The 57,671-nt window shown below is 70.1% G+C and carries 47 protein-coding genes (1 of these 47 running past the window's edge); 22 read left to right on the plus strand and 25 right to left on the minus strand.

The genetic code is table 11. The features are described 5' to 3' along the window. Positions 1–28: 28 nt before the first annotated feature. Positions 29–529, plus strand: a complete 501-nt coding sequence (locus FL311_RS03845; RefSeq protein WP_228556659.1) for a superoxide dismutase family protein — start codon at positions 29–31, stop codon at positions 527–529. Between the two features lie 73 nt (positions 530–602). On the opposite strand, the gene FL311_RS03850 is transcribed toward FL311_RS03845, so the two are convergent. From FL311_RS03850 to FL311_RS03860, 3 genes are all read right to left on the minus strand, one after another. Further along, a complete protein-coding gene (locus FL311_RS03850; protein ID WP_141323510.1) occupies positions 603–2,192 on the minus strand; it encodes a serine hydrolase in 1,590 nt (529 codons plus the stop codon). 85 nt (positions 2,193–2,277) lie between these two features. Then, entirely contained in the window at positions 2,278–4,557 is a 2,280-nt protein-coding gene (locus FL311_RS03855) for a glutamine amidotransferase (protein WP_141323512.1), read from the minus strand. Between the two features lie 28 nt (positions 4,558–4,585). Continuing rightward, positions 4,586–5,344: a DUF4159 domain-containing protein gene (locus FL311_RS03860; RefSeq protein WP_141323513.1), complete on the minus strand. Its 759-nt coding sequence runs from the start codon at positions 5,342–5,344 to the stop codon at positions 4,586–4,588. A gap of 57 nt (positions 5,345–5,401) precedes the next feature. On the opposite strand from FL311_RS03860, the gene FL311_RS03865 reads away from it, so the two are divergent. From FL311_RS03865 to FL311_RS03880, 4 genes are all read left to right on the plus strand, one after another. Next, positions 5,402–5,665, plus strand: coding sequence for a DUF2379 family protein (locus FL311_RS03865; protein ID WP_141323515.1), 264 nt, complete (start codon positions 5,402–5,404; stop codon positions 5,663–5,665). A 71-nt stretch (positions 5,666–5,736) separates the two neighbouring features. After that, the gene (locus tag FL311_RS03870) at positions 5,737–6,447 is read left to right on the plus strand and encodes a hypothetical protein (RefSeq protein WP_141323516.1); all 711 of its coding nucleotides are present in this window, start codon (positions 5,737–5,739) and stop codon (positions 6,445–6,447) included. 93 nt (positions 6,448–6,540) lie between these two features. Further along, on the plus strand, positions 6,541–7,980 hold the full coding sequence (locus tag FL311_RS03875) for a hypothetical protein (protein ID WP_141323518.1): 1,440 nt from the start codon (positions 6,541–6,543) through the stop codon (positions 7,978–7,980). Between the two features lie 21 nt (positions 7,981–8,001). After that, positions 8,002–9,570, plus strand: a complete 1,569-nt coding sequence (locus tag FL311_RS03880; protein WP_141323520.1) for a beta-ketoacyl synthase N-terminal-like domain-containing protein — start codon at positions 8,002–8,004, stop codon at positions 9,568–9,570. Positions 9,571–9,601: 31 nt separating this feature from the next. Here the strand turns inward: FL311_RS03880 and FL311_RS03885 are convergent, their stop codons facing one another. Continuing rightward, complete coding sequence (locus FL311_RS03885; protein ID WP_141323522.1) at positions 9,602–10,147, minus strand: hypothetical protein; 546 nt, start codon at positions 10,145–10,147, stop codon at positions 9,602–9,604. Positions 10,148–10,234: 87 nt separating this feature from the next. After that, positions 10,235–11,350, minus strand: a complete 1,116-nt coding sequence (locus tag FL311_RS03890) for an RNA polymerase factor sigma-32 (RefSeq protein WP_141323523.1) — start codon at positions 11,348–11,350, stop codon at positions 10,235–10,237. Positions 11,351–11,418: 68 nt separating this feature from the next. Here FL311_RS03890 and FL311_RS03895 point away from each other — a divergent pair, with 68 nt between their 5' ends. Continuing rightward, positions 11,419–13,848 carry a DEAD/DEAH box helicase gene (locus FL311_RS03895; RefSeq protein WP_141323525.1) on the plus strand — a complete coding sequence of 810 codons (2,430 nt, stop codon included), beginning with the start codon at positions 11,419–11,421 and terminating at the stop codon, positions 13,846–13,848. A gap of 240 nt (positions 13,849–14,088) precedes the next feature. Here the strand turns inward: FL311_RS03895 and FL311_RS03900 are convergent, their stop codons facing one another. Beyond that, positions 14,089–14,586 (minus strand): helix-turn-helix domain-containing protein, encoded by a 498-nt coding sequence (locus FL311_RS03900; RefSeq protein ID WP_141323527.1) that lies wholly within the window; start codon positions 14,584–14,586, stop codon positions 14,089–14,091. A 93-nt stretch (positions 14,587–14,679) separates the two neighbouring features. On the opposite strand from FL311_RS03900, the gene FL311_RS03905 reads away from it, so the two are divergent. From FL311_RS03905 to FL311_RS03920, 4 genes are all read left to right on the plus strand, one after another. Continuing rightward, complete coding sequence (locus FL311_RS03905; protein WP_141323528.1) at positions 14,680–15,909, plus strand: Glu/Leu/Phe/Val dehydrogenase; 1,230 nt, start codon at positions 14,680–14,682, stop codon at positions 15,907–15,909. Between the two features lie 126 nt (positions 15,910–16,035). Then, complete coding sequence (gene ilvA, locus FL311_RS03910) at positions 16,036–17,253, plus strand: threonine ammonia-lyase (RefSeq protein WP_141323530.1); 1,218 nt, start codon at positions 16,036–16,038, stop codon at positions 17,251–17,253. Between the two features lie 49 nt (positions 17,254–17,302). Beyond that, positions 17,303–18,742 (plus strand): hypothetical protein, encoded by a 1,440-nt coding sequence (locus FL311_RS03915; RefSeq protein WP_141323531.1) that lies wholly within the window; start codon positions 17,303–17,305, stop codon positions 18,740–18,742. 140 nt (positions 18,743–18,882) lie between these two features. Further along, a complete protein-coding gene (locus tag FL311_RS03920) occupies positions 18,883–25,167 on the plus strand; it encodes a hypothetical protein (RefSeq protein WP_228556657.1) in 6,285 nt (2,094 codons plus the stop codon). Between the two features lie 166 nt (positions 25,168–25,333). On the opposite strand, the gene FL311_RS03925 is transcribed toward FL311_RS03920, so the two are convergent. Then, complete coding sequence (locus FL311_RS03925; RefSeq protein ID WP_141323535.1) at positions 25,334–25,948, minus strand: YceI family protein; 615 nt, start codon at positions 25,946–25,948, stop codon at positions 25,334–25,336. Positions 25,949–25,981: 33 nt separating this feature from the next. Further along, complete coding sequence (locus FL311_RS03930; protein ID WP_141323537.1) at positions 25,982–26,857, minus strand: dioxygenase; 876 nt, start codon at positions 26,855–26,857, stop codon at positions 25,982–25,984. A 141-nt stretch (positions 26,858–26,998) separates the two neighbouring features. On the opposite strand from FL311_RS03930, the gene FL311_RS03935 reads away from it, so the two are divergent. Continuing rightward, the gene (locus FL311_RS03935) at positions 26,999–28,636 is read left to right on the plus strand and encodes a sigma-54-dependent Fis family transcriptional regulator (protein ID WP_141323539.1); all 1,638 of its coding nucleotides are present in this window, start codon (positions 26,999–27,001) and stop codon (positions 28,634–28,636) included. 10 nt (positions 28,637–28,646) lie between these two features. Here the strand turns inward: FL311_RS03935 and FL311_RS03940 are convergent, their stop codons facing one another. The 7 genes from FL311_RS03940 to FL311_RS46060 all read right to left on the minus strand — a co-directional run bounded on the left by FL311_RS03940 (position 28,647) and on the right by FL311_RS46060 (position 36,699). Continuing rightward, positions 28,647–29,384, minus strand: coding sequence for a DUF1751 domain-containing protein (locus FL311_RS03940; RefSeq protein ID WP_141323541.1), 738 nt, complete (start codon positions 29,382–29,384; stop codon positions 28,647–28,649). A gap of 143 nt (positions 29,385–29,527) precedes the next feature. After that, the gene (locus FL311_RS03945; RefSeq protein ID WP_046715756.1) at positions 29,528–29,731 is read right to left on the minus strand and encodes a hypothetical protein; all 204 of its coding nucleotides are present in this window, start codon (positions 29,729–29,731) and stop codon (positions 29,528–29,530) included. A gap of 217 nt (positions 29,732–29,948) precedes the next feature. Next, on the minus strand, positions 29,949–30,167 hold the full coding sequence (locus tag FL311_RS03950; protein ID WP_141323581.1) for a hypothetical protein: 219 nt from the start codon (positions 30,165–30,167) through the stop codon (positions 29,949–29,951). A 32-nt stretch (positions 30,168–30,199) separates the two neighbouring features. Next, a complete protein-coding gene (locus FL311_RS03955; RefSeq protein WP_141323542.1) occupies positions 30,200–31,396 on the minus strand; it encodes an acetyl-CoA C-acetyltransferase in 1,197 nt (398 codons plus the stop codon). Positions 31,397–31,462: 66 nt separating this feature from the next. Further along, positions 31,463–32,110 carry a hypothetical protein gene (locus tag FL311_RS03960; protein WP_141323543.1) on the minus strand — a complete coding sequence of 216 codons (648 nt, stop codon included), beginning with the start codon at positions 32,108–32,110 and terminating at the stop codon, positions 31,463–31,465. Positions 32,111–32,202: 92 nt separating this feature from the next. Next, the gene (locus FL311_RS03965; protein ID WP_141323545.1) at positions 32,203–32,859 is read right to left on the minus strand and encodes a 2-hydroxychromene-2-carboxylate isomerase; all 657 of its coding nucleotides are present in this window, start codon (positions 32,857–32,859) and stop codon (positions 32,203–32,205) included. A 240-nt stretch (positions 32,860–33,099) separates the two neighbouring features. Beyond that, the gene (locus FL311_RS46060; RefSeq protein WP_305036140.1) at positions 33,100–36,699 is read right to left on the minus strand and encodes a protein kinase; all 3,600 of its coding nucleotides are present in this window, start codon (positions 36,697–36,699) and stop codon (positions 33,100–33,102) included. Between the two features lie 317 nt (positions 36,700–37,016). On the opposite strand from FL311_RS46060, the gene FL311_RS03975 reads away from it, so the two are divergent. Both FL311_RS03975 and FL311_RS03980 read left to right on the plus strand, forming a co-directional pair. Then, positions 37,017–37,316 carry a hypothetical protein gene (locus FL311_RS03975; protein ID WP_194869045.1) on the plus strand — a complete coding sequence of 100 codons (300 nt, stop codon included), beginning with the start codon at positions 37,017–37,019 and terminating at the stop codon, positions 37,314–37,316. Between the two features lie 145 nt (positions 37,317–37,461). Then, positions 37,462–37,878, plus strand: a complete 417-nt coding sequence (locus FL311_RS03980; RefSeq protein ID WP_141323547.1) for a response regulator — start codon at positions 37,462–37,464, stop codon at positions 37,876–37,878. A gap of 2 nt (positions 37,879–37,880) precedes the next feature. Here FL311_RS03980 and uraH read toward each other — a convergent pair whose 3' ends face one another. Genes uraH through FL311_RS04005 form a run of 5 tightly spaced genes read right to left on the minus strand, consistent with a single transcriptional unit; the run spans position 37,881 to position 42,588 of the window. After that, positions 37,881–38,225, minus strand: a complete 345-nt coding sequence (gene uraH / locus FL311_RS03985; protein ID WP_046715761.1) for a hydroxyisourate hydrolase — start codon at positions 38,223–38,225, stop codon at positions 37,881–37,883. Continuing rightward, complete coding sequence (gene uraD, locus FL311_RS03990) at positions 38,222–38,731, minus strand: 2-oxo-4-hydroxy-4-carboxy-5-ureidoimidazoline decarboxylase (RefSeq protein ID WP_141323549.1); 510 nt, start codon at positions 38,729–38,731, stop codon at positions 38,222–38,224. The genes uraH and uraD overlap by 4 nt, the downstream gene beginning before the upstream one ends. After that, entirely contained in the window at positions 38,728–39,750 is a 1,023-nt protein-coding gene (gene alc, locus FL311_RS03995; RefSeq protein WP_141323551.1) for an allantoicase, read from the minus strand. Before alc ends, uraD begins: the two co-directional genes overlap by 4 nt. A gap of 28 nt (positions 39,751–39,778) precedes the next feature. Next, on the minus strand, positions 39,779–41,146 hold the full coding sequence (gene allB / locus FL311_RS04000) for an allantoinase AllB (RefSeq protein WP_141323553.1): 1,368 nt from the start codon (positions 41,144–41,146) through the stop codon (positions 39,779–39,781). Further along, positions 41,143–42,588, minus strand: a complete 1,446-nt coding sequence (locus FL311_RS04005; protein WP_141323555.1) for an FAD/NAD(P)-binding protein — start codon at positions 42,586–42,588, stop codon at positions 41,143–41,145. The genes allB and FL311_RS04005 overlap by 4 nt, the downstream gene beginning before the upstream one ends. Positions 42,589–42,799: 211 nt before the next feature. On the opposite strand from FL311_RS04005, the gene pruA reads away from it, so the two are divergent. Genes pruA through FL311_RS04020 form a run of 3 tightly spaced genes read left to right on the plus strand, consistent with a single transcriptional unit; the run spans position 42,800 to position 46,804 of the window. After that, positions 42,800–44,455, plus strand: coding sequence for an L-glutamate gamma-semialdehyde dehydrogenase (gene pruA, locus FL311_RS04010; protein WP_141323556.1), 1,656 nt, complete (start codon positions 42,800–42,802; stop codon positions 44,453–44,455). Between the two features lie 6 nt (positions 44,456–44,461). After that, entirely contained in the window at positions 44,462–45,310 is an 849-nt protein-coding gene (locus tag FL311_RS04015; RefSeq protein WP_141323558.1) for an aldose epimerase, read from the plus strand. A 48-nt stretch (positions 45,311–45,358) separates the two neighbouring features. Beyond that, entirely contained in the window at positions 45,359–46,804 is a 1,446-nt protein-coding gene (locus tag FL311_RS04020) for an AAA family ATPase (RefSeq protein WP_141323559.1), read from the plus strand. A gap of 888 nt (positions 46,805–47,692) precedes the next feature. Here FL311_RS04020 and FL311_RS04025 read toward each other — a convergent pair. Together FL311_RS04025 and FL311_RS04030 are read right to left on the minus strand one after the other, a co-directional pair. Further along, positions 47,693–47,968: an alpha/beta fold hydrolase gene (locus tag FL311_RS04025; protein ID WP_141323562.1), complete on the minus strand. Its 276-nt coding sequence runs from the start codon at positions 47,966–47,968 to the stop codon at positions 47,693–47,695. A gap of 121 nt (positions 47,969–48,089) precedes the next feature. After that, entirely contained in the window at positions 48,090–49,031 is a 942-nt protein-coding gene (locus tag FL311_RS04030; protein WP_141323564.1) for a LysR family transcriptional regulator, read from the minus strand. 82 nt (positions 49,032–49,113) lie between these two features. Between FL311_RS04030 and FL311_RS04035 the strand changes: the two genes are divergently transcribed. The 4 genes from FL311_RS04035 to FL311_RS04050 are packed head-to-tail and all read left to right on the plus strand — an operon-like array spanning position 49,114 to position 52,892. After that, the gene (locus tag FL311_RS04035) at positions 49,114–50,349 is read left to right on the plus strand and encodes an acyl-CoA dehydrogenase family protein (protein WP_141323566.1); all 1,236 of its coding nucleotides are present in this window, start codon (positions 49,114–49,116) and stop codon (positions 50,347–50,349) included. A 6-nt stretch (positions 50,350–50,355) separates the two neighbouring features. Beyond that, positions 50,356–51,441, plus strand: coding sequence for a phosphotransferase family protein (locus FL311_RS04040; RefSeq protein WP_141323568.1), 1,086 nt, complete (start codon positions 50,356–50,358; stop codon positions 51,439–51,441). Then, positions 51,441–52,133 (plus strand): histidine phosphatase family protein, encoded by a 693-nt coding sequence (locus FL311_RS04045; RefSeq protein WP_074950844.1) that lies wholly within the window; start codon positions 51,441–51,443, stop codon positions 52,131–52,133. Before FL311_RS04040 ends, FL311_RS04045 begins: the two co-directional genes overlap by 1 nt. A gap of 12 nt (positions 52,134–52,145) precedes the next feature. Further along, entirely contained in the window at positions 52,146–52,892 is a 747-nt protein-coding gene (locus FL311_RS04050; protein WP_141323570.1) for an SDR family oxidoreductase, read from the plus strand. Positions 52,893–52,905: 13 nt separating this feature from the next. Here the strand turns inward: FL311_RS04050 and FL311_RS04055 are convergent, their stop codons facing one another. Both FL311_RS04055 and FL311_RS04060 read right to left on the minus strand, forming a co-directional pair. Next, complete coding sequence (locus FL311_RS04055; RefSeq protein WP_228556658.1) at positions 52,906–53,736, minus strand: dienelactone hydrolase family protein; 831 nt, start codon at positions 53,734–53,736, stop codon at positions 52,906–52,908. A gap of 160 nt (positions 53,737–53,896) precedes the next feature. Next, on the minus strand, positions 53,897–54,712 hold the full coding sequence (locus FL311_RS04060; RefSeq protein WP_141323571.1) for a helix-turn-helix domain-containing protein: 816 nt from the start codon (positions 54,710–54,712) through the stop codon (positions 53,897–53,899). 178 nt (positions 54,713–54,890) lie between these two features. Here FL311_RS04060 and FL311_RS04065 point away from each other — a divergent pair, with 178 nt between their 5' ends. Together FL311_RS04065 and FL311_RS04070 are read left to right on the plus strand one after the other, a co-directional pair. Continuing rightward, positions 54,891–55,265, plus strand: coding sequence for a hypothetical protein (locus FL311_RS04065; RefSeq protein WP_141323572.1), 375 nt, complete (start codon positions 54,891–54,893; stop codon positions 55,263–55,265). Positions 55,266–55,271: 6 nt separating this feature from the next. Then, positions 55,272–56,852: a hypothetical protein gene (locus FL311_RS04070; RefSeq protein WP_141323574.1), complete on the plus strand. Its 1,581-nt coding sequence runs from the start codon at positions 55,272–55,274 to the stop codon at positions 56,850–56,852. Between the two features lie 6 nt (positions 56,853–56,858). Here FL311_RS04070 and FL311_RS04075 read toward each other — a convergent pair whose 3' ends face one another. After that, positions 56,859–57,671, minus strand: the 3' portion of a protein-coding gene (locus FL311_RS04075; RefSeq protein WP_141323575.1) for a methylated-DNA--[protein]-cysteine S-methyltransferase. Its footprint extends 72 nt past the window's final position; the window shows 813 of its 885 coding nt (coding positions 73–885); its start codon lies off the right edge, out of view; its stop codon occupies positions 56,859–56,861.

A 57,671-nucleotide genomic window follows, 5' to 3' on the forward strand; every position in this document is an offset into this window, starting at 1 on the left:
CTTCACCGTCGCCTTCGCCGTCTCGCCCTTGGGCGCCTCCTTCTTCGCCGCCGCCGCGGCGCCGGCGCAGAAGGAGGCGCCCAAGGGCGAGACGGCGAAGGCGACGGTGAAGGACGCGCAGGGCAAGGACGTGGGCGAAATCACCTTCGAGCAGGCCAAGCAGGGCGTCCTCATCAAGGGCACGCTGCACGACCTGCCCCCCGGCCAGCACGCCTTCCACATCCACGAGACGGGCAAGTGCGAGGCGCCGGAGTTCAAGACGGCCGGCGCGCACTTCAACCCGACGAAGAAGGCGCACGGGATGATGGCCCACAAGGGCAAGCACCTGGGCGACCTGCCCAACCTCTACGTGGGCCAGGACGGCAAGGTGCAGTTCGACACGTTCGCCCAGGGCGGGCTGACGGTGAAGTCGCTGTTCGACAAGGACGGCTCGGCCGTCGTCGTCCACGTCAAGGAGGACGACTACGCCACGGACCCGACCGGTGACGCCGGCGGTCGCCTGGCGTGCGGCGTGGTGGAGAAGCAGTAGCGGCCCGATTCACCCGGTGACGCGCCCGTCTGGCATTGCTGGCCGGACGGGCGAGTCCCAGAGCGGCCCCTCTTCAGGGCACGGGCTTCGCGACGGCGGCGGGCGCCTTCTTCACGGGCGTGAAGCGCAGGTCCTGGAAGTCGAAGCTGAAGTCGGTGAGCGGTGAGACGGGCTGCATGCGCATCTCCCCCACCGCGCCGTCGGGCTTGAGCGAGAAGGACACGAACGCGTCCGCGTTGAGCGAGCGGTCCTTCCAGCGCGCGACGAAGGTGTCGTATTGCCAGTGCTCCACCTCCCCCACGAGGCCCGGCGTCCGGCTGAAGCGCAGCACCAGCTTGTCCGCCTCCCGCGTCAGCGTCACGTCGCCGTACCACGCGTCGCGGAACGTGCCGGTGTACGCGTCGAGCGGGAGCGACGGCTTGCTCTGGGCGTTGCGGCTGCCGCGGAGCCCCGCCACCTGGGCCTCCGCCTTGGCGCGCTTCGCGTCGTCATCCGCCTTGAACGCGGCCACCCAGTCCGTGGCGGGCCCCCCCATGAAGGCGTCCAGCACCGTCCACATCGGCGCCTCGATGGCCCCGCGCTCCTCCTGGTTCGTCAGCACCGCGACGCCCAGGTTCAGCTCCGGCACCAGCATCACCCGCGAGTAGTAGCCCGGCAGCGCGCCGCCGTGGCCCACCAGCTTGTGGCCCTTGTAGTCGCGCAAGGACCAGCCCAGCGCGTACGCGGCGAAGTTCGCGCGCAGCCCGGCGAGCGGCTTGGAGGGCTCGGTGACGTTCATCACCGTCTGCGCCGCCCACATCTCCTTCGACTGCGCCTCGCTGAACAGCCGCTTCTTGCCGTCGGTCCCCGGAATCACGCCCAGCGCCAGCTGCGTCAGCATCCACTTGGACAGGTCATTGACGCTGGAGTTGATGGCCGCCGCGGGCGCGTTGTTCTCGAAGCCCATGGGCGAGATGGCCTTGAGCACGCCGTCCGCCTTCGCGTGCGGCGTGGCCACGTTGGCGCTCACGCGCAGCGCCTTGAAGAGCGTGCTGCTGTCGCGCATGCCCACCGGCACGAAGATGCGCTCACGCACGAAGTCACGCCAGTGCCGGCCGCTCACCTTCTCGATGACCTTGCCCGCCACGAGGTAGAGGATGTTGTCGTACGCGTACTTGCTGCGGAAGCTCGACGCCGGGGGCAGGTGGCGCAGCTTGGAGACAATCTCGTCCTCGGTGAAGGTGGACTGCGGGAAGTAGAGCAGATCCCCCGCGCCCAGCCCCAGCCCGCTGCGGTGCACGAGCAGGTCTCGAATCGTCAGCTCGCGCGTGACGTACGCATCGTGCATCTGGAACGACGGCAGGTGGTCCACCACGCGGTCGTCCCACTGCAGCTTGCCCTCCTCGACGAGCATCGCCAGCGCCGCCGCCGTGAAGGCCTTGCTGTTGGAGGCGATGCCGAACAGCGTGTCCGCCGTCACTGGCGTCTTGTCCCCGAGCTTGCGCACGCCATAGCCCTTGGACAGCACCACCTTGCCGTCCTTCACCACGGCCACGGCGATGCCGGGCACGTCGAAGGTCTTCATCGCCTTCTCGAGGGTGGCGTCGAAGTCGGCGGGCAGCGACTGCGCGAAGGCCGGGGACAGGGGAAGGACGATGAGGAGTAGCGCGAGGACGTGACGCAAGAAGGGCTCCAGGCAGGGGCTCGAAGTCCCCTCTCTACCGCACCTGGCGAACACGCCCCAGCCGCCCTTGTTCCGGGCCCGTGCGTCAGACGTAGCCGAAGCGGCGCCGCGCGAACCACTCCGCGCCGAGCAGCCCGATGAGGGCCACCAGGTAGTACCAGCGGTCCCACAGCGGCTGGTCCTTGGCGCGGCCCACCTCCACCACGGGCGGGTCCAACAGCGGAACATCCGGCAGGCTGTCCTGGGGCAGCTTGTACGCCTTGCCGCCCGTCACCTTGGCCACCTGCTCCATCAGCTCCGGCCGCACCGACGCGTCCGACAGCTCCGGCCCCACGGCGCGCACCGCCACCGCGTCCTCGCCCTGGCCCAGCTCCGTCTCGCCCTTCTTCGCCGTGGCGAGCAGCTTGCACGGTCCCGGCTCCGGCGGCGCGAACTCCAGCCGCACCACGCCGTCCGGCCCCGTCGCCCCCGTCTGCACCGCCACCGGCTTCTGCGCGGCCACGGAGAACAGCTCCACGCGCACCTGCGCGTCCTGCGCCGGCTGGTAGTCCGCGCTGCGCGCCTGCACCACCACCGCCACCGGGCGCCCCGGCTCCACCGAGGGCGGGTCCGCTGTCACCTTCAGCGTCGTCAGGTCCGGGTCCCTCACCAGCCAGCGCAGCGCGTTGCCCCAGAAGCGGTCATACGCGCGGCTGGGCGAGCCATCCCGGTGCGCCGCGAAGGCCCAGTACCACGACGCATCCGTGGCCATCACCAGCGCGCGCCCCCGGCCGTAGTCCCACACGGCGACGAGCGGCGCGTTCTTCCCGTCCGAGGTGAGATGCGGATGCTCCAGCAACACGGTGGCGCCCTGCCGCGCGCGCGTCAGGTTGATGCCGGGGATGGGGGGCAGCTCGCCCCACGCGGCCTCGGTGCTGGAGGCGCCGGTGCCGATGGCCGTCACCGGGTGGCGCAGGCCCTCCGGCGTCAGGCGCGCGGTGAACGCGTCCAGGTTGGCGGGGCCCGCGGCGGCCACGGGCAGCGCGTCCATCAGCGTGGGCATGGTGGCGCGGCCCTCGCCCAGCACGCTGTCGCCGCCAATCATCACGAAGGCGCCGCCGTTGTGGATGTAGCGCTCCAGGTTGCGCTCGTACTCGGCGATGGACAGCGACGGGTCCGAGTGTCCGAAGTTCTGGAAGATGACGACGTCGAAGGTGTCCAGCTTCGTGTCGAAGATCTCCTCCATGGGGAACGGGATGAGCGACAGCTCCCGGTCATTCGACGTCCCCGGGTCGTCCGACAGCGTGCGCAGGATGTAGAACGAGATGAGGTCCACGTTCGCGTCCTGCTTGAGCAGCCCGCGCAGGTAGCGCTCGTCCCACGAGGGGCGGCCCACCACCAGCAGCACGCGCACCCGGTCCCGGATGACCTTCAGCGTGAAGGAGCGGCTGTTGTTGTCCGCCACCGCCTCGTCCGGGAAGGTGGGCACCGACACCGTGTAGACGAACCGGCCCGTCTGGTCCGGCGTGAAGGTGAAGGACACCGGCTTCACGTCGTCGTTGGTTTCCAGGCGCACCGTCTTGGTGGCCACCGTCTTGCCCTCCTGACTGAGGACGATGGGAATCTCCTTGCCCCGGAAGCCCTTGCCGTGGATCTCCGCCTCCACCGTGAGCGAGTTGCGCACGAAGGCGAAGTCATCCACCTTGAGGCCTTCAATCGACAGGTCCTTGAGCGCCTCCTGGCCGACGGTGAAGGTGGACACCGGCACCCCCAGGTCCGCGAGCGCCGCGCGCGCGCGGCCCACCACGCCCGCCTTCAGCTCCGCGTTGTCCGCGCCGTCGCTGAACAGCAGCACGCCGGACAGCTTGCGAGCGCCCTGCCCCGCCCCCGCCGACGCACGCAGCGCGGCGAGCAGGTCCGTGGTGCCCGCCCGGGGCGGCTCCTTGGCGAGCGACGCGGGCGTCACCGGCGAAAGCTCCGGGTCCACGCCGTACATCTCCACCGTGAAGCGGTCCTGCAGCGCCGCGAACGCCGGGCCCGCCTTCTCCAGGAACGCGGCCACCTGCGCGTTGCGCGTGGGTCCGCCCGGCTCGGTGGGAAAGCCCATGGACGCCGAGCGGTCCACCAGCACCGCCACCCGGTTCTTCATCCGCGCCACCTGGAGGTGACGGATGCCCGGCTCCAGCAGGAAGAAGAGCGCGGCCACGCCCGCGCCCACGCGCAGGGCCCACAAGAGGATGCGACGGCCACGCGCGGGCTCGCGGCGCACGCCCCAGGCCGCCAGCCCCACGCCCAACAGCAGCCCGAGCGCGAGGAACACCAGCGCCCACGAGGGCAGCGGAGAGAGGCTGACGAGCTTCCAGGCGTTGAAGGTGGGGGAGTTCATCCAGGCTCTTGAGGTGAGGCCCTTCGCGTCAGCGCCGCTTGTTGAGGATGAGCTGCAGGTGGACGGCGTCGTCCTTGTAGTCCAGGCAGAGCGCGTACATGCAGACGTTGATGCCCAGGCGCACCGCCAGCTCGCGCTGCGGCTCGCCGCCGGGGCTCACGTCGAACTCGTAGTCGCCCGTCTCGTTGCGGCTCCACGCCCCCGCCACGTCGTTCTGCGAGTACAGCACCGCGGCGCGCTTGCCCAGGTTGGCCGCCAGGAGCTGCGGCTTGTTGAGCAGCCGCCCGGGCGCCGCGTCCAGCATGAAGAAGGACTTGAACACCACGTGCGTGGAGGGCACCTCGGTCAGCGGGCTCTGCGGCAGCACGCGCCGCAGCTCCCGGCGGAAGCTGGCGTCGAAGCCGTCCCCGTCGCTGCCGTCGTTGGCGTCCGCCAGCATGAAGCCGCCGTACGTCAGGTAGCGGCGCAGGTTGGTCACCTCCGCCTCGCTGAGCGCGGGGAACGCGCCGTCGCCGCCGAAGTACAGGAAGGGGTACTCGAAGAGGTCGGGGCTGCTCAGCGCGAATGGGCGCGCGTCCGGCACCACCTCCACCGAGGTGCGCCGCTGCAGCTCCCACGCAATCCGACGCAGGCCCGACAGCCGCCCGTCCCAGCGGCCGCCGTGCTTCGCCACCGCGGGGATGAAGCGGTTCTTCTCACCGAAGGCGCGCGCACGCCCAGACAGCAGCGGGACGAGCGCGGAGGTGCCGAGCAGGAGGTTTCGTCGGGTCAGGCGCCGCGCGGACATAGAGCGCATCTATATACCGTCGACGGGTGCTCGCATTCCCCGGTATACAGCGGGCCCATGGCGAAAGGCGGACAGACGCCCGAGCCGCCCGGCTCCCCCGAGGTCCGCGCGGCCTGGGCCCTCAAGGAGGCCGGTGACGTCGCCGGGGCCCGACGCCAGGCCGAGCGTCTGTTGGCGAGCAATCCCGCCCCCCAGGACCGCGCCCAGGCCGAGGAGCTCTTGCGCCGCACCTCCACGCCCCGGGCCCTCTACGGCTTCGCGGCCCTGGGCGCCGCCGTCTTCGTGGTGCTGCTGCTGTTGGCGCTGAAGCGCTACGCTTAAGCTACATCGTCGGCGCCCGCGCCCCTCGGGGGCGGCTCGAGCCGCGCCGCAATGCGAAGGAGTCGGAAGTCATGGAAGGCCTCCTCCAGGCACTCAGGGCCTATCAGGAGTTCAATCCGTCGGGCTGGGTCGCCATCTACCGGCTCCTGCCGATGTGGGCGGGCATCGTCTGCTGTGTCGTCGGCGTGACGCTGCTGCTGGTCGGCGGAGGCCCCCGGGTGTTCCGGGTGCTGGCCGGTCCCATCGGCGCGCTGCTGGGCCTGGTGTGGACGGGCGCGGTGGCGGTGAAGCTGGGCCTGCCGGACCTGGACCCCAGGGCGCCGTCCATCGCCGCGGGGGTGCTGCTGGTGCTGGGCTTCCTCTTCCCGCCCGCCATCACCTTCGTGGGCCTGGGCGTGCCGCTGGGCCTGGTCGCCGGGCAGATCGCCGGCCCGCAGGACTTCCTGCTCGGCTTCGCGCCGGGGTTCATCATCGGCGGGCTGGTGGGCGCGCTCTTGCACCGGGTGGTCAGCGCGCTCGTCGCCTCCGCGGCGGGCGGGTGGGTGCTCGTCATCGGCGCGCTGGCGGCGCTGCACCAGTTCGGCAGCCTGGTGGAGGCGGTGGCGAGCCGTCCCTGGGGCGTCATCGTCGCGGCGGGCATGTTCGCCATCGCGGGCTCCGTCTACCAGCTGGCCATGCGCCCCTCCCCCGAGGAGGCCGACAAGCAGCGCGCGGAGAAGGAGCGCGTGAAGCTGCGGCAGGCGGAGCAACGGGCGCTCGAGAAACGTTGGGGGGTCAAGTAGCCGGCCTCCCCCCGCCGTCGGCCGTGCTTTACCTCCACGCGGGTGGCGCGTAGATTCCGCCGCCTTTCCCCCCGGAAAACCCCCGAAGGATTGATGGGCCAGGCCAGGCGCAAGGAGAAGGAGAAGCAGGAGTCCCCCCCGGAGCCATCCGCCGGGCAGGAGCCCCTGGCTCAGGGAGCCTGGGTGAAGCCCGAGGGACTGTCGCGCCGGGGCTGGGCCGTGCTCGTCGGCCTCATCCTCGTCATCCAGTTCCCCCTCATCCACCACGTCCTCTTCCGCGGTGACGCGGAGGTGACGGCGACAATCCCCTACATCCAGGACTTCAGCGACCCGGGCGTGGTGAAGCGCGACTTCTTCACCACGGGCGGCTACTGGCGGGTGATTCAGGGCGAGCTGCTGGCGCCGGGGGTGAAGAACAACCCGCTGTGGCTGCAGGCGCCCCTGCCGGACGACGTGGCGGTGGAGCTGGACGTGCGCTCGGAGCTGCCCGAGGGCGACATCCGGGTGGAGCTCTTCGGCAACGGCGTGGACCCGGCTTCCGGCTACGTGCTGATGCAGGGCGGCCAGAACAACTCCGTGTCGGCCATCGCCCGGCTGGACTTGAACGCGCCCACGCTGGACGCGCTCCAGCGCCGCGCGCAGCGCAAGGCGGAGTCGTCGGGCGGCGCCGCGGACCTGGCTTCCGTGTTCAAGGACGACACCCGGGTGAAGGTGGAGGCGCGGGGCACGCCGGTGCAGGCGGGCCGCACGTACCACTGGCGCATCGAGCGCCGGGGCACGCTGCTCCGCTGGTCCATCGACGGGGAGCTGTTCCTGGAGCTGGATGACCCGCGCCCGCTCAAGGGGCCGGGAAACGACAGGCTGGGCCTGTCCGGCTTCGAGTCGCAGATCTTCTGGGACAACCTGCGCGTGGACACGCCGGACCGGCTGCCCGCCAAGGTCGCGGCCGCGACGCCGGCCATCCCCCCGGGTCCGTACGCGGACGACTTCGAGCGCGACACGCTCGGCGACGCGTGGAACGTCACCAACCCCACCGCGACGCGCATCGTCGACGGCGCGCTGGTGGTGGAGCAGCTCCACAACCGCCCCGTGTGGCTCAAGCGCCCTTTGCCCCGCGACGCGGTCATCGAGTTCGACGCGTGGACGGACAGCCCGCAGGGCGACATCAAGGTGGAGGCCTGGGGCGACGGCCGCTCGTTCTACGCGGGTGATTTGCGGCTGCAGTACACCGCCACCGGCTACGTGTTCATCTTCGGCGGCTGGAAGAACACCCAGTCCGCCATCGCCCGCAGGAGCGAGCACACGCCCGACCGCGCCACGCGGGATGGGGTCGCGGTGGTGCCGGGCAAGCGCCACCACTTCAAGCTGACCCGCCGCGGCGACACCCTCGCCTGGGAGCTGGACGGCCAGCCGTTCCTGACCCTCAAAGACGCCACGCCCCTCGAGGGCTCGCGCAACCAGTACTTCGGGTTCTCGGGCTGGCAGACCCGCGTCCACTTCGACAATTTGAAGATTGAGCCGCTCGCCCCCTAGCGGCCCAAGGAAAGTCACACCGTGCGCAGAGTTGGCATCTTCGGCTGGGGCGTCGTCGCCCCCCGGTCCAGGAACATCGAGGCGTTCGAGAGGAACCTCGCGTCCTCCGAGAGCTGGCTGTCCCCCTTCAACGGCTTCGGGCCGGACAACTTCCTGGTCGGTACGCCGGACTTCCAGCTGGCGGACTACAAGCCGTGGATCGACGAGCGCTTCCCCGCCAACCGCTTCTCCCAGCTGGAGCGGAAGATGGGGCAGCCGACGCAGTTCGCCATCGGCGCGTTCATCCAGTCGCTCGCGCAGAACCCGGGCCTGGAGCAGGAGCTGCAGGCGCTGGGGCCCCGCGCGCACGTCTACGTGGGCACGGGCCTGGGCGACCTGCCCACCATCCAGTCCATCTCGTTGGACCTGTACCGCGCCCAGCGCCGGTGGGACCGCTTCTGGGCGGCGCCCGAGCGCAACGCGGTGCTGCGCCAGTGGCTGGAGACGCGCGAGCCCTCCGAGGGCGTGCCGCCCGAGCCGTCCACGGTGGACGAGGGCGTGCGCGACGAGGCCGAGGACGCGTGGTGGCACTACTGGACGGGCCGCTCCACGGAGCTGCGCGAGTACCTGGCGGAGCTGCGCGACATCGAGGCCATCGGCGTGCCGGACGGCGCGGACGTGGAGTCCGCGAAGCTGGCCGTCATCAAGGAGAAGCGCACGCGCAACGCCCGGCTGCAGAAGAAGTGGAGCGCGCCGGAGCCGCCCTGGAACGCCGTGTCCTCCAACGTGCTGTGGAACATCCACAACACGCCCGCCTCGCAGATTTCGATGCTCGGCCGCATCACCGGCATGACGTTCGCGCCGGTGGCCGCGTGCTCGTCGTTCGGCTACGGGCTGAAGCTGGCGATGAACGCCCTGCAGCTGGGTGAGGCGAAGGCCGTCGTCATGGGCATGACGGACGCGGCGCCCAACCCGCTCGTCGTGGGCGGCTTCTACAACGCGCGCGTCATCTCCGCGGACGCGGCCATCTCCAAGCCCCTCACCGCCCTGCGCGGCACGCACATCGCGGGCGGCGCGGTGGTCTGGGTGCTGGGCGACTACGACTACTTCACGGCCAAGGGCTTCAAGCCCCTGGGCATGGAGCCCGTCTCGGTGGGCGTCACCGCGGACGCGGACCACATCATCACCCCGTCCAAGGAGGGCCCCACGCTGGCCATCCGCGAGGCGCTGGCCCAGGCGGGCTGCGGCCCCGCCGACGTGGGCAGCTGGGATTTGCACGCCACCGCGACGCCGGGGGACTACCTGGAGGTCCAGAACCTGCGCGACGTGATGCCGGAGTCGGTGCTCATCACCGCGCGCAAGGGCACCTTCGGCCACGGCATGTCCGCGGGCGGCGGCTGGGAGCTGACGGCGCAGTACCTGGGCTACGGGCGCGGGCAGGTGTTCCCCACGCCGCTGAAGAAGACGGAGCTCAACCAGCAGATTTCGCGCGTCCACGGCCGCTTCGTCTTCGACGAGGCCCAGGCCGCGCCCGAGGGCTGCGCGGGCAAGCTGTCCATGGGCGTGGGCGGCATCAACGCCTGCGTCATCTCCCGCCCCTGGAAGAAGTGACGCGCCGGGCGGCGCTGGGAGGGCCCCTGCCTCAGGGGTACTCGAGCGCCGCCTGCCGCGCCAGCCGGCCGGCCGCGTCGGGCTCGATGCGCCGCAAGAGCTCCAGCTCCAGTTCCAGGTCCCGCGCGTAGTTCTGCTGCGTGGGCAGCACGCCGGTGGTGTTGGCGTTGGCGCGCGCCACGGCCTGCTCCTCCTGCGCGCGGGCGGAGCCGCCCTGGGCGAGCCGCTGCTCCACGTTGCCCCCGCCGATGGCCTGCGACATCCGGTTGCCGCGCATCACCCGGAGGATGCTGCCGCCGTTGGGCAGCGTGTGGCCCTCAATCAGGAAGCGCGAGGAGGACGTGGGCCCCAGCGTGCCGCCCCCCGCGTCGCGCCACTCCGTCTCCAGCACGTAGCGGCCCGGCATCTCCTTCCAGGAGTAGCCCTCCTTCTTGAGGTGCGCCTTCACCTCCGGCCACAGGTCCGGCAGCGTGCGCTGGTAGACGTGGCTGGCCGCCTTGTCGCGCTGGTAGTTCTCCCGGAGCGAGCGGGAGCACCCCGCCAGCAGGCACAGCACGACGACGAGCAGACTGCGCATGGAGCAACCTCCGACCCACGGAGACGGGGGCGCCCAGCATAACGCCCCCACCTCTCCGCCGGGCAGCCCCCCGCCCGGGCCGGTCCGTCAGCTCTTGGGCGTGGCCACCAGGTCGAAGTCCGGGATGTGTTCGCGCATGAACTCCCGCATCCGCGCAATCAGGGCGGCCTCAATCTGGCGGGCGCGCTCGCGGCTGACGCCGTACTTGTCGCCGATGTCCTGCAAGGTCAGCGGCTCGTCGGAGGTGAGGCGGTTCTCGAAGATGAAGCGCTCCTTGCCCTCCAGCGTCCGGGAGAACTCGGCGAGCTTCTCGCGGAACAGGGCCTTGAGCTGCTCGGCGCCCAGCCGCTCGTCGGCGGGCACCGCGCCCGACGGCAGGTAGCGGTCCGCGCGCGTGGCCCGCGAGCCCTCGTCGTCCCCGCCCAGCGGCGCGTCGATGGACACCTCGTCGTGCCCCAGCCGCTGGTCCATCTCCATCACGTCCTGCTCGGAGACGTTGAGCCGCTCCGCCAGCAGCTTGGGGCTCGCCTCGAAGCCCTGGGCGATGAGCTTCTCCTGCTCCTGGCGCAGCTTGAAGAAGAGCTTGCGCTGGGCCTCGGTGGTCCCCAGCTTCACCATCTTCCAGTTGTCCATGATGTAGCGGAGGATGTACGCCCGTATCCACCAGGCCGCGTAGCTGGAGAGCTTCACGCCCCGCTCCGGGTCGTACTTCTTCACCGCCTGCATCAGCCCGATGTTCCCCTCCTGCACCAGATCCAGCAGGGACAGGGGGTTGCGGTGGTACTCGTGGGCCAGCTTCACCACCAGCCGCAGGTTGGAGGCCACCAGCCGGTACGCCGTCCTGACGTCCCCCGTCTCGCGGTAGTGCCGCGACAGGGCCAGCTCCTCCTCGCGCGTCAGCAGCGGGTGGCGCGTCACCTCCGCCATGTAGGCCTGCAGCGGGTCCCGGTTGGACAGCCCCGCCTCGCCCGCCCGGACCAGGGCCTGGGCGGGCACGGGCCGGGCCGTGGCCTCCTCCTCGGGCTCCACGTCGGTCAGCTCGGCCTCGTCCGGCTCCAGGGAATCCGGGTCTGGGGATGCCTCCACCCCGGAGTCCTCGACCTCGGCGTCGACGGTGTCCGCCCTGGCGGGGGCGCTCGCGGGCGCCCGCTTCGCCCGGCGTCCGGGCGACGTTCCTTTGGTTCTCTTCCCTCCACTCGCCATCGGCTCTCCATACCCCAAAGTGCCGCGATTGTTGCCAGAGGGTAATGCAGGGGCTATGCCCCTGCTTGATGAGCGACATCCAAGAGCCCACCGCGCCGGGCACCCCGGCCACCGACGAAGCGCCGACGCGTCCCGCCGAATACATCGCGGACATCGGCTTCGACGACATGAATCTGTCCGAGCCCCTCCGCCGCGCGCTGGCGGAGCGCGGCTACACCCACCCCACCCCTGTCCAGGCGCGCGCCTTCCGGCCCGCCATCGAGGGAAAGGACCTCATTGTCCGCAGCAAGACGGGCACGGGGAAGACGGCCGCGTTCGGCCTGCCGCTGCTGGAGAAGATTCCCGCGGATGAGAAGCGCGTGCGCGCGCTCATCCTCTGCCCCACGCGCGAGCTGGCGCTGCAGGTGGCGGAGGAGCTGACGCTCCTGGCCAGGTACAAGGGCGTGAAGGTGGCGGCCATCTACGGCGGCGCCTCCATGAAGCAGCAGGAGGACGCGCTCGAGGAGGGCACGCCCATCATCGTGGGCACGCCCGGCCGCGTGTTCGACCACATCAACCGCGGCAACCTGAAGCTGGACGGGTGCGACCACGCGGTGCTGGACGAAGCCGACGAGATGCTCAACCAGGGCTTCTACGAGGAGGTCACCCGCATCCTCGACCGCCTCCCGAAGTCGCGCCAGGTGCTGCTCTTCAGCGCCACCGTCCCCACGGACATCCAGAACCTCATCGCCCGGTACACGACGAACGCGGAGACGCTCTTGCTCTCCGGCGACGTCTTCACCGTGGAGCACATCCACCACGTCCGCTACGACGTGTCGGACGCCTTCCCCAAGCCGCGCAACCTCATCTACATCCTGGAGAAGGAGGAGCCGCCCAACGCCATCATCTTCTGCAACACGCGGGATGACACGGCGCTGGTGACGGCGGTGCTCAACCGCAACGGCTTCGACGCGGAGCTGCTCAACGGAGACCTGCCGCAGAAGGAGCGCGAGCGGGTGATGGGCAAGGTCAAGCGCGGCGAGGTGGCCTTCATGGTCGCCACGGACATCGCGGCGCGCGGCATCGACATCTCCGGGCTGGAGTACGTCATCAACTACTCGCTGCCCGAGGACCCGGCCGTCTACCTGCACCGCGTGGGCCGCACCGGCCGCATCGGCAACAAGGGCACGGCCATCAACCTCTTCTCCGGGCGCGAGCTGGCCACGTACACCGCGCTGGAGAAGAAGTACGGCATCAAGTTCGACAAGCAGGAGATGCCCGCCCCCGAGGAGGCGATGCGCCTGTGGACCGAGCGCCACGTGCGCGAGATTCAAGAGGCCGCCAGCGGCTCGGTGTTCGAGGGCTTCCTGCCCCTGGCCGCGCAGCTGAAGAACCGGCCCAACGCGGATGACCTGGTCGCGTTCCTGCTCAAGTACTTCTTCAGCCACCTGCGCATGGAGAAGGTGCAGGCGGCCCAGGAGTCCGAGCGCCAGGCGCCCGCGCCCGAGCGCAAGTCCAGCGGCGGCGAGGGCCGGCGTCGGGACCGCGAGGAGCGCGGTGGCCGGGGCGAGCGTCGTGAGCGCGAGGACCGTCGCGAGCGCGGTGAGAAGCCCATGGCGCGTCCGGAGCATCCGGACCGCGAGCGCCGTCCGCGCCGCGACGAGCCCCGGCGGGAGCGTGACTCCGGCCGTGGCGGCGCCGCCGCGCTGGAGGCGGGCCCCGGCGAGGCGAAGCTGTGGGTGAACCTGGGGACCGCGGATGGCCTGGGACCGGGCAGCATCGCCACGGCGCTGGAGGACGCGGGCGCACCCCTGGGGAAGATGGTGCGCGCGGAGCTGCGCCCCACGTTCGCGTACGTCTTCGTCGCGGAGGAGGACAGCGCCGCGTTCGAGACGCTCAACGGCAAGCAGCACGGGACGAAGACGCTGCGCGTGGAGAAGAGCAAGCCGCGCACAGAGCGGGAGCCCGGCACCCGTCCGCCCCCGTCTCCGGACGCAGGCCCCGGCGAGGTGAAGCTGTGGACCAACCTGGGCATGGACGACGGGATGGACGAGGCGAAGCTGCCCGCCGCCCTGGAGGCCGCGGGGGCTCCCGCCGGCAAGGTGCTCAAGGCGCTCTTGCGTCCCACCTACGGCTACGCCTACGTGGCCGAGGCGGACGCGGCCAGCTTCGAGGCGCTCAACGGCAGGCAGCACGGCGAGAAGGTGCTGAAGATTGAAAGGCACCGTCCGCGCGGCTCGCGCGAGGAGCGTCGCCCGCGGCACGAGTCGCTGCCGGACCTGCCGGGCCAGGTGCGCCTGTGGGTGGGCCTGGGCAAGCAGGACGGCCTGGACGAGGCGGGCGTCACCAGCGCGCTCGAGGCCGCCGGGGCTCCGGCCGGCAAGGTGGTGCGCATGGACCTGCGCCCCACGTACGCGTACGTGTTCGTCGCGGACGAGGACGCCGCGGGCTTCGAGGCGACGCACGGCAAGCAGCACGGTGAGCGCACGCTGAAGGTCGAGCGCGCTCGCAAGAAGTAGTTCGCACCGCACGGGCGTCCGGCGGGCCTTCGGGCCGGGCGTCCCGCGCGTGGGGAGCCCCAAGAGGCCCCGGGTGAGGACTCCCGGCGAGCAGGCGCCTCGCCGGAGTCGCCGCGCGACGCGGGGAGTGCGGCCTCGTCTCTTCCGAAGCGCGTCCCGTGACGGGGCAGGTGGGGCTTGGGGCCCTTTGGGCCCATCCCTCGAAGACCGCGCGGGCGGCACACGCGGTGCGTCCGACGCTCAGGGCTCGCCGGACGCGGCGGCCTTCCTGCGCCGCTCCCGGTGGTAGTGCGCGGTGCACAGGCCCCGGGCCAGCACGGGCCGCTCGCAGCCCTCTTGCGAGCACGGGACGGGCTCGGGCCGCGCGGGCCGCGTCGCCGACGGGCCGCCGCTGAACATCACCTCCGCCACCTCGAGCAGCCGGTCCACGTCCGGGCGGGACAGGTGGCGGGTGCGCGCGAAGCCCTCCAACCGGTGGCCCCCGGCGTCGTCCACGTCCTCCACCCGGAGCAGCTCCCACAGGGGCAGCTCCAGCGCGGAGGCCACCTGGAGGAGCGTCTCGTAGCTGGGGCTGCGCTCCCCGCGCTCCAGCAGCGACGCGAAGGACACGGAGATGCCGCACCGGACGGCGAAGTCCTCCTGGGTGAGGCCCCGGCGTTCTCTCAGCGCGCGAATCCGTCGGGCCAGGCCCTGCAGGTGTCCGTTCACCGTGGAAGCATCCGGGGGACCGGGTGACATGGCAGTTTCCTATGGTAGCGCACCCCTTCTGTTAAGGTCTCGCGCGCGGTGCGGGCCCACCCGGGTCCACCGCCACCAGGAGCCCTGCGAATCATGAGCGCCGTCGAGGGTACCAACTACTACTTCCGCAAGGCCGCGCGGATCATGGACGTGGGAACCCCCATCGAAACGCTGCTCGCCACGCCCCTGCGCGAGGTGAAGGTCCAGGTCTCCATCGAGATGGACTCCGGGGAGATTCGCACCTTCCTGGGCTACCGCATCCAGCACGACAACAGCCGCGGCCCCATGAAGGGCGGCCTGCGCTACCACCCCGCGCTGAACCAGGACGAGTCCTCGTCGCTCGCGTCGCTGATGACGTGGAAGACGGCCGTGGTGAACGTGCCCTACGGCGGCGCCAAGGGCGGCATCGCGTGCGACCCGTCGCAGCTGAGCCTCAAGGAGCTGGAGCGGCTGACGCGCAAGTTCGTCGACCAGATTCAGGACGTCATCGGTCCCACGCGGGACATCCCCGCCCCCGACGTCAACACCAACCCCCAGGTGATGGCGTGGATCATGGACCAGTACTCGCGCTACCACGGCCACTCGCCCGCCGTCGTCACGGGCAAGCCGCTGGAGCTGTACGGCTCCAAGGGCCGCGAGGCGGCCACCGGGCGCGGCCTGTTGTACGTGTGCCGTGAAATCCTGCGGGATTTGGGCCTGCCGGTGAAGGGCACGCGCTTCGCGGTGCAGGGCTTCGGCAACGTGGGCAGCCACACCGCGCAGCTGTTGTGGGAGGACGGCGGCGTGGTGGTGGCCGTGGCGGACGTGCTGGGCGGCATCCGCAACCCCGCGGGCCTGGACATCCCGTCGCTCTTCGAGCACGTCAAGCGCACCGGCACGGTGACGGGCTTCACGGGCGGCACGGCGTGCACCCACGAGGAGGTGCTCGCGGCCGACTGCGAGGTGCTCATCCCCGCGGCGCTGGGCCACGTGCTCACCCGGGACAACGCCAACAATGTCCGCGCCCGGCTCATCATCGAGGGCGCCAACGGCCCCACCCAGCCGGAGGCGGACGAAATCTTCGAGAAGCGCGGCATCTTCGTGGTGCCCGACGTGCTCGCCAGCTCCGGCGGCGTCACGGTGAGCTACTTCGAGTGGGTGCAGAACCTCCAGCACCTGTCCTGGGAAGAGGACCGCGTCAACGCGGAGCTGGAGAAGACGATGAAGGAGGCCTACGAGCGCGTGGCGCAGATTGCCCGCTCGCGCAAGGTCTCCATGCGGACGGCGGCCTACATCCTCGCCATCGGCCGGGTGGGCAAGGCCACCGTGCTGCGCGGCATCTGACACTCGGAGGCCCGTCCGTCCCCCGGGCGGGCGAGCCTGCCGCATCGCGGCAACGCCCGAGGGCCAGGCGTCCGGTGCAGGCTGTCCCTTCCGCCCGGGGCGCGCTTCCGCTAGACGCGCACGCTCATGGTCACCCTCCAGGACATCCTCACCGCGCGGGAGCGTCTGCGCGACGCCATCCGGCCCACGCCCTGCCCAGCCTCGGACTACTTCACCGAGCGCACCGAGTGCGGCGCGGTGTACTTCAAGCTGGAGAACCTCCAGCGCACCGGCGCCTTCAAGGAGCGCGGCGCGCTCAACAAGCTGTTGACGCTGTCGCCGGAGGAGCGCCAGCGGGGCGTCATCGCCGCGTCCGCCGGCAACCACGCGCAGGGCGTCGCCTACCACGCGCGCCGCCTGGGGGTGAAGGCCACCATCGTCATGCCGGAGCGCACGCCGCTCATCAAGGTGTCGCGCACGCGCGACGACTACGGCGCGCGCGTGGTGCTCAAGGGCTCCAACTACGACGAGGCCTACGCGGAGGCGCTGCGCATCCAGCAGTCGGAGGGGCTGGTCTTCGTGCACCCGTTCAATGACCCGCACGTCATCGCGGGCCAGGGCACCATCGGCCTGGAGCTGCTCGAGCAGTGGCCGGACGTGGAGGTGGTGCTGGTGCCCATCGGCGGCGGCGGGCTCATCTCCGGCATCGCGTGCGCGCTGAAGGAGAAGAAGCCCGGCATCCAGGTCATCGGCGTGCAGACGTCCACCATCGACAGCATGAAGGCCTCCGTCGCGGCGGGGAAGCTGATGGAGCTGCCGGCGGCGGGGACCACCATCGCGGACGGCATCGCGGTGAAGCGGGTGGGCGAGCTCACCTTCGAGATGGTGCGCAGGTACGTGGACACCATCGTGTCGGTGGACGAGGAGGAGATCGCCGCCGCCATCCTCACGCTGCTCGAGCAGGAGAAGAGCGTGGTGGAGGGCGCGGGCGCGGTGGGCGTGGCCGCGGTGCTCAACGGGCACGTGCCCCAGGCGAAGGGCAAGCGCACCGCCATCATCCTGAGCGGCGGCAACATCGACATGAACGTCATCAGCCGCATCATCGAGCGGGGCCTGGTGAAGGCGGGCCGCCTGGTGCAGCTCGAGGTGCGGCTGCCGGACCGGCCCGGCATGCTCGCGCGGCTGACGACGCGCATCGCGGACCTGAGGGCCAACGTGGTGGACCTGCACCACGAGCGCGCCTTCTCCAAGGCGGGGCTGGGCGAGGCCATGGTGGAGGTGACGCTGGAGACCACGGGCCCCTCTCACATCCGCGAGCTGGAGCAGGCCCTGGAGGAGCTGGGCTGGCAGGTGGCCCGGAAGTAACGGGAGGGGGCCTTGCACGCGGCCCGAGGGGGTCGGCCATACTGGGCCCATGCGTTCCCTGCTCGTCGCGCTGCTGGTCGCCGCCACTCCGCAAACCCCCGCCCAGAAGGCGAAGGAGCTCTCCGGACAGAAGGCCTGGGAGGAGCTGTACCTGGCCTTCTCCTCCGGTGACGCGACGGCGGTGCCCCCCGAGCAGCGCGCCGGGGTGTCCGGCGCGCTCGTGAAGGGCTGCCAGGCCCTGCTGAAGGACGACGCGGTGATGGCGTACTCGCTGGGCGAGCGCGCCGTGGTGTTCCAGGAGTCCGCTCCCGCGCTGCGCTGCCTGGCGAGCGCGGCCCGGAAGACCGAGCAGCGCGCCGCGGCCGAGGCGACCCTGGTCAAGGGCGTGACGCTCTTCCCCAAGGACGGCGCCTTCCCGCTGGAGTTGGGCAAGCTGCTGCTGGAGGAGCAGGACTCGGCGGGCGCCCAGGCGGCGCTGGAGAAGGTGCCCCCGCGCAGCCGCGAGGCCGCGGAGGCGAAGAAGCTGCTCCAGCAGGCGCGGCAGCAGACGCTGCAGGAGGACTCGGCGCGGGCGGAGGCGTCGCGCATCGAGAAGAAGCTCGGGGGCTCCCCCTCCCGGGGCGCTGAGACACGGCCGGCGAGCGCCCAGGCGGGCGACGACTCCACCGTCGTGGCCCTGGAGACGCGGCCAGGGATGAGCGTGCGCACGCCGCGCGTCGGCTTCGAGTCCGGCGTGAACTCCCTGGGCATGCGCGTGCGCGCCAACAGCCGGTACGTCATCACCTACTTCAACAACGACCGGGACTTCGCCCAGCGCGCCGAGTACGAGGGCCGCATCGTCGAGATACTCGATACGGCGCACCACTTCGTCCAGAAGGTCCTGGGCGAGACGCGTGAGCAGCCCGTGACGGTCGTCCTCTACACGTCGGCGGAGTTCCGCGTCGTGTTCGGTGACAGGGTCGCCAACAGCGTCGCGGGCATCTACAAGACCAACGCCATCCACATCAACAACGCCGCCGAACTGAACAGCCAGAACAAGGCGACCATCGTCCATGAGTACGTCCATGCCGTCATGGCGGAGATCTGCGGCAGTGGTGACCTCGACACGGCCTTCCTCCCCATGTGGTTCAGCGAGGGCGTGGCCATGTTCGTGGAGTGGAAGTACCTGGACATCCCGGGCCCCACCCCGGACATGATGGAGCAGATTCACGCCCTCCTCTCCACGTCGGACGTTCGCGTCATGAGCCTCCGGTCGATGACGAAGATCCCCCCTATCCGGATGGGGAACGCGGGGATGGCGTACGACATCTCCGGACTGGGGGTTAAGGAGCTGATGCGCCGTGAGGGGGCCTACCGCCTGATGACCCTCACCCGAGCCGTATGCAGGGGCCGGGGGCAGCCCTCCTTCGAGAAGGCGTTACTGACCCACTATGGGATGACCATGGATGACCTCGAAAAAGAGGTCGAGGAGTCGGTCCAGAAGAGGTAGCGGCCGGGCAAGCTCGGTCCATTTGGTTTACCCCTCCCCGGGAGTCACCTACACTCGCAGCCCCCCCATTTGCGCTGCGACGGTAACCGGGCAGTCCGCCGTCCGCAGCAAGGTGACGGATGTCGGACACGCGCGCGGCAATGAGAGAGTTTCGCTTCCTCGACGAGAAGCGAAAGCTGGGAAGCCTGTCTCCCGTGGAGGAGGCTCGCTGGGGTGAGCTGCGTGGTCTCCTCGGCATCCAGGATGCGCCCGCCGACGCCTCCGCGTGGCAGCAGCCGGAGGCCGCGCCCCAGGGCTACTACGGCGCCGATGGCCAGTGGTACGCCTACCCCGCCGGCTACGACCCCAACCAGGCCCATGCCCAGCAGGCCCAGGGCTACTACGGCGCCGACGGCCAGTGGTACGCCTACCCCGCCGGCTACGACCCCAACCAGGCCCAGGGCTACTACGGCGCCGATGGCCAGTGGTACGCCTACCCCGCCGGCTACGACCCCAACCAGGCCTACGCGCAGCAGGGGTACGACCCGAACCAGGCCTACGCCCAGCAGCCGTACGATCCGAACCAGGCCTACGCGGACTACCCGCAGCAGGGCTACGACCCGAACCAGGCCTACGCGCAGCAGGGCTACGACCCGAACCTGGCCTACGCGCAGCAGGGCTACGACCCGAACCAGGCCGCCTACGCGCAGCAGGGCTACGACCCGAACCAGGCCTACGCGCAGCAGGGCTACGACCCGAACCAGGCCGCCTACGCGCAGCAGCAGGGGTATGATCCGAACCAGGCCTATGCGCAGCAGGGTTACGACCCGAACCAGGCCTATGCGCAGCAGCAGGGCTGGGCTGGGCAGGACCCCGCGGCCGCCCAGGACCCGAGCGCCTACGCGCCGCAGCCCGCCACCGAGCCGGAGAACCTGCACCTCAGCTCGGACGACATCGACATCCCGGCGCTGAGCGAGCCCGCGCCGTGGATGGCGCCCGCCGCGACGCCCGAGGTCAGCGCGCCCGCCTCCGACGCCACCTCGTTCGAGGACGTGATGGAGGTCTCCGAGGCGGAGGTCGCGTCGGGGTTCGAGGCGGCGACGCCCGTGGAGGTTCCGACGAGCGCCGAGGATGACTTCAGCGCGCTGGGTGGCGCGGAGGAGCCCGCGGCCGCCGCGCAGGAGCCCGAGTCTTCGCTCGAGTCGTCCTTCGCCGACCTCTCCCTGGAGGTCGAGACGACGCCGGACGTCGTCGAGACGCCGGTGCTGGAGGCGCAGCCCGTCGAGGAGACCTCGCTCGAGTCCTCCGATGTGGAGGTTCCCTCGTCCGAGGTCGAGCTGCTCGATGCCTCGGCGGAGAGCGAGCCGGTGCTCGCGGAGGACCTCTCGTCGGCCCCGGTGGACGAGGCGTGGGCTTCGGCTCCGCTGGCGGTGGATCCACTCGAGTCCTCGCCGACGGAGGTCGCCGACGCGAACGACATCATCGATGTCGGCGCCATGGAGTCCGCCGAGCCCATCGCGCTCGACGCGGGTGATGTGGCGGAGGAGCTGGTGCTCGAGGCCTCGGAGGTGAGCGACGCGTCGTCCTCCCCCGTGGAGCTCTCGGCTGGGGACGTCGATGCGGGCACGGCCGAGGAGCTCTCGCTCGACGCCTCCGACGTCAGCGAGGTGTCCGCGTCCACGGGTGACGCGGCTGGCTCGCCGCAGCCTGAGCCCACGCCGGAGGCGACGGACGCCGAGGTGTGGATGGCCTCCACGGCCACGCAGGCGACCTCGGGCGAGGACGGCGCATCCGCGGGCGAGTCACCCACGTTCGACGTCGCGGAGGTTGGAGCGGAGGCGGTCTCGACGACGCCGCTGCCCTTCAGCTCGAGCACGGTTCCCTCGTTGGAGCTTCGCTCCGTGCAGGTGGGACCCGACCTCCAGGCGGACACCATCGAGGTCGACACGGAGGCCGCGCCCGCTTCGCAGGATGCGTTCGACCTGAGCGGCAGCCCCGAGGAGGCCGTTCCCCTCGCGACCGCGGGAGACTTCCTGGAGCCCGGGCAGTTCACCGCCTCGGCGGAGCGCAGTCTGGACCTCCCGGCCTACGGCGGCGCGGAGGAGGCCTGGAGCACGCAGTCGAGCGAGCTGGAGCCGCTGGCCAGCAGCGCGGGCATGGCGTCACAGGCGACGGGCGGCGCGGAGTGGTCCTCCGGCGAGGCGCCGGCCGAGGGTGGTTCCGCGGAGTGGAGCGCGGCGGCGCAGGGCTCGGAGGTCATCGAGCTGCAGCCGGAATGGGCTTCGGCCAACGCCGAGGCCGCGCAGCCCACCTGGGACGCGACGGGAGAGCAGACGGCGGAGGCCGCATCGACCGAGGGGTCGACGTCCGAGGCACAGCCCGAGTGGAGCGCGACGAGCGAAGGCGCCTCGACGGAAGAACGGACGGCGACCACGTCATCGGAGTGGTCGACGGGTGAGGCGGGAACAGAGGCCACGGCGACCGACGCCGCGGCGGACGCGGCCTCGGCCGCGTGGAGCGCGTCCGAGACGGAGCAGGCACACGACACGTCGGAGAACACCACCGCGCAGTCCGAGTGGGCCGCCGCGGAGGAGCTTCCCGCCGACGCCGTGCAGACGGATGAGTCCGCGCCCGTGACGGAGTCGCCTGGAGCGCAGCCGGAATGGATGGCGACCGAAGAGCTTCCGGCAGACACCGTGCAGTCGGAGTGGTCTGCGTCCTCCGCGCAGACGACTGCCACGCAGGCTGAGTGGGCGGCCACGGAAGAGCTTCCCGCCGACGCGGTGCAGGCCGACGGGTCTGCGTCCTCGACGGAGTCGCCTGCCGCGCAGCCCGAGTGGGCAGCCGCGGAAGAGCTTCCCGCCGACGCCGTGCAGGCTGAGTGGTCCGCCACGTCGACGGAGACTCCCGCCGCCCAGCCCGAGTGGGCCGCCACGGAAGAGCTTCCCGCCGATGCCGTGCAGGCTGAGTGGTCCGCCACGTCGACGGAAACTCCCGCCGCCCAGCCCGAGTGGGCCGCCACGGAAGAACTCCCTGCGGATGCGGTGCAGGCCGAGTGGTCCGCTGCCTCGACGGAGACTCCCGCCGCCCAGTCCGAGTGGGCCGCCACGGAAGAGCTTCCCGCCGACGCCGTGCAGGCTGAGTGGTCCGCCACGTCGACGGAGACTCCCGCCGCCCAGCCCGAGTGGGCCGCCACGGAAGAGCTTCCCGCCGACGCCGTGCAGGCTGAGTGGTCCGCCACGCCGACGGAGACGCCTGCCGCGCAGCCCGAGTGGGCCGCCGCCGAAGAACTCCCTGCGGATGCGGTGCAGGCCGAGTGGTCTTCGTCCTCGACGGAGATGCCTGCCACGCAGCCCGAGTGGGCCGCCGCCGAAGAGCTTCCCGCCGACGCCGTGCAGGCTGAGTGGTCCGCCACGTCGACGGAGACTCCCGCCGCCCAGCCCGAGTGGGCCGCCACGGAAGAGCTTCCCGCCGACGCCGTGCAGGCCGAGTGGTCCGCCACGTCGACGGAAACTCCCGCCGCGCAGCCCGAGTGGGCCGCCGCCGAAGAGCTTCCCGCGGATGCGGTGCAGGCCGAGTGGTCTTCGTCCTCGACGGAGACGCCTGCCGCGCAGGCAGAGTGGGCCGCCACGGAAGAGCTTCCCGCCGACGCCGTGCAGGCCGAGTGGTCCGCCACGTCGACGGAGACGCCTGCCGCGCAGGCCGAGTGGTCGGCCACGGAAGAGCTTCCCGCCGATGCCGTGCAGGCCGAGTGGTCTGCTTCCTCGACGGAGGCTCCTGCCGCGCAGGCCGAGTGGGCGGCCACGGAAGAGCTTCCCGCCGACGCCGTGCAGGCCGAGTGGTCCGCCACGTCGACGGAAACTCCCGCCGCGCAGCCCGAGTGGGCCGCCGCCGAAGAACTCCCTGCGGATGCGGTGCAGGCCGAGTGGTCCGCTGCCTCGACGGAGACGCCTGCCGCGCAGGCAGAGTGGGCCGCCACGGAAGAGCTTCCCGCCGACGCGGTGCAGGCCGAGTGGTCTGCCTCCTCGACCGAGACTCCCGCCGCGCAGGCAGAGTGGGCCGCCACGGAAGAGCTTCCCGCCGACGCAGTGCAGGCCGAGTGGTCCGCGTCCGCGACGGAGGCGACTGCTACACAGCCCGAGTGGGAGGCGACGCCTGAAATCGCCCCGGACGCCGTGCAAGCAGAGTCGTCCACTTCAACAGATGTCATTGCCGCGCAGACCGAGTGGGCTGCCACGCCGGAGATTGCTCCGGACGCCGTTCAGACGGAGTGGACGGCTTCATCAACGGAGACGCCGGCCGCGCAGCCCGAGTGGGCTGCCGTCGAAGAGCTTCCCGCGGACGCGGTGCAGGCCGAGTGGTCTTCGTCCACGCCGGAGGCCCCTGCGGCGCAGCCCGAGTGGTCCGCCACCGAAGAGCTTCCCGCCGACGCCGTGCAGTCCGAGTGGTCTTCGTCCACAACGGAGACGCCTGCCCCGCAGGCAGAGTGGTCCGCTACGGAAGAGCTTCCCGCGAACGCGGTGCAGACCGACTGGTCCGCGGCCTCCACGGAGACGCCTGCCGCGCAGTCTGAGTGGGCGGCCATGCCGGAGATTGCTCCGGATGGGGTGCAGACCGACGGGTCTGCCTCGTCGAGCGCCGCGCAGCCCGAGTGGTCCACCACCGAAGAGCTTCCCGCGGACGCGGTGCAGGCCGAGTGGTCCCCCACGTCGACGGAAACTCCTGCCGCGCAGCCCGAGTGGGCGGCGACAGAACTGCCCGCCGACGCCGTGCAGTCGACCGAGTGGTCCGCATCCTCGACGGAGGCGCCCGCCACTCAGCCTGAGTGGGCCGCTTCCGAAGAGATTCCCGTCGACGCCGTGCAGGCCGAATGGTCTTCGACGGAGGCATCCGCCGCGCAGCCTGAGTGGGCCGCCACGGAAGAGCTCCCCGCGGACGCCGTGCAGACGGATTGGTCCGCATCCTCGGCGGAGGCTCCTGCCGCTCAGCCCGAGTGGTCCGCCACCGAAGAGCTTCCCGTGGATGCGGCTCAGCCCGAGTGGTCCGCCACGTCGACCGAGACGCCTGCCACGCAGCCCGAGTGGGCCGCCGCCGAAGAACTCCCTGCGGATGCCGTGCAGGCCGAGTGGTCCGCGTCCTCCACAGAGGCCACTGCGTCACAGCCTGAATGGGCCGCCGAAGAACTCCCCGCGGACGCGGTCCAGGCCGAGTGGTCCGCCAACTCCACGGAGGCCCCCTCCGCTCCGTCCCAGTGGTCCGCGACGCCGGAGCTTGCCGCGGACCCGGTGCAGACCGATTGGTCCGCGTCGACCGCGGAGTCGTCCACCGCTCAGCCTGAATGGGCTGCCACGGAAGAGCTCCCCGCCGACGCCGTCCTCTCTGAAGAGCCCACGGCTTCGCCCGCCGCCCCCACGGAGCAGCCGGAGTGGGCCGCGGAGGAGCTCCCCGCCGACGCCGTCCAGGCCGAGTGGTCCTCGACCGACGCGACCCACACGGCTCAGCCCGAGTGGTCCACCACCGAAGAGCTCCCGGCCGACGCCGTCCAGCCCGAGTGGTCCTCCGCCCAGGACTCGTCGACCTGGGACAACACCGCCACCGCGGAGCCGTCCAACGCGCAGGCCGAGTGGAGCGAGGCCCCGGTCGACGTGGAGCCGATGGTCGAGCTCTCCGCCACCGAGCAGCTCCCAGCCGAGCCCATCCAGGCCGAGGAGGTCTCCTGGGCCGAGGAGCAGCCCGCCGCGCCCGCCGCTTCATGGCAGGCCCAGAACGGCCACGCGTTCGGCGCCCCCGTGACGGACCTCTCCGCCTCCATCGAGGAGGAGGTCCCCGTCGAGCTCGAGCAGGAACAAGAGCAGGAGCTCGCCGAAATCGAGCTGGTGGAAGAGGCCCCCGATCCCACGCCGACGCCCGCCACCGCCGTGGCCGCCGCGGCGATGAGCGCGGCCCTGCGCTCGCCCTACCCCACGCCTCCCGCGCGAGCCACGCCCTCGCTGGCCGCGAGCCCGCAGCCGCTCGCCGCCGTGAGGGAGCCGCTCTTCGCCGCCGCCGTGCCCCTGCACGCCGACTCCATCACCTCGTTCATCGAGGGCGAACACCGCGTCATCATCCACACCGTGGAAGGCCAGGTGAAGCGCGGCACCATCCGCGACGCGGACCTGCTCGACGAGGTCATCTCCCTGGAGCAGCAGAGCGGCTTCGCCCCGGAGCAGATTCCCGGCAAGCGCGTGAAGGCCATCTTCTTCATGCTCCCCGCCGGCGCGCGCCAGCCCCAGGCCGAGGGCCAGAAGATTCGCGTCACCTTCAACGACGGCCGCCAGGTCGCGGGCTTCTCCCAGGACTTCAAGAGCACCACCCCGGGCTTCTTCGTCGTCCCCGCCGACCAGCGCACCAACACCGCGCGCATCTTCATCTACCGCGCCAGCGTGCAGGCCGTCGCCGAGGGCTGAAGCCCTCCACGAAAGCCACACCCGAGGGGCCCCACCACCGGTGGCGGCCCCTCTTTCATTTCCGCGCGCGCGCCGACCCGAGGCGCCCACGCACGAAACGAAGAAGGGCCCCCACACACCGTGGAGGCCCTTCATTCACGTCAGTCGCTGTCGAGCGACCCGCGGACTACTTCTTCGCGGGGGCCGCGGCGGGCGCCTTCTTCGTCAGGGACAGGTCCAGGTTCACCGTGACTTCCTCACCCACCGCCACGCCGCCCGTCTCCAGCGCCGTGTTGTAGGTCAGGCCGAAGTCCTTGCGGTTCAGCTTCGTCGTCGCGGACACGCCCGTGCGGGTGTTGCCCCAGGGGTCCTTCGACTCCGCCGACGGGCCCGTGACGTCCAGGACGACCGGCTTGGTGACGCCGTGCATGGTCAGGTTGCCGGTGACCTTCAGCTTGCCCTCGCCCGCCTTCTCCACCTTCGTCGACTTGAAGGTGATGGTGGGGTACTTCGCCGTGTCGAAGAAGTCCGGCGCCTTCAGGTGCTCGTCACGCTTGGCGTTGCCCGTGTTCACCGTCGCCGCGTCGAGCGTGGCCTCCACGGTGGACTTGGTGATGTCCTTCTCATCCAGGTTCACCGCGCCCTGCTTGATGTTGAACGAGCCCGTCACGTTCGACACCATCATGTGCTTCACGGTGAAGCCCGCGCTGGAGTGGGCCGGGTCCACGTCCCACGTGGCGGCAAAGGCGAGGGACGGCAGGGCCACCAGCAGGGCAATCGCGCTCTTCAGGGTCGTCTTCATAGGGGTGTGCTCCTCGAATGATGAACTGCGGGTTCAGGCGCGCAGCGCGAAGCTGCGCATGGACAAGGTTCCGTGATGGAAGCCCTCGAACACGGGGGTGATGCGGTCTTCGGGGAGGGCGGCTCCGAGGACGAAGTACAGCGGCAACAAATGCTCGGCCCTTGGATGCGCGAGCGTCGCATTCGGTGCATCCAACCATGATTGAAGCCCCGTGAAGTCGCGCGCCTCCAACTTGTTCGCGACCCACGTGTCGAACGACTGCGCCCACGGCTCCGGGGACGCATCCTTCTCTCGGAAATTCACCCGGCGCAGGTTGTGGACGATGCCACCACTGCCCATCAGCAGCACGCCTTCTTCACGCAGCGGCCGCAGCACCTCGCCCATCCTCGCGATGTCCGCCGCGCGCGCGCCCAGCGGCATCGACACCTGCACCACCGGCAACGTCGCGCGTGGAAACGTGTGGAGCAGCGGTACCCACGCGCCATGGTCCAACCCGCGCTCGCCATCCGCGACGGCCTCGAGGCCCGCGGACTTCAGCCGGCCCACCACGTCCGCGGCCAGCGCGGGCGCGCCCGGCGCCGCGTAGCGAAGCTGGTACAGCGCGTTCGGAAAACCGTGGAAGTCATAGACGAGCGGCGGCCGCTCGCTGGCGGTGACGCGCACCTCGCCGGGCGTCTCCCAGTGCGCCGAGACGACGACGAGCGCCTTCGCCGTGGACACGCCCTCGCCGAAGTTCTTCAGCGCTCGCGGGTACGCGTCCGTGTCCAGCGCCACCATCGGCGAGCCGTGGGAGACGAAGAGCGCCGGGGCCTTCGCCTGCCCGCTCGCGGAGCCCGTGCCCAGGGCGCCCGCCACCCCGGCCGCCGCCATGCCCTGCAGCACTCCTCGCCTGTCCAAGCCGCCTCCCATGATGGCGCCTTCTACTGCAACCCCAGGACCAACGTCCCCGGGATTCCAACCCCTTGAAATGACTCCCACCTCACAACCTGTCGTGCAGGAAACATCTCAAAACGATAGAGAGAGGCATCACTTTGGAAGGAGCGGGACACCGTGGCGGGTCAATTCGAGCTGGGGCTGGGCGAGCTCTTGTCCTTCGAACCGGGGGGCGGGCTCATCCACTTCGCGGGGCAGCGGGTGCTGCTCATGGACCCGGTGGCGCTGGGACTGCTCCGCAAGGAGCTGGTGAACCTGATGGGCATGACGGCCGCGCGGGGCATCTTCACGCGGCTGGGCTACGCGCACGGCTGGCGCACGGCGGAGGCGATGAAGGGGGCGGTGCCCTGGACGGATGAGTCCCTGTGGCGCCGCGCGGGCGGACGGCTGCACACGCTGCAGGGCCAGGTGCGGGTGGAGCGGATGGAGCGCAAGCCCGAGGAGGGCCCGGAGCCCTTCGCCGAGGCGCAGTGGCGCGACTCGTACGAGGCCGAGCAGCACCTGCTGCACCTGGGCCGCGCGGACCATCCGGTGTGCTGGAGCCTCACCGGCTTCGCGTCCGGGTACATGAGCTACGTCAACGGCCGGGAAATCTACTGCACGGAGCTGCGCTGCGTGGGCCAGGGGGACGCGGCGTGCCACATCGTCGGCCGCCCCTCGGAGGAGTGGACCACCGAGTGCAAGGAGGTGCTGCGCTTCTACGAGACGCAGTGCATGGAGGGCGTGCTCGCGCAGGTGACGGACGCGCTGAAGCAGGCGGAGCGCAAGCTGCGCGCCAAGCGCCAGTCGCTCGCGCGCGTGGGCGTGACGGAGGACCCGGCCGGCATGGTGGCGCGCGCGGAGGCCATGCAGCGGGTCATCAACCTGGGCCGCCGCGCGGCGAAGGTGGACTCCACGGTGCTCGTCACCGGCGAGAGCGGCGTGGGCAAGGAGAGAATCGCCCGCCTCATCCACGACGAGTCCACGCGCGCGCACAAGGCCTTCGTGGCCGTCAACTGCGCGGCCGTCACCGAGAGCCTCCTGGAGAGCGAGCTGTTCGGCCACGTGAAGGGCGCCTTCACCGGCGCGACCCACGACAGGCCGGGCCTCTTCGAGGCCGCGCACGGCGGCACCCTCTTCCTGGATGAAGTGGGCGAGGTGCCGGCCTCCATGCAGGCCAAGCTCTTGCGGGCGCTGCAGGAGAAGGAGGTGCGGCGCGTGGGAGAGAACACCAGCCGCAAGGTGGACGTGCGCGTGGTGGCCGCCACCAACCGCGACCTGAGCGAGGAGGTGAAGTCCGGCCGCTTCCGCCAGGACCTCTACTACCGCCTGCGCGTCATCGAGCTGCGCATCCCCCCCTTGCGCGAGCGGCGCGAGGACATCCTGCCCCTGGCCCGGCTGCTGCTCGCCGAGGCCGCGGAGCGACTGGGCCGCAAGGTGTCGGGCCTGTCACCGGACGCGGCCGACCAGCTCCTGCGCTACGAGTGGCCGGGCAACGTGCGCGAGCTGGGCAACGCCCTAGAGCGCGCGGTTGCCCTGTGCGAGGGCAGCCGCGTGGAGCGCGAGGACCTGCCGGAGGAGGTCCGCGCCGCGCCGCCCAGCCTCATGCCCAGCGGCAACCCGCGCAGGCTCGAGGACATGGAGAAGGAGTACATCCTCGCGGTGCTGGCACAGAACGCGGGCAACCGGGCGCGCACCGCCGAGCAGCTCGACATCGGCGTGGCCACGCTCTACCGCAAGCTCAAGCAGTACGGCCACCCGGAGGCGGCCCACTGAGCCTTTCGGCTCAGTTCAGGTACTGGTCGCGGTCCGGCTTGTCCTTGTTCCTGCCCACCACGTGCAGGTGCTTGGAGCGGTCCTTGAGCTGTCGCTGCAGCCGCCAGTGCTGCAGCTGCAGCATGAACCGCTTGGGGCTGGCGCCCTTGACGTAGGCGAACACCAGCAGCAGCGCGACGACGTGCGGCAGCTGGCTCAAGAAGCCCGCCGTCAGCACGCGCAGCACCACGAAGCCCGCGCCGATGCCGGCGAACGCGTTGCCCGACAGGGGGATGCCCCAGAAGTTCGTCTGCCCCTTGCCGATGACCAGGCCGTAGGCGACCCACAGCACCGAGCCCATCACCCAGCCGCCCTGGTAGCCCGCCGGCAGCGGCATGAAGAGCCCCACCACGCCCAGCACGAAGCCGGCGAGCGCCGTGCAGCCCACCGCCACCATCAACAGCCGCTTCGAGCCCCAGTAGCTCTCCAGCCACCCGCCGATGGACCACAGGAGCAGCGCGCCGAAGAGGATGCTGAACGGCTCGCTCTCGATGAAGGCGTAGGTGAAGGGCTGCCAGAGGAACAGGTTGCCGAAGACGGTGTTCGGCGACAGCAGCAGGAGCAGGCTGTTGCCCGCGCCCTGGTAGCGCAGCACCAGGAAGAGCACGGAGCCCGCCACCAGGCCCACCGCCAGCTTGGACGCCGTGGTCTCCAGGCCGGGGAACCCACCACCGCCACCCCGGCCGCCGAAGCTGCGCATCGGTCGCATTCATTCCTCCACTACGGACTCGACAAGTCGACCAAAGGTGGTGGAACCCCGCCTGCTTCGCAACCCCAAACGACGAAGGGCGCCCCACCCGGTCCCGGGAGAGCGCCCTCGTACGTCGACGTCCAGCGTCGAGAACCGCCGAATCAGGCCGTCTTCGCGCGGTAGAAAATCGTGATGGTCAGACAGTGGAACTCCTTGTCCGAGGACTGGGTCACCACCTTGTCCACCACCTCGATGTTGACCAGATTCTCCTTGAGCCACTTGGTGATGTTCTCACCCATGTTCTCGCGATCACGCGCGAGCGTGGTGGAGAACACCTTGACTCCCGTGAAGCTCGTAACGCCCATTCCGACCCTCGTCTCAAGCTGAGATTCTGGACGTTTACCCCGAGACGATTCCGCTATCAAGAAACGGGCCCGATTTACCGGCCTTGAGCGGTCCTGGCCGCCCCACCCCGACCCCGCGTGGAGCCACCGCGCCCACCGTCACGCAGCCGACATCCGCGGTTCCCTGCGGGCCAGGACCTCGCGCGGGGGGGGTGCCCACACGAGGCCCGGCGGCGCGTCACGGGCGGGAGGCGGCGGCCCGGCGATTCTGGCAGGAGACCTCGTCCTTGCAGGCCGGGCCGATGCCCTCCGGGTGGGCGGTGAGGGGCGTCTTGTCGCTCTCCTCCACGCCGCACACGACGCACTTGCGCTTGCGGTTGCGGCGCTCCGCCCGACGCTGCTCGGCGATGGCCTTGGCCCGCTCGCGGGCCGTCTTCGCATCCACCTCGTTCGTCATCTCGCGTCCCGGTTGGAAGTCGTGTTCGGGCATCAGAGCGCCTCGACCAACACGGCGATGCCCTGGCCGCCCCCGATGCAGGCGGAGCCGATACCATAGCGTCCACCGCGACGCTTGAGCTCATAGACGAGCGTCGTGGTGATGCGCGCGCCGGACGCGCCCAGCGGGTGGCCCACCGCGATGGCGCCGCCGTTGACGTTGGTCTGCTCGCGCGGCAGCCCCAGCTCCTTCTCCACCGCCAGGTACTGGGGCGCGAAGGCCTCGTTCACCTCGAACAGGTCCACATCGGAGAGCTTCGCCTGCGCGCGCTCCAGCAATTGGCGGATGGCGGGCGCCGGGCCGATGCCCATCACCTTCGGGTCACACCCGGACACGCCCCAGTTCACCAGCCGGGCGATGGGCTTCAGGCCGTGCTTCTGCACGAAGCTGCCCGTCGCCATCACCATGCTGCCGGCGCCGTCGCAGATGCCGCTGGCCGCGCCCGCGTGCACCACGCCGTCCTTCTTGAAGACCTTGGGCAGCTTGCGCAGGCCCTCCACCGTGGTCTCCGGGCGGTTGTGCTCGTCCCTGGAGACGACGACGTCGCCCTTCTTCCCCTTGAGGGTGATGGGCGCGATTTCATCCTGGAAGCGGCCCGCCTCCTGCGCGGCGGCGAAGCGCTTCTGCGTGAGCACCGCGTACTCGTCCACCTGGTCCTGGGTGAGCGCGTAGTCCACCGCGAGCTGCTCGGCGGTGAGCGCCATGGGCTGGCCGGTGTAGCTGTCCGTCAGCGCCGTCCACAGCATGTCCTCCAGGCTGCCCTTGCCCAGCGGCAGGCCCCAGCGCGCGCCGCGGATGACGTGGGGCGCCTGGCTCATGGACTCGGTGCCGCCGGCCAGCACGCAGCTCGCCTGCTCGGTGAGCATCAGCTCCGCCGCGGTGACGAACGCCTGGAACCCGGAGCCGCACAGGCGGTTGACCCCCAGGGCCGGCACGGGGACGGGCACGCCCGTCTTCAGGCCCACGTGGCGGGGCAGGTAGATGGCATCCGCGCTCGTCTGCACCACGTTGCCGTACACGACGTGCTGCACCAGCTCCGGGGACACCTTCGACTGGGCGAAAGCGGCCTTCGCGGACTCCACGGCCAGGTCGGTGGCGCTCAGGTCCTTCAGGCTGCCGCCATAGGTGCCGAACGGGGTGCGCTTGCCGGAAAGAAAGAAGATTTCCTCGGTCTTGGACACGCTCTTCATGGTGCTCGTCTACCTACTCCCAAGGGGCGCGCGGTGCACGCGCGCAGTGATGGTCCTGGCGGGGTTTCAGGCCGCGCGCCGTCCCAGGAAGGCGCTGGCGACGATGGCAAGCGCCATCACCGTCCACAACAGCCCTTGCAGGTTCTGCCGGCGGATCTCCTTCCGGCCGAGCCCGCGATACCAGGAACGTCCGGCCTCCACCCGACCTTCCCACGAGAAGTCGCTGGCGGGCGTCAGGCCCTCCATGCGGCGCAGGTGGGCGCGCAGCAGGCGTTCGGGCGGAGCGTCCGCCAGTGAACCGCTCCGGTAGACGCCGGGCACGTCGAGCGCGGGCCGGCGATAACCGGCGGTGATGACGAAGCCTTCCGGAGCCAGGGGGGTGAGGAAGTAGAGGCGGGGCTCGCCGTCCGCCGTCTGGTACACGGTGGCGAAGACGCGCTCGGTGGGGTGGGCCCAGTCGTAGGAGCGCATGGCCTTCTGGAGAGGCGGCTTCTCCTCGTGGCTGCCGAGCGCCACGAAGCCCAGGGCCTGCAGGTGGATGGAGACCTGCGCCAGCTCCAGGGGCAGGTCCATCTGGTCGGCGGGCGCCTCGGGCTCCACGCGGACCGTGTGAGGGAAGAGGAACAGCACGGCGCGCCAGAAGTTGAGCGCCAGGAGGACGATGGCGAGCACGAGACCCGCGACGACGATGCCCAGCTCGGCGAGGACGTTCATTCGGTGAGCACCTGGAGACGTGGCCCGCCCCTGGGGCTTGGGCCAGCGGGGCACCCTAGCCCAAACTCCAGGTGCTTTCGCACCACCCGCGTTCAGCGTCGGGAGGCGGTCGACGGCAGGGAGCGCCAGCGCTCCAGGTCGACGCCCTTGAGCGGATCCTTGCCCTCGAGGAAGCGCTCCAGGTGGCCCAGCGAGTCGACGCCGAAGAACAGCTCGTCGCCCACGAGCACGGTGGGCACGCCGAAGGCGCCCGCGGCGATGGCCTCCTCGGTGTTGCGGCGCAGGCGGTCCTTGATGTCCTGGCTGCCGGCGGCCTCGAGCAGCGCGGGGGCATCCAGGCCCGCGGCGCGGAGGGCCACGGTGACCTGCTCGGGCGACTCCACGCCCTTCCCGCCGCCCCAGGCCTCCGCGTAGAGGGCCGACACCAGCCGGGCGCGGGCCTCCAGGTCATCCACGGCGGCCGTCACGCGCAACGGGAGCAACGGGACGAAGGGATGCGAGGGAGGAGGGCCGAAGGGCACGCCCAGCTCGTGGGCGATGCGGAAGGTGTGCTTGAAGATATAGCCGCGCTTGGCGGGGACCTCGGCGGGGCCGATGTTGCCGGTAGCGTTGAGCACGCCCGCGAGCAGCACGGGGACGGGCTCCAGCACGCGGCCATGGCGCGCGGCGATGGCGGGCATGCGCGTCCACGCGAGGTAGGCGTAGGGGGAGAGATAGTCGAAACAGAAGCGCAGGGGCGGGAGGGCCATGCCGCGCACTCTACCCTCCTGGCGCCGGCTGTTCGCCGTGACACCTGCGCGTGACGTGAGGCGGCGTACCTTCCGGCTCCCGCGCAGCGCGGCACCACACCCCTCCAAGAGAGCATCGCGTCCCGTGCGTTGCCAGAGCGCGCAGTGCTCCCTCAACGGTGCTGCGTTTCACGTGGGCTCGCGCGCCCGCACGTTGCCGGAGCGTTCCGTCCATGATGCGGTCACTTCACGCGAGCCGTCTCAAGCGCTCCGTCGGGACTCCGCGCTGCGCTGGAGCGCGCCACGCAGCGACGTCGCCTGGGCCAGCAGGTTCGACGCCCGCGCCTCGGTGAAGGCCGTCTCCGCCGCCGTCAGCTCCGCCACCGCCGCGTCCATCGTCATCGCCCGCTCCGCGAGCGCCAGGCGCACGTGCCCCACCTGCAACACGTTGCCCGTCAGCTCCGCCAGCGCGAGCGCGCGCTTGAGGTGCGTCAGCCCGTCCTCGCCCGGCAGCAGCGCGGCCATCGCCCGGCGCGCCAGCACCTCGTCCCAGGGATTCGCCAGCACCGGGTCCATCGACCGCGACAGCGCCGTCTGCGCCGCCTCGCGCGCCGCCTCCAGGTGGCCCTGCTCGCGCTCGAAGCGCGACTGGTAGACACGCAAGAGCGTCTCCATCCGGAGGCCACTCTCACGCGCCGCCGCCAGCGCCCGGGGCAGCGACTGGCGCACCGCCGCCGCGTCCTCGAACAGCACATCCCGGCACGCCTGGTACGTCTGCACGTGGCACTGCAACCAGCGGTCCTCCGGCAGCACCCGCGCCAGCGCCTCGCCGCGCGCCACCACCGCCGCCACGTGCTCGTGCTCGCCGCGCTCCAGGTAGTAGGGCGGCGTGAAGATGGCCAGGTTGCGCTCCATCAACCGGGGGTTGCCCAGCCGGCGCACCAGGTCACTCTTCTCCGTGAACGCCGGCACGAAGGCCGCCGCATCCCCCGTGAACGCCGCGCGCGTCACCACCGTGAACAGGTGGAAGGCCCGCACGTCCGTGAAGCCGTGCGCCTCCGCCACCGCGTAGCCATCCCGCGTCGCCTGCGCGTCCAGCGGCTCGCCGCGCAGCGCCAGGTTCATGTTCATCATGTAGCCGCCCATCCCCAACGCCCACGCCAGGCGCCGAGGCAGCCGGCCCATCACCTCGCGCAGCCCGCGCAGCCGCGTGAGCTGCTCGAACTGCGCCTCCACCACCCCCGCCGAGCGGCCCGTGTACGCGCTGAGCACCGCCGGCGCCAACAACGTCGCGGCCCGGTACGGCGACACCTCCGGCTGCTCGCGCCGCACCCGCTCCAGCAACGCGTCCAAATCCTTCGTGCGCCCGACGATGGCCAGCGCCATCGCCTGGAGGATGCGCAGCTCCGCCTGCTTCCAGAAGATGTCCGCCGGCGCCACCTGCGCGTCCGCCTCGCGCTCGCGGAACAATTCCCTCAGGCGTGCCGGCCGCTCGTCCTCGGGCGCCGAGCACGCCCCGTCGAGCTGCGCGAGCGCGACCCGCCGCCCCTCCTCCAGGTCCACCGTCGACGCCCAGTGCGCGAAGAGCTTCTCCGCGAAGGCCAGCGAGCTGGGCGGGTCACTCGCGTAGCCCACCTCCACCAGCGTCACCCAGATACGCAACAGCAACCGGTCACGTCCCGGGAAGTCCGGCGCGGACTCCAGCAGCGTGGAGGCCTCCTTCAACAGCAGCGTCGCCTCCAGCAGCGCCTGCGCCTCCATCGCCGCGCGCCCCGCGTCGAGCAACGGACCGATCGCCAGCTCGGGCTCCGACGAGCGCAGATAATGCCACCCCACCGTGCGCGTCAGGTCCGGCCGCTGCGAGTAGAGCGTCTGCAGCGCCAGCGCCACCCGCGCGTGCGCCGCGCGCCGCTCGTCCTCCGACATGCTGTCGTAGACGGCCTGGTGCACGGTGTCGTGCGTGAAGACGTACCGGCCCTCCTCCTCCTGGAGGAACTGCCGCTCCACGATTCCATCCAGCACCGCGAACAGCTCCGACTCCGGCAGGTCCGCCAGCGCCCGCACCATGGGCAGCTCCAGGCTGCGCCCCGCCGGCGCCAGACGCCTCAAGAGCGACACCTGCTCCACCGGCGCGGAGGACAGTCGCTCCAGCACCGCCGCCTGGATGCTCGCGGGCAGGGGCCGCGTGTCCAGCCCCTCCTCCGCCGTCCAGCGTCCACCCACGCGCGTCAGCGCGCCCTCCTCCACCAGCGCGCGCAGACACTCCGTGGCGAAGAACGCGTTGCCCCCCGTCGTCTCGTGCAGCCGCGCGACGAAGCTCTCCGGCACCTCCAGGCCCGGCAGCGCCAGCCCCACCAGCGTGCCCACGTGCTCGGCCGCCAGCGGCTCCAAATCCATGCGCCAGGTGAGCTTCTCGTCCACCGTCTGGAACGCCAGGCTCAGCCGGCTCAGCTCCCCCGAGCGGAACGTGCACACCACCATGCCGCGCGTGCCGTGCAGCGCGCGGATGAGCACGTTGAGCACCTCCAGCGACGCGGTGTCCGCCCAGTGCAGGTCCTCGAAGCACAGGACGAACGTCATCCGCTTGCCCAGCCCCTGCACCCACTCCGCCAGCGCGCCGAAGAACCCCAGCTTCTCCTCGCCCGGCACCTGCGCGACGCCCGAGCCCTCCGCCGACATCGCGGGCAGGAGCCTCGCGAGCCTCGGCGACAGCCGCTCCATCACCTCCGTGGGCGTGTGCGGAATCAGCGCGCGCAGCGCCTGCGCGATGGGCGTCAGCGGCGCCTGCCCCTCCGCGCGGCACTGCCCCCGGCCGAACGGCAGCTCCGCCAGCTTCGCCTGCAGCTCGAACTCCTGCAGAAGCCGCGTCTTGCCCACGCCCGCCGGAGCGCCCAGCAGCACCGCGCGCGACTGGCCCCAGTCCGCCTCCGCCAGGCCGTTCATCAGCGACTCCAGCTCCGCCGCGCGCCCCACCACCTCCGGCACGTGCAGGTAGCTGGAGCGCGCCGACAGCGGCTCCTCCGGCATCGGCTCGCCGCTGGCGTGGCACAACGCCTCCATCAGCTCCGCGGCGTCCTGGAAGCGCTCGCGCGGGTCCTTCGCCAACAAGAGGAGGATGATCTCCTCCAGCTGCGGGTCCACCGGCCCCAGCGAGGACGGCTTGGGCGGCGGCCGCGTCAGGTGCTCGGCGAGCAGCGCCGCGGGCGTGTTGCGCTTGAAGGGCAGCTTCCCCGTCACCAGGTAGTACGCCATGACGCCCAGCGAGTAGAGGTCGGCGCGCCCGTCGATGCTCGCGCCGCGCTGCCACTCGGGGGCCAGGTACTCCAGCGTGCCCTTGAGCTTGCCGGGGCTCGGGGTGCCCAGCTGATGCATCACCCCGAAGTCCATCAGCTTCACCGCGCCGGAGCGGGTGATGCGCACGTTGCTCGCCTTGATGTCGCAGTGCACGTACAGGCGCGAGTGGATGAACGCCAGCACCTGCGCCATCTGGAGGAGCACCCGGTACAGCGTGCGCGTGTCCAGCGGGGACTCGCGCGCCAGGGTGCTCAGGTCCTGCCCGTCCACCACCTCCATGGTGATGAAGCGGTTGCCGGCCTCCGTCATCCCCCAGTCGAACACCTTCAGCGTGCCGGGGTGCTGCAGCTTCTTCATCGCGAAGAACTCGTGCCGGAACATCAGCACCAGCTCCTCCGTCTTCGCCGCCGTCAGCCCCGCGGGGACCTGCATCTCCTTGAGCGCGACCTTGCGCCGCTCGTGCAGGTCCTCCGCCAGCCAGATGCGGCCCATGCCGCCCTCGCCCAGCAGGCCCTCCACCCGGTAGCGGCCCGTCACCACCATTCCGAGCTCCAACGAGCGTCGCACGCCCGCGGCGTCCCCCGGCAGGGTGACGGGCGTGCGGATGCGCTCCCCCCCACGTGCTGCTCGGAGGACGACTGCGCTCGTCCAGGACGGTTGTCTTCTCTTCGTCGCTCACGAAGGCGGGACCGGAAGGTCGGCAGAATCCAGAAGTCGATGGAATATCACGTTTCCATGTATCGGACACGCTCCGACGACACGGAAGAAACCCCTGCCCCCCACCGCCCAGGCAGGCGGCCTGATATCCGCCAGCACTTGTCCCGCGCATCGGCACTTCGGAGGTTGAGTCGGGCAGGCGACACCCACACCCAGGCAGGTGCAACATGGCGGGCACTCCTCGAGGACCCAACGACACGCGGCCGACGCGCGGGGACTTCCAGCCGAGGAATCGCGGCGAGGTGGAGGACGCGCAGGATGAGGGCGCGCGCGACGTGAGCCGTCGGCTCGCGGACGAAGGCGCCGGGGACGTGGACCCCACGCGCGACACGGACTGGGAGGCCCGGGTGGAGCGCGGGGAGGGGTGGACAAACGAGCAGGTCCCCGAGCGCGAGGCCCGCGGCGACGAGGAGCCCGACTCCGAGGTGTCCCGGCGCGGCCTGGAGAATCCCCCGCCCGAGGAGTAGGCCCCCCACGCCCGCTCGGCCTTGTACCTCTGTCCAGGGGTGGGGGCAGACCCCTTGCGACGGCGGGCGTGGTGCGGTGATGCTCGTGGTTTCGGACGGTCGTCGCCGCACGGCGCGCCGCCGGCACCGGAGGAGCCCGAGCACCGTGAAGCCCAAGGTCCTCATCGTCGAGAACTCGTGGACGATGCGCGAGACACTGCGCCTGCTGTTGTCCGGGGACTTCGACTGCACGGCGGCGTCGAGCGGCGAGGAGGGCCTGGAGAAGGCCCTGGCCCAGCCGCCGGACCTGCTCCTGTCCGACGTGAACATGGAGGGCATGGACGGGTACGAGCTGTGCCGCCGCTTCCGTCAGGAGCCCTCGCTCCAGCACATCCCCGTCGTCTTCGTCAGCGGCTTCGCGCCCCGCTCGGACAGCGACGCGAGCCTGCCCGTGCCGGATGCCTACCTGGTCAAGCCCGTGAAGCCCGCGCTGCTCATCGCCGAAATCCACGCGCTGCTGCGGCGGGGGAGCGCGCCCGTGTCGGCGGCGGCCCCCACCGCGCAGGTCGTCACCAAGGCCTGAGGTCAGCTCCCCCGGTAGGTGGAGTAGCCGAAGGGGCTGAGCAACAACGGCACGTGGTAGTGCTCGTCGGGCGCCGCCAGCTCGAAGACGACGGACACCGACGGGTAGAAGCCCTTCACACCGAGCGAGCGGAAGTACGCGCCCGTGTCGAAGGACATCCGGTAGACGCCTGTCTCCACGCGAGCGCCCGCGGGCAGGAAGTCGCGCACGCGGCCGTCGTCGTTGGTGACGCCCCGGGCCAGCTCCTTCCAGTCGCCGTGGGCCCCCTGCAGCTCCAGGGTGATGGGAACACCGGAGGCCGGGCGGCCGCGGTGCGTGTCGAGGACATGGGTGGACAGGGTGCTCATGACGCCAGCAGCTTCTCCAATCGGATGCGGGTGATTTTCGCCTGCTCACCGGCGGCGATGCGCAGCTCCTCGTCCGGGGCGTTGCCCAGGCGCGCACGCAGCAGGCCGAGCATCTCCTGGGCGCTCTTGCCCGTCGCGCACACGAGGAAGATGAAGCCGAAGCGCTCCTCGTAGGCCTGGTTGCCGTCGGCCAGGCCCTGGAGCACCTCCTCACCCGCGCCGCTCACCCCACCCTGCTCCTGCGAGGACCAGCTCGCGGTGGCGGCGAACTTCGCGCGCAGCGAGGCCACGTCGCCGATGCGCGGGTGGTGCGTGAAGGCCTCTCGCCAGTCCTCCGGACCCGTGCGGCTCCACTGCTGGGAGGCCTCGGAGAACAGGTGCTCGGCGTCACGGAAGGGCCGCGCCTTCGTCATCGCCTCCGCCCAACGCGAGGCGCCGCAGCAGCGCGTCAGCTCCGCGCGGGCCTCGTCGGTGGGCAGCGTGTTGAGTCGCTCGAGCGCGCTCACGCCGGACGCCCGTGGACGAGCAGCCGGCTGACCCCGCCGTCGGGGAAGATCTTCAGGCGCACGTGGGTGAAGGGCCCCTTCGCCTTCAGCTCGGGCTCGAAGTGGTGACGGTGGTCCGCCTGGAGCTTCGTGCGCGGCAGCAGCTCCGTCCACGCCAGGTCGTGCGCGTTGGCGAAGTCCACCAGCGGCTCGCGCAGGTAGAGTCCCTCGAGGGACGCGCTCTCCGGGAAGTTTCCCTTGTAGAAGGCGGTGTCCACCTCCACGCGCTCGATGGTGCCGGGCACCGCCAGCTTCACCACAATCCAGTCGAAGCCCGGCAGCAGGCGCTTGCGGCGCGTCTCCCAGCCCTCGCCCATGTTGGCCGCGCGGCCGGGCAGGATGAGGTTGTCCTTGGTGCCGAAGAACGCGTCGTTGCACGCCACCACCGTGCCGCCGTTCTCCGCCGCCGCCAGGTCCACCGCGCCCTTCTCGCGCGTCAGCCGCGCCAGGTCCGGCCGCACCTCGCCGTGCACGCGGAAGCGCGCCACACCGCCGTCCGGGTAGATGTTGAGGCGCAGGTGCGTCCAGCGCCGCTCATCGGCGATGGCGAAGAGGTTGCGCGTGCCGCCCTGCAGCTTGAGCTGCGGGAGGATGCGCGTCCACGCCGCGTCCACCAGCGACTCGGGCGACGGCGAGCCCTCGACCTCCAGCGCGTCCACCGAGGCGTACTCGGGGAAGTTGCCCAGGAAGTGGTTCGTGTCGATGTCCACGCCGCGAATCACGCCGGGCAGGCCGAGCTTCAGGATGCACCAGTCGTGGCCGGGCACGCGCTTGCGGCGCGACTCCCAGCCGTCCATCCACTTGCCCTGCTCGGTGTACTTGTCCGGGATGAAGACGCCTCGGCCGGACTTGAGCAGGTTCTCCTTGCCGGCGAAGAACTCGTCACTGGCCAGCAGGGCCTGTCCGCCGACCTTCTCCGCGGCCAGGTCGATGAGCTCCGTGAAGCCGACGCGCAGCTTCCCCTCTTCGGGTGCATGCATTTTCGTGTGTTCTCCCGATGGAATCAGTTCAGGCGGCGATGCGCGCCGAGGACGGCCGGCGCACCCAGCTTCCCGTGGGACGCGGGAAGGGCTGCCCGCGCTCGTAGATGGTCTCTCCGCGCAGCAGCGTGCGCTCCACCACGCCCGCGAGCGTCCTGCCCGCGTACGGCGTCAGGGGATGACGGTGCTGGAGCCGTGACGGCTCGACGGTGAAGGTGGCCTCGGGGTCGAACACCACGAGGTCCGCGTCCGCGCCCGGCACGAGCGAGCCCTTCGTACCGCTCAGGCCCACCAGTCGGGCCGGCGCCTCGCACATCCAGCGCACGAGCGACTGCAGACCGTGGCCTCGCCTGCGCGCCTCGGTCCACACCGCCGACAGGCTGAGCTGCAGCGACGCGATGCCGCCCCATGCCGCGCCGAAGTCGCCGCGCTCCAGCAGCTTGAGCGCGGGCGTGCAGGGCGAGTGGTCCGACACCACCAGCTCGATGTCCCCGCGCGCCAGCCCCTCCCAAAGGCGCTCGCGGTTCTCCGCCTCGCGGATGGGCGGCGCGCACTTGAAGTGGGTCGCGCCGTCCTCAATCTCCTCGGCGGTGAAGCTCAGGTAGTGCGGACACGTCTCCACCGACACGTCCAACCCCTCACGCCGCGCATCGATGAGCAGCGGCAGCGCGTCCGCCGAGGACAGGTGGACGATGTGCACGCGGCAGCGGTGCTTTCGCGCCAGCTCCATCATCATCCGGATGGCGTCCTGCTCCCAGCTTCGCGGCCGGGACTCGAGATAGGCGCGGTACGTGCGAGCCCCCTCTGCGCGGACCTCCGGGAGCGGTGACTCCAGCTCCGCGTGCACGATGAGCGGCACACCGCGCCGCGCGAGAATCGGCATGGCCACGTCGAGCACCGCGCGGTCCGCGGGAGGGAACTCATCCACGCCGGAGGGGCACAGGAAGCACTTGAAGCCCGCGATGCCCGCGTCGATGAGCGCCTCCAGCTCGCCCGCGTTGCCGGGAATCACGCCGCCCCAGAAGCCATGGTCCACCTGGCTTGAGCCCCGGGCCGCGTCCGCCTTGAGCTTCAGCGCGTCGAGCGTGGTGGTGGGCGGCAGCGAGTTGAGCGGCATGTCCACCACGGTGGTGATGCCTCCGGCCGCCGCCGCGCGCGTGGCGGTCTCGAAGCCCTCCCACTCGGTGCGGCCGGGCTCGTTGATGTGCGCGTGGCAGTCCACCACGCCGGGCATCACCACGTGATGGCCCACATCCATCACCGACAGCGCGCCGAGCGCCTCGGAGGACCCGGCCACCTTCTCCACGCGGCCGTCCTTCACCACCACCACCGCGTCGCGCAGCCCACCACCCGCCAGCACCCGGCGGCTGCGCAGCCCGAACTCACCCCTGCTCATGGCTCGAATTCCCTCTCGTCGAAGCATTCCAGGGAGCGGAAGAACGCATCCCGGTCATCCAGGTAGAGCTGCCGCGTCACGCCCGCCGTCAGCTTGGGCAGGCTGTACTTCATGCCGGAGATGCTCGCCCCGCCGAAGCCCAGCGAGAGCAGGCACCCGAAGGTGTAGTTGAAGATGGAGCGGAGGTGCGGCGCGCGGCCCGGGTGCTTCTCCTGGAGCTCGAAGCCCGGCCCCAGGTACGGGTGGCGCAGCAGGTCCGCGTGCGACTGGCCCTCGGGCGGCGTGAAGCGGTCCTTCCAGAGCGCGATGTCCGCGTGCACGTTCGCCAGCTCCGGCCGCAGCGACAGGTCCGTCACCGTGCCGCTGCCGACGATGAGCTTGTCGAAGGTGTACTTCCCCCGCGGGGTGGTGATGCGGGCCTGTCCGTCCACCACCTCGGCGTCCAGCCACGGGCTCTGGGCGTGCAGGTGGAACTGGGGGAAGGCGCACGCGCGGCGGTACGTGTCCGCCGGGGGCAGCTGCCCCATCTCGAAGATGCGGTGGATGAAGCGCCACTTGTCCGCGTCCGGCAGGTCCGCGTGGTGCTTGAGGAAGCCGACGAACTCCGCCCAGCGGTACGGGTTGATGCACGGCAGCGACTTGCGCCGGTAGAACAGGTGCACCTCGCCCGCGCCGTGCTCCAGCGCGACGGAGGCGTTGTCGAACGCGGACGCCCCCGCGCCGAGCACGCCCACCTTGCGGCCACGCAGCGCCTCGAAGTCGATGTCCTCGCGCGTCTGCGCGTACAGCTCGCGCGGCAGGTTCGCCACGATGGATGGGATTTCCCAGCGCCCCGAGCCGTCGATGCCCGTGGCGAGCACCACCTTGCGCGCGAAGAGGACCTCGGTGGCGCCGGTGCGCAGGTCCTCGATGGGCACGTGGAAGCAGTCATCCTCGGCGCTCCAGGTCAGCGCTCCGGCGCGCGAGCGGCAGCGCACGGGGATGGTCAGCGTGCGCCGGTACCAGCCGAGGAAGTCCGCCCACAGCTCCTTGGGGATGCGCTCCAGCGACGCCCAGGCGGCCTCGCCGTACTGGGCCTCGAACCAGGACTGGAAGCTGAGGTTGGGCAGGTTGTGGTCCGGCCCGGTGAGGTGCTTGGGCGTGCGCAGCGTGTGCATGCGCGCGAAGGTCTTCCACGGTCCCGCGAGGTCCTGCTCGCCGTCGTCCACCACGAGCAGGTTCGTCACCTTCTCGCGCAAGAGCCCGAAGGCGGCGGTGAGGCCGCTCTGCCCGCCTCCGATGATGAGCACATCCAGCACGGCCTTGCCGTCACGGGTGTGTCGCGGGAGTACCCAGGAGCGCTTCGGGTACTCCAGCCTCTCCAGGTCCCTGCGGAGCGCGTCCTCCAGGGCGGAGAGGCCGGGAGGAGGCGGCATCGCGGGGCTCGGAGGCGGGATGCGCATGCCTCCATCGTAACCGCGCGCTATGTCGCCCGGTCAATGTGCCCCCCTCCCCGGGTGTGGGCTGACGAGGGGCTCCGGAGGGAAATAGCCGGGCGCGTCAGGGGTTGACAGCGGGTGTCCGGGCGCGGACGACGGCCCGCTTCGACGCTTCCCCGGAGGAGCCGGTTGGTTATGCTCCCCGCCCTTTTCGCTCCGTCCCGAGGTCATTCGCGTGATCAACGCCTTCCCCCGCGTCCCGGCTCCCCGCAACGAGCCCATCCTCCCCTACTCGCCCGGTTCGCCCGAGCGCCTCGAGCTGCAGGCGACGCTCAAGCGCATGAGCGGCGAGCAGATCGACATCCCGCTCATCATCGGCGGCAAGCAGGTGCGCAGCGGCAAGACGGACACGGTGCGCATGCCCCACCGGCACTCGCACGTGCTGGCCACCCTGCACGAGGCCGACGCGAGCCACGTGGAGCAGGCCATCCAGGCGGGCCTCGCGGTGAAGGAGGACTGGGCGCGGATGTCGTTCTCGTCGCGCGCGGCCATCTTCCTGCGCGCAGCCGAGCTGCTCGCCACGCGCTACCGGCCCATCATCAACGCGTCCACCATGCTGGGTCAGTCGAAGACGGCCCACCAGGCGGAGATCGACGCCGCGTGCGAGGCCATCGACTTCCTGCGCTACAACGTCCACTTCGCCGAGCAGATTCTGGCCATCCAGCCGGAGTCCTCGCCGCAGACGTGGAACATGCTGGACTACCGCCCGCTGGACGGGTTCGTGTTCGCGGTGGCGCCGTTCAACTTCACGTCCATCGCGATGAACCTGTGCACCGCGCCCGCGCTGATGGGCAACGTGGTGCTGTTCAAGCCGTCGTCCACGTCGGCGCTGAGCGCCTGGTACTTCATGGAGATGCTGCGCGAGGCGGGCCTGCCCGACGGCGTCATCAACATGCTCAACGGCGACGGGCCCACGGTGGGCAACCCGACGCTGGCCAGCCCCCATCTGGGCGGCATCCACTTCACCGGCTCCACGCCGACGTTCAACACCATGTGGAAGACGGTGGGAGAGAACATCGGCAAGTACAAGCAGTACCCCCGGCTGGTGGGTGAGACGGGCGGCAAGGACTTCATCGTGGCGCACGCGTCCGCGGCGGACGACGTGGAGGCGCTCGCGGTGGCCATCGTGCGCGGTGGCTACGAGTACCAGGGCCAGAAGTGCTCGGCGGCCAGCCGCGTGTACGTGCCGGAGTCGCTGTGGACGAAGCTCAAGCCCCGGCTGCAGGCGCTCATCGGCGACATCCGCATGGGTGACGTGACGGACTTCCGCAACTTCATGGGCGCGGTCATCGACGAGAAGTCCTTCAAGAAGGTCTCCTCGTACATCGAGCTGGCGAAGCAGGACAAGGACGCGAGCATCGTCGCGGGTGGCGAGACGGACCGGAAGGAGGGCTGGTTCGTGAAGCCCACGCTGGTGCAGTTGCAGGACCCGCGTCACCGCATCATGCGCGAGGAGGTCTTCGCGCCGCTGGTGGGCGTGCACGTGTATCCGGATGGGAAGTACGTGGAGACGCTGCGCGAGGTGGACCAGAGCGCGACGTACGCGCTGACGGGGGCCATCTTCGGGCGGGACCGGAAGGCCATCGACACGGCGATGAGCGAGCTGCGGCACGCGGCGGGTAACATCTACATCAACGACAAGCCCACGGGCGCGGTGGTGGGACAGCAGCCCTTCGGTGGCTCGCGTGCGTCGGGGACGAACGACAAGGCGGGCTCGCTGCTCAACCTCATCCGCTGGACGAGTCCTCGGACGGTGAAGGAGAACTTCGCTCCGCCGACGAAGGTGCCGTATCCGTTCATGGACAGCGACCCCCACGATGGGGGTATCTAGGCTCGCATGAGCCGAGCATTCCCGGGCATCGCGGGGCTGGAGACGTATTCGCTGAAGGGTGACGACTGCTGCGTGGAGGTCATCCCTTCACGCGGCGCGCTCGTGACGAGCTTCAAGGTGGGGGACGAGGACATCCTCTACCTGGATGAAGCCACCGTGGCGGACCCGACGAAGAACGTGCGCGGGGGAATCCCCGTGCTGTTCCCCAACGCGGGTCCGCTGCCGGGGGACACGTATCCGGCGCATGGTAAGTCCTTCAGCCTGTCGCAGCACGGTTTCGCCCGGAAGCTGGCGTGGGCGGTGCGGCAGGCGGAGGACTCGTTGTTGGTGCTGGGGTTGAAGTCCAACGCGGAGACGCTGCGTGTCTATCCGTGGGAGTTCGATGCGCAGCTCACGTTCTCGCTGGTGGGGCGGAGGCTGACCATCGACTTCGACCTCCAGAACCCTGGCATGGAGCCCTTGCCGGTGCATCTGGGTTTCCATCCGTACTTCCGGGTGCCGGATGGGGTGAAGTCGGTGACGACGGTGGAGACGGACGCGACGCACGGCTGGGACAACCGGACCAAGCGCGAGGTGCCGTTCACCGGGTGGGATTTGACGGCGGACGAGGTGGACCTGCACCTGAGGGACCACTCGAAGCAGGAGACCCGGCTGTCGCGTGGGCCGGGGCTGCGCCCCATCCACCTGTCGTGGAGCCCTGAGTTCAAGGTGATGGTGGTGTGGACGCTGAAGGGGAAGGACTTCGTCTGCGTGGAGCCATGGACCGCCGCGGCGGGTGCGCTCGCGACGGGCGAGGGGCTGCTGCACGTGCAGCCCGAGGAGCGGCTGTCGCTCGCGTTCGATATCGAGGTGTGAGTCCGCCTCTGCTTGCAGCACTCACCTACGACATGTGAGCTTCTGACCATGTACATCCGCCACCTCAAGGTCGAGCATCTGAAACGACTCGCGGCCTTTGATCTCGACTTCACGCATCGCGGGGCGCCGCGCATGTGGACGGTCATGATTGGCGAGAATGGAACAGCGAAGACGACGCTGTTGCAGGCCATTGCGCTCGCCGCCGCGGGATTCAAGGAAGTCAGTGGCCTCGCGGGCCCGGCAGTGAAACATCTGCGCGATCGGCGTGGCGAAGACTCCATGTCCATCGAGGCGACGTTTACGTTTGGCCCTCAATCTCGAAGGGGAGGCAAAGCAGTTCATCCCCGCCTGTCGGCCAAGCCACCGGAGTGGGACCTCTTCTCATGGGTGCACCTGCCTCCTGGCGTGACCTCCTTGGACGCAGGCTCCAACTACGGCTCGACCTTGAGGAAAGGGGGCCCGGAGGATCCGCTCGCGGAAGCCAGGTCGCTGAACGCTCCGCTGTGGTTCGTCGCGGGTTATGGCATTTCACGAGCACTCCCCGATGCGGCCAAGGTTCCGACCTTGGCGCGCCCCTCAATCGAGCGGCTTGAGCCCTTGTTCCGCCAGCAGCAGCTCGCGTCGACGGGCTTCGCCAACCACTTCTTGGAGAAGGACCGGACGGAGAATCGCAGGCCGGGCGAGACGTCTCGACGCTTCAGCCGGATGCTCAATCAGGCCGTCAAACTCGGAGGAGAAGATCTCTTCCCGGAGCTCGCGCGTCTTGAGTTGCGAGGACAAGGGGGCGCTCGTTCGAGCACCGCGCTCATTGAGAGCGACCGCTTCTACCAAGTCATGGCGAAGGGGCAGGACCCGGTAGCAATCGCGGGAATCGCGCTCTCCCATGGGTATCAATCGACGTTCGCGTGGATCGCGGACTTGATTGGCCATGTACTGCTCGAAGCCCAGACGGAGGTCACTACGGACGAAATGGAGGGGCTCGTGCTGATTGACGAGATCGACCTCTATCTCCATCCCACGTGGCAAGCGCGCTTCATTCCCGGCCTCCGTAGGGTCTTCCCCCGTCTCCAGTTCATCGCGACAACCCACTCGCCTATCGTCCTATCGTCACTGGCACCACACGAGGTCGTCCGGCTCACGGTCGAAGAGCAGACTGGCAACATCGTCCAGGGAGGGTGGGCTCACGGCGGACAATTCCGCCCCGGAATCCAAGACGTCGAGCATCAGCCCGATCCACGAATCATGACTGGGGGCGAGTTGTACCGGACCTGGTTCGGGCTCGAAGGGACAACTCCCAATCCACTCGGAGAGAAGCTCCGGAGGTTCAAGGTGCTCTGCGTGCATCCGGCGCCTACTCCCGCCCAGCGAAAGGAACGGGGCGAGTTGCGCAAAGAGATTCGCAAGGAGCTCATTCACAGGCTCGGTACACTGGAAGGAAAGAAGGCACTCGCGGATATCGAGGCGGCGCAGGAGTCATCCCGGGGCTCGGCATGATTCGCGTCTTCCGTGGAGAAGCGCCCAGCGGCTTGAAGCGCGTAGCGACGAGACGCTTGGCGACAAGCGCCCAAGTATTCAACTCTCACGGCGCTCCGTCGACACACCTCTCCGATGAGCTCATCGGATACAATTCCCGTGCTACGAAGCTGGCTCTGTACAAGGCACAGAATGAGAAGTGCGCCTGGTGCGAACGCAAGACCGACTTCAGCAGCTCTCCCGTCGAACACTATCGCCCCAAAGATGGAGCCTGGAGACACTTGCCAGGCGAAACAAGACAGGTTGACCCAGGGCACTATTGGTGGCTGACGTGGACCTGGTCAAACCTCCTGTTCTCGTGCAACCGATGCAACGACGCGGGCCACAAGGCGAACTACTTCCCGCTCAAAAAGGGAACCGCGTCCGCTGCCGCCCCAACGTCGGCGCCCATCCCCCCACCAGAACCGCTCGTGAGCGTAGCGGCAGAGCACCCATTGCTCATCGATCCTGCAGGAGGAGAGGATCCCCTTGACCACATCACCTGGACTCCCCTGGAGACGCGCTTCGACAGGCGGGATTGGATCTGGACGCCACAAGGACTGACCGACGAAGGCACTGCAACCATCATCATCCTGAGGCTCGAAGAACTCGCGGACCGCGCGCAGGGCCATGTGCGGGAAAAGTTGCTGCCAAGTATTGAGGAGATTGAGCAACACCTGGAGGAGGGTCGGACGCAGGCAGCCCATAGACGGTGGACACGCCTATTGACCGACAATCTTGCAGACACCTCGGAATGGTCCGCTTTCACCTGGTGCGCACTGGAGCACCTGATTCCACTGAGGCATCGACGACAACATGGGCTCGCGTCCCCGCAGAGACCAGGGATACCTCCAGTCGCTCGGTAAGCGCTCACGGTCGTGGCGCAATCCGCACTGAAAGCTCACCCACCGCGGAGGCCACGGCTTCCGGACGCTCGACCCAGGGGAAGTGCGCGGCTCCTGCCACGGTCCTGTGGAGGATGTGCGGTCCCTGGAAAGCGGCCTGTGACCACGGTGTCTGCTGGACGATGCGGTCCTCGGCGCCGCTGATGATGAGCGTGGGCAGCGCGCGCGGCCACCAGGTGTGGACGTACGTCTCATCGAAGTTCCGGTCCGACCAGTCGACCGCCGCGCGGTTGTAGGGCATCCGTCGACTGTGAACTCACGCTGACCGATCCGCTCGAGGTCGTCCTGTGTCTCAACGACTGCGGGGGCGAGCTCGCGGACTGCAATCTGGACTGCGTGAACTGAAGTGACCTTCACTTCCATCACGCGCCACGTCGCGGCCCCATCAGCACCTTCGCCAGGGACTGCAGTTCCGAGCGCAACCACTGACTCCGAGGCTCACTGTCCTCGGAGCGGTGCCAGTACAGATGCAGCTCCAGTCGCGGCAGCGCGAGCGGCATGGGCAACAGGTGCAGGTCATCGTCGAGCACCCCGTTGATCTCCTCCGCTCGCCTCCGAGGCATCGTCAGCAACAGGTCCGAACCCGATACGATTCGGCACGCCGTCTCGTAGTGCCGACACCGCACCGTGACCTCCCGCTGATACCCCAGCCGGCTGAGCACCAGGTCCTCCACCGCCAGCCCCGTGCGCCGCGAGGACACCGTGACGTGCTTCGCCCCCATGTACGCCGCCACGTCCAGCCGCCTGCGCCTGCGACTCACCACGCAGAACGCATCCCGCGTGAAGGCCGTGTGTCGCAGCTCCGCGCTCGTCGGCTGCTCCACGTCGATGGCCAGGTCCAATCGCCCTGAAGCCAGGTCCCGCTCCAGCCGCGTCCGCTCCAACCGCACGCTGCTGATGCGCGCCTCCGGACTCCGCTCCTGAAGCCGCGCCACCAACCGGGGCACAATCGACGGCTCCAGCATGTCGCTCATCGCCAGGGTGAAGGTCCCCACGTCCCGCGCCGGCTCGAAGCCGCGCGTGTGGTGCACCGCCTGCTGGAGCAGCGCCAGCGCCTCCCGAATCTCCGGCGCCACCCGCTCCGCCAAGGGCGTCGGCGCCACGCCCCTCCCCTGCCGGACGAACAGGGGCGCCCCCAGCTGCTCGCGCAGCCTCGCCAGCGCGTGGCTCACCGCGGACTGACTGAGGAACAGCACCTCCGCCGCGCGCGTCAGGTTCCGCTCCCGATAGACGACGTCGAACACCCGGAAGAGGTTGAGGTCCGGGGGCCCGGGGCGCCGGGTGGAATCCTGAACTGGGCTCATGACGACACATGACCAACATTCAGTGGATTCAACAAGGGCCGGGTGCCAAGGATGAGCGCCTCTCGTGAGAGGAGGCAGCACCGTGGACTTCGAGCCGAGCGCCAGAGGCAAGGACTACCTGGAGCGCGTGAAGCAGTTCATGCGCGAGCACATCGAGCCCAACGAGGCCCGCTACTACCAGGAGGTCATGGAGGCCTCGCGCGGCGGTGACTGGAAGACCTGGCCCGTGTCCTCCGTCATGGAGGACCTCAAGGCCAAGGCCCGCGCCGCCGGACTCTGGAACCTCTTCCTCCCCGACGAGAAGCACTCCCCGGGCCTGTCCACGCTCGAGTACGCCCCCATCGCCGAGGAGACCGGGCGCAGCCTCATGGCCCCCGAGGTCTTCAACTGCAACGCCCCCGACACCGGCAACATGGAGGTGCTCTGGAAGTACGGCACCCCCGCCCAACAGAAGCAGTGGCTCACCCCGCTGCTCGCCGGAGAAATCCGCTCCGTCTTCTGCATGACCGAGCCCGGCGTCGCATCCTCCGACGCCACCAACATGGAGGCCACCGCCGTCGTCGAGAAGGACGAGGTCGTCCTCAACGGCTCCAAGTGGTGGACCACCGGCCTGGGCCACCCCAAGGCCAAAATCGCCATCTTCATGGCGCGCACGCCCGACACCGGCGGCGACCGCCACCACCAGCACTCCATGGTGCTCGTGCCCCTGGACTCGCCGGGCGTGTCCATCAAGCGCATGCTCCCCGTCTTCGGCGAGTACGACGCCCCTCACGGCCACGGCGAGGTGCACTTCACCAACGTCCGCGTCCCTGTCTCCAACATCATCGGCGGCCCCGGCATGGGCTTCGAGATCGCCCAGGGCCGCCTGGGCCCCGGCCGCATCCACCACTGCATGCGCTGCATCGGCGCCTCCGAGCGGGCGCTGGAGCTCATGATTGACCGCGGCATGAACCGCACCGCCTTCGGCAAGCCCCTGCTCAACCTGGGCGGCAACCGCGAGCGCGTGGCCGAGGCCCGCATCGCCATCGACCAGGCCCGCCTGCTCACGCTCTACGCGGCGTGGAAGATGGACCAGGTGGGCGCCCTCGGCGCGATGACGGAGATTTCCGCCATCAAGGTCGTGGCCCCCAGCGTGCTCCAGCGCATCGTCGACGACGCCATCCAGATTCACGGCGGCGCGGGCGTGTCCAACGACACGGTGCTCGCGGGCTTCTTCGGCCAGGCGCGCACGCTGCGGCTCGCGGACGGCCCGGACGAGGTGCACAAGGGTGTCATCGCCCGCATCGAGCTGGCCAAGCGCGGCTTCTCCAAGAGGTGAGGCACCATGGCCACCCACGCCGCCCCGAAATCCACCCTGGATTCACCCAGCTCCGTCCGCGCCGGTGAGGAGCTGAACGTCCCCGCCGTCGACGCGTGGCTCAAGAAGCAGGTACCGACGCTCGAGGGCCTGCCCACCGTGACGCAGTTCTCCGGCGGCGCGTCCAACTGGACCTACCGGCTCAAGTACCCCAAGCGAGACCTCATCCTCCGCCGCCCTCCCGCGGGCACCAAGGCGAAGTCCGCGCACGACATGTCCCGCGAGTACCGCGTGCAGAAGGCGCTCCGGCCCGCCTACCCGTTCGTGCCGGAGATGGTGGCTCTGTGCCAGGACGCGTCCGTCATCGGCGCGGACTTCTACGTCATGGAGCGCATCGAGGGCATCATCCCCCGCGCCAACATGCCGCGCGGGATGAACCTGAGCGCCGGCGAGACGCGCAAGCTGTGCGTCAACGTCATTGACAAGCTGCTGGAGCTACACGCGGTGGATGCCCAGGCCGTGGGCCTGTCGTCGCTCGGCAAGGGCGCGGGCTATCCGCGCCGTCAGGTGGAGGGCTGGTCGGACCGCTACGAGAAGGCGCGGACCTGGAACGTGCCGAGCTTCAAGTACGTGCGCGACTGGCTCAAGGACCACATCCCCGACGACATCGCCACCTGCGTCATCCACAACGACTGGCGCTTCGACAACGTGGTGCTGGACCCGGGCGAGCCCACGCAGGTCATCGGTGTCCTCGACTGGGAGATGGCCACGCTGGGCGACCCGCTGATGGACCTGGGCAGCGCGCTCGCGTACTGGGTCGAGTCGGATGATGACTTCTTCATGCGCGCCACGCGCCGTCAGCCCACGCACATGCCCGGCATGATGAGCCGCAGGGAGGTCGTCGACTACTACCTCCAGCGCTCCGGCCTGAAGCCCGCCAGCTGGACCTTCTACGAGGTCTTCGGAATCTTCCGGCTCGCCGGCATCATCCAGCAGATCTACTACCGCTATCACCACAAGCAGACGCGCAACCCGGCGTTCAAGAACTTCTGGACGCTGGTGACGTACTACGACTGGCGCTGCAAGCGGCTCATCAAGAAGGGAGGGCGGTGATGGGCGTCGTGTACCTCATCCGCCATGGGCAGGCGTCCTTCGGCGCGGAGGACTACGACCAGCTCTCCGAGACGGGCTTCGTGCAGGCGCGCGTGCTCGGCGAGGCTCTCAAGACGCGGCTGCCGCGTCTCGACGCGGTGGTGGCTGGCACGCTCACCCGCCACCGGCAGACGGCGGAGACGTGCCTCTCCGCCATGGGCGTGGACCTGCTGCCCACGCGCAGCCCCGGCTTCAACGAGTTCGACCACGACGAGCTGGTCGTCCGCCACACGCCCCGCTACGCCAACCACGCCGCGCTGGCCGAGGACCTCGCCTCGGCGCCGGAGCCGCGCCGCGCGTTCCAGGCGCTCTTCACCGAGGCCGTGGCCCGCTGGGTCGCCGGCAAGCACGACGCCGAGTACACCGAGCCCTGGCCCGTGTTCCGCGAGCGCTGCCTGCGCGCGCTCGATTCGCTCATCCACGGGCTGGGGCCGTCCAAGACGGCGCTGGTGTTCACCTCGGGCGGCCCCGTCACCGCCATCTGTCAGCAACTGCTCCAGATTCCCGACGAGCACGCCTTCCGCCTCAACTGGACGCTGGCCAACTGCGGCGTGACGAAGGTCATCTACAGTGAGCGCGGGCGCTACCTGTCCTCGCTCAACGAGCACACGCACTTCGAGGGGGCGAACCAGGCCCTCATCACCTACCGCTGAAGGAGTCCGGCCATGCGAAGGAACATCCTGATTACGGGCGCGAGCTCCGGACTGGGTGAGGGCATGGCCCGCGAGTTCGCGGCGCGGGGACGCCATCTCGCGCTGTGCGCTCGACGGACGGACCGGCTGGAGGCGCTGCGCGCGGAGCTGCTCTCGAAGCACCCGGGCATCCAGGTCTCCGTGCGCGCGCTGGACGTGAACGAGCACGAGCGGGTGTTCGAGGTCTTCGAGGCGTTCGCCCAGGACCTCGGTGGGCTGGACCGCGTCATCATCAACGCGGGCATCGGCGTGGGCAAGCGCATCGGCACCGGCCACTTCGCCACCAACGCGAAGACGGCCCAGACGAACTTCGTGGCCGCCGTGGCCCAGTGCGAGGCGGCCGTGGGAATCCTCCGCAAGCAGGGCCACGGACACCTGGTCACCATCTCCTCGATGAGCGCCATGCGCGGCCTGCCCCGTCACCTCACCGTGTACGCGGCGACGAAGGCGGGGCTGGCCACGCTGACGGAGGGCATCCGCGCGGAGCTGCTCGGCACGCCCATCAAGGTCTCCACCATCTATCCCGGCTACATCCACACGGAGCTGAACGCGGGGGCGAAGAACCTGCCCTTCGCGGTGGACTCGGAGCGGGGCTCCCGCGCGCTGGTGAAGGCCATCGAGAAGGAGCCGGTGAGCGCCTACGTCCCCGGCTGGCCGTGGGGTGTCGTCGGCTTCTTCCTGCGCAACCTGCCGCTCAAGCTCGTCGCGAAGATGTCCTGAGCCCGCGTGGGAGTCAGCGGCGCTCGGCGCCCACGAAGACCTCGTCGAGGAACGCGCGCATCGCGGCCCAGGTCCGTCGGGCCGCGTCGGGATGATATTGGAGCCCGGCCTCGGGGTTGTGGAGCCCTGGATAGGTGAAGGCATGCATCGCGTGGCCGTGCGCGTGGAGCTGCCAGTCCGCGCCCGCCTCCGTCAGCTCGCGCGCCACCGCGAGCACGTCCTCCTTCGAGCTGGTCGGGTCCTCCCAGCCGTGCAGGATGAGGACCCTGGCCGTGATGGAGGACTGAGGCCCGAGCCTCGGCGGCACGAGGACTCCATGGAAGCTCACGGCGGCCTTCAGTCCCGGCACCGCGCTGCGCGCGAGGTCCAGCGCGCAGAGGCCACCGAAGCAGTAGCCGATGACGACGATGCGCTCCGGGTCGACGAGAGGATGGCGCAGCGCGGCCTCGAAGCCGGCGACCATCCGTCGACGCAGCAGGGCGCGGTCCTCCATGAGGGGCCCCATCAGGCGCGAGTTGTCGTCCGCGACACCGCCTCGCACGCCCTTGCCATACACATCCACGGCGAAGCACACGTACCCCAGCGCGGCGAACTCCTCCGCCTTCGCTCGGATGGGCGCGTTGAGGCCGTCCCATGCATGCGCCAGGAGCACGCAGGGACGACGGCGGTCCTCCCGACGGCCCCAGGTGACGTACCCCTCACAGACGGTCTCCCCCTCGCGATACTCCACGAGTTCACCGTGGAGGACTGCCTCCTGCTGTCCCGACATCACCGTGTCTCCTCGCTGCCTGCGAGGCGACAATCTGGCGCCGGGCGCGACGCGGGTCTTGAACGAATGCGACATGCCCCGGGGCCTCCGCTCACGCGAGCAGCGCCCTGATTGCGATGCTCCGCCTCCCCGAGCGACCGGTGCTCGCCGCGGCCCTACCGGTGCTGGGAGACGCTCCGGTGAGGCTCCGCACGGGCTGGTGACGACTGGGTTGGACCTTCGTCGGGGACCGCCTTCAGAAGAAGTGCGCGAGCCCACCGGGCGCGGCGTCGCGTGCCTGCGCGAAGTACTCGGCGAGGATGGACCAGTTCCCGCGCTCGTACCGTCCGGGTGTCACGCCGAGGTAGCGGCGCCACTGGCGAATCTGGTGGGCCTGGTCGCTGAAGCCGTGGAGCGGGTCGCCCTGCCCCGTCTGCATCGCATGGAGGCTGGCCTGGACGCGGTCCAATCCGAGCAGTTGCTTGGGAGTACAGCCCACGTGAGCCCGGAACCAACGCTCGAGCTGCCGCGTCGACACCCCCATTCCGCGCGCCGTCGTGCTCACCCGCGAGGTCCTCGCCAGCGTCGCCCAGGCCTGCTCGAGCCGCTCCAGTTCGCCTCCTGCCCGCGCACGCCGGAGCAGCCATGCATCCAGCCGGTCCGCGACCCGCCTGGGAGTCCCCGCCGCCGCGAGGTCGTCACAGAGGCATCGCGCGGGCCCGTCCCCCAGCAGCCCTCCGAGTTCGATGAGGTCGTCGCGACTCTCGGGCCCCGTCGCGGGAAACAGTCGCGCCAATCCCGGCGGCCGCAACATCACCATCACGAAGGAGCACCCCGCCCCGGAGCTCCAGTTCCGCGGGCGACTCTGGACGCCCAGCAACGAGGCGCGTGGCGCGCCCGCCGCGAACTCACTCCCACACGGTCTGCCGAAGTTGAGCGTCAGCACCGCCGCCGCGGTGGGCGTGGTCCGGATGGGCCTGCCCTCGTACGAACCCTCCAGGTCCTCGATGAACCAATAACCGAGGACCAGCGGCGCGAGCGCGGTGTGCGGAGCAAGGGCGAGGAAGGCCATGTGGAGAATCCCGGAACGACCCTACACAATGGCAGACGCGTCTCGAAGGTCGTCGTCGACCCGTGTGGGCTCCCCCCTACGCACCGCCGACATTGACGCCGGCATTCGAGCCCACGCTAGACTCCCTGGCTTCCGGGCTCCGCGTGGATGCGCGAGCCTTTTCGAGGGGGAACACCACATGGGACTCAAGCAGGCCATCGAGAAGCTCAACACGGCGGTCGACGACCTCGTCACGTTGGAGGTCATCACCTACACCGGCCAGGTGAAGCACATCATCAACACCACCGGCGCCAAGCCCACCATCGACTGGGACAACCTGACGACGAGCGCCGTGGGCAGCGCGACGACCCAGGCCACCATCAAGCTCGTCGCCGCGACGCAGGTGAAGTTCGACGGTGACATGAAGCTCTTCCAGACCGATGAGCAGGACATCCCCCGGCTGCAGGAGCTGCTCGACCTGCACCGCAAGTCGGTGGAGACCAGCATCGCCGCGCGCAAGTCCGTCGTGGACTTCTTCGGCGACCTGCTCAAGGACATCGTCAAGAAGGGCTGAGCGACGATGCCGTCCTCGCCTGAGTCGGTCCGCATCGCGGCGCTGTTCGACGCGCCGACACGGCTCCCCGCGGCGCGAGGCGTGCCGCTGAAGGGCCGTGGGCTCGACCCGTTGGAGACCGCCATGAACCTGGAGGAGAACCTCCAGGTCCTGGAGCAGCACGCGGGGCTGGTGCCGCTCTCGGAGCTGACGCCCTCGTCCCAGGGCGCCAACTACGAGCGCTACAAGCTGGTGGTCCGCGCCGTCCGCCTGCGCCTGAGTCACCTGGGCTACGACGTGGGGGACCCCACCAGCGACAAGATGGACGCGGCGCTGCTCAAGGGGCTCAACCCGTTCCGCGTGGACATCGGGCTTACGCCCAGCGGCGCCACCATCGAGCAGGCGACGTGGGACGCGCTCCAGGAGCTGGTCACGCTGGAGGACCCGCTCGACATCGAGCGGTGGTACCCCGTCAACGGCGTGGCGAAGCCCGTGCTCCTGCGCGCCGCGCAGCTGCGGCTGACGACGCTGGGCCTCAGGGACAACGTCAAGGTCGACCCGAGCGACACGAACAACCTGCGCATCCAGCTGGCGCGCTTCCGGGCCGTGATGTTCGAGCTGGGCCTGACTGCGTCCTCGAGCATCACCGAGCGGGAGACCCTGCGGCTGCTGATGTCTCACGATGAGCTGCTGGAGAAGGTGGCCCAGGGCACGCCCGAGCTGCGCAGCTTCCTCCCCGAGCGGGAGCTGGAGGAGAGGAAGCTGCCCACCGCGTCGCGGCGCTTCCTGCTGCGGCTCGCGCGCAACGAGCTGTGGCTGAACGGTTACCCGCTGGGAGACATCCGCGAGCCCGTCGTCGCGTCGAAGCTGCGCAAGGCGCTGGACCAGTACTGGAGGAACAGCCCGGCGCGGCCCACGTTCGAGGCGCTGGTGCTGCTGCACACCACGCAGGTGACACCCGCGCTCTTCGAGGACTTCGTGCGCCAGCAGCGCGAGGAGGACGTGTCCTCCGACGACCTCGTGAAGTTCGTCGAGAACAACCAGGCCGAGCTCCAGGACTACTGGACGAGCGAGGTCGACAACTCGGACTTCTTCCTCTGGGACGGGCTCAAGCGCACCTTCAAGTGGCTCAAGCGCCAGGTGCAGCGGCTCGGCGAGACGGTGGTGAGCATCTTCCGGTCCGTCGGGGAGTTCTTCAAGACGCTGGCGCGCAACGTCTTCCGCTCGCTCTTCCAGGTCGCCAATGACGTGCTGGGCGCGATTGGCCGCGCGGCCACCGCGTTCGCGGATGGCGTGGGCATCTTCCTGGGCGGACAGGTTCTGCCCCCCGCGCCCCGGCTGGACATGGGCTGCCGGCTCAACATGGACTGCGACTCGGTGCTGTTCATCGACGCGCAGGCCTCGGTGGAGGACGCGCGACAGTTGCTGGGACGCATCGAGCGGGTGTCGGCGGCCATCGGGCTGGCGGGGGCCGTGCTGTCGCTCGTCATCCGGCTCGTCGGCAGGGCGGTCTCGGGCGTGGTCGGGTGGCTCCTGCTGATTGCCACACTGGTGCAGGCCGCGCCGGAAATCCTCGCCAAGGTGTCGGCGCTCGCGGCGCTGGGCTGAGCCGCGTCACGCCAGTCGGGACTGGAGGGCCTCGCCGTCGCCATCCTCGTTGTCGGCCTCGCGGCGCAGCGTCTCCCACGCGAGCATCACCTGCTTGCGCGAGCTGCCCCAACGGTAGTCGCCGATGACGCCCGTCTTGCGCAGCACGCGGTGACAGGGAATCAGCAGCGCCACCGAGTTGTCGCCCACCGCGGAGCCCACCGCGCGCACCGCCTTGGGCCTGCCGATGGCCTTCGCCAGGTCCTCGTACGTCGCCACCTCGCCCGGCGCCACGCGCAGCAGCGCCTGCCACACCTGCACCTGGAACGGCGTCCCCTTCACCAGCACCGACAGCGCCGTCCGCTCACCCGGCGGCGTCTGGGAGAAGATGCGCCCGGCCCACGGCGCCGTCAGCCTCGGAGACTCCACGAAGCTCGCCCTCGGCCACTGCTCACGCAAGGACTCCAGCGCCTCGGACTCGGACTCGCCCGTCAGGAAGTGCAGTCCGCAGATGCCGCGCTCACAGACGGCGATGAGGCAGTCACCGAACGGTGACGCGTGTACGCCGTGGTGAATCGTCAGTCCCTCGCCGGCGAGCTTGAACTCCCCGGGCGTCATCGCCGTCAGCGTCACGAACAGCTCGTGCAGCCGCCCGCCTCCGGACAGCCCCACCGCGAAGGACGTGTCGAGCACGCTGCGCCGCTCGGCCAGCAGCCGGCGCGCCGAGCTGAGCGTGTGCACCTGGAGGAAGCGCTTGGGGCTGATTCCCGCCCAGCGGGTGAACAGGCGCTGGAAGTGGAAGGGGCTCAGGCCCACGTGCGCGGCGACGTCGTCCAGCGA

Source organism: Myxococcus sp. AB025B (assembly GCF_006518215.1).
In the GTDB taxonomy this organism is placed as follows: domain Bacteria; phylum Myxococcota; class Myxococcia; order Myxococcales; family Myxococcaceae; genus Myxococcus; species Myxococcus fulvus.

Coding starts and splice junctions, on each gene's coding strand:
- FL311_RS03855 (WP_141323512.1), bottom strand. CDS start 4,557: ATGAACTCCCCCACCTTCAACGCCTGGAAGCTCGTCAGCCTCTCTCCG.
- FL311_RS03860 (WP_141323513.1), bottom strand. CDS start 5,344: ATGTCCGCGCGGCGCCTGACCCGACGAAACCTCCTGCTCGGCACCTCC.
- FL311_RS03865 (WP_141323515.1), top strand. CDS start 5,402: ATGGCGAAAGGCGGACAGACGCCCGAGCCGCCCGGCTCCCCCGAGGTC.
- FL311_RS03870 (WP_141323516.1), top strand. CDS start 5,737: ATGGAAGGCCTCCTCCAGGCACTCAGGGCCTATCAGGAGTTCAATCCG.
- FL311_RS03875 (WP_141323518.1), top strand. CDS start 6,541: ATGGGCCAGGCCAGGCGCAAGGAGAAGGAGAAGCAGGAGTCCCCCCCG.
- FL311_RS03885 (WP_141323522.1), bottom strand. CDS start 10,147: ATGCGCAGTCTGCTCGTCGTCGTGCTGTGCCTGCTGGCGGGGTGCTCC.
- FL311_RS03890 (WP_141323523.1), bottom strand. CDS start 11,350: ATGGCGAGTGGAGGGAAGAGAACCAAAGGAACGTCGCCCGGACGCCGG.
- FL311_RS03895 (WP_141323525.1), top strand. CDS start 11,419: ATGAGCGACATCCAAGAGCCCACCGCGCCGGGCACCCCGGCCACCGAC.
- FL311_RS03900 (WP_141323527.1), bottom strand. CDS start 14,586: ATGTCACCCGGTCCCCCGGATGCTTCCACGGTGAACGGACACCTGCAG.
- FL311_RS03905 (WP_141323528.1), top strand. CDS start 14,680: ATGAGCGCCGTCGAGGGTACCAACTACTACTTCCGCAAGGCCGCGCGG.
- ilvA (WP_141323530.1), top strand. CDS start 16,036: ATGGTCACCCTCCAGGACATCCTCACCGCGCGGGAGCGTCTGCGCGAC.
- FL311_RS03915 (WP_141323531.1), top strand. CDS start 17,303: ATGCGTTCCCTGCTCGTCGCGCTGCTGGTCGCCGCCACTCCGCAAACC.
- FL311_RS03920 (WP_228556657.1), top strand. CDS start 18,883: ATGAGAGAGTTTCGCTTCCTCGACGAGAAGCGAAAGCTGGGAAGCCTG.
- FL311_RS03925 (WP_141323535.1), bottom strand. CDS start 25,948: ATGAAGACGACCCTGAAGAGCGCGATTGCCCTGCTGGTGGCCCTGCCG.
- FL311_RS03930 (WP_141323537.1), bottom strand. CDS start 26,857: ATGGGAGGCGGCTTGGACAGGCGAGGAGTGCTGCAGGGCATGGCGGCG.
- FL311_RS03940 (WP_141323541.1), bottom strand. CDS start 29,384: ATGCGACCGATGCGCAGCTTCGGCGGCCGGGGTGGCGGTGGTGGGTTC.
- FL311_RS03945 (WP_046715756.1), bottom strand. CDS start 29,731: ATGGGCGTTACGAGCTTCACGGGAGTCAAGGTGTTCTCCACCACGCTC.
- FL311_RS03950 (WP_141323581.1), bottom strand. CDS start 30,167: ATGACGAACGAGGTGGATGCGAAGACGGCCCGCGAGCGGGCCAAGGCC.
- FL311_RS03955 (WP_141323542.1), bottom strand. CDS start 31,396: ATGAAGAGCGTGTCCAAGACCGAGGAAATCTTCTTTCTTTCCGGCAAG.
- FL311_RS03960 (WP_141323543.1), bottom strand. CDS start 32,110: ATGAACGTCCTCGCCGAGCTGGGCATCGTCGTCGCGGGTCTCGTGCTC.
- FL311_RS03965 (WP_141323545.1), bottom strand. CDS start 32,859: ATGGCCCTCCCGCCCCTGCGCTTCTGTTTCGACTATCTCTCCCCCTAC.
- FL311_RS03975 (WP_194869045.1), top strand. CDS start 37,017: ATGGCGGGCACTCCTCGAGGACCCAACGACACGCGGCCGACGCGCGGG.
- uraH (WP_046715761.1), bottom strand. CDS start 38,225: ATGAGCACCCTGTCCACCCATGTCCTCGACACGCACCGCGGCCGCCCG.
- alc (WP_141323551.1), bottom strand. CDS start 39,750: ATGCATGCACCCGAAGAGGGGAAGCTGCGCGTCGGCTTCACGGAGCTC.
- allB (WP_141323553.1), bottom strand. CDS start 41,146: ATGAGCAGGGGTGAGTTCGGGCTGCGCAGCCGCCGGGTGCTGGCGGGT.
- FL311_RS04005 (WP_141323555.1), bottom strand. CDS start 42,588: ATGCGCATCCCGCCTCCGAGCCCCGCGATGCCGCCTCCTCCCGGCCTC.
- FL311_RS04015 (WP_141323558.1), top strand. CDS start 44,462: ATGAGCCGAGCATTCCCGGGCATCGCGGGGCTGGAGACGTATTCGCTG.
- FL311_RS04020 (WP_141323559.1), top strand. CDS start 45,359: ATGTACATCCGCCACCTCAAGGTCGAGCATCTGAAACGACTCGCGGCC.
- FL311_RS04025 (WP_141323562.1), bottom strand. CDS start 47,968: ATGCCCTACAACCGCGCGGCGGTCGACTGGTCGGACCGGAACTTCGAT.
- FL311_RS04030 (WP_141323564.1), bottom strand. CDS start 49,031: ATGAGCCCAGTTCAGGATTCCACCCGGCGCCCCGGGCCCCCGGACCTC.
- FL311_RS04040 (WP_141323568.1), top strand. CDS start 50,356: ATGGCCACCCACGCCGCCCCGAAATCCACCCTGGATTCACCCAGCTCC.
- FL311_RS04045 (WP_074950844.1), top strand. CDS start 51,441: ATGGGCGTCGTGTACCTCATCCGCCATGGGCAGGCGTCCTTCGGCGCG.
- FL311_RS04050 (WP_141323570.1), top strand. CDS start 52,146: ATGCGAAGGAACATCCTGATTACGGGCGCGAGCTCCGGACTGGGTGAG.
- FL311_RS04055 (WP_228556658.1), bottom strand. CDS start 53,736: ATGTCGCATTCGTTCAAGACCCGCGTCGCGCCCGGCGCCAGATTGTCG.
- FL311_RS04060 (WP_141323571.1), bottom strand. CDS start 54,712: ATGGCCTTCCTCGCCCTTGCTCCGCACACCGCGCTCGCGCCGCTGGTC.
- FL311_RS04065 (WP_141323572.1), top strand. CDS start 54,891: ATGGGACTCAAGCAGGCCATCGAGAAGCTCAACACGGCGGTCGACGAC.
- FL311_RS04070 (WP_141323574.1), top strand. CDS start 55,272: ATGCCGTCCTCGCCTGAGTCGGTCCGCATCGCGGCGCTGTTCGACGCG.